This is a genomic window from Butyrivibrio sp. (assembly GCF_017940685.1).
GTDB lineage: Bacteria > Bacillota > Clostridia > Lachnospirales > Lachnospiraceae > Butyrivibrio.
This window is the reverse complement of record NZ_JAGAYD010000192.1, coordinates 1-46,006: the sequence shown is the minus strand read 5'-3', so window position 1 is coordinate 46,006 and position 46,006 is coordinate 1. Positions and strand designations below refer to the sequence as shown.

General features: G+C 46.2%; 33 protein-coding genes and 2 pseudogenes. 7 read left to right on the top strand and 28 right to left on the bottom strand.

Features of this window, described 5'->3' with window-relative positions:
* Positions 1 to 1,287: methyl-accepting chemotaxis protein (locus J6I68_RS12165; RefSeq protein WP_292220673.1), on the top strand; the 1,287-nt coding region annotated here is incomplete at its 5' end.
* A gap of 172 nt (positions 1,288 to 1,459) precedes the next feature.
* On the opposite strand, the gene J6I68_RS12160 is transcribed toward J6I68_RS12165, so the two are convergent.
* From J6I68_RS12160 to J6I68_RS12110, 11 genes are all read right to left on the bottom strand, one after another.
* On the bottom strand, positions 1,460 to 2,098 hold the full coding sequence (locus J6I68_RS12160) for an AAA family ATPase (protein WP_292220671.1): 639 nt from the start codon (positions 2,096 to 2,098) through the stop codon (positions 1,460 to 1,462).
* A gap of 51 nt (positions 2,099 to 2,149) precedes the next feature.
* The gene (locus tag J6I68_RS12155) at positions 2,150 to 2,863 is read right to left on the bottom strand and encodes an ABC transporter ATP-binding protein (RefSeq protein WP_292220669.1); all 714 of its coding nucleotides are present in this window, start codon (positions 2,861 to 2,863) and stop codon (positions 2,150 to 2,152) included.
* Between the two features lie 2 nt (positions 2,864 to 2,865).
* Positions 2,866 to 3,624: an ABC transporter ATP-binding protein gene (locus J6I68_RS12150; protein WP_292220668.1), complete on the bottom strand. Its 759-nt coding sequence runs from the start codon at positions 3,622 to 3,624 to the stop codon at positions 2,866 to 2,868.
* Positions 3,625 to 3,626: 2 nt separating this feature from the next.
* Entirely contained in the window at positions 3,627 to 4,679 is a 1,053-nt protein-coding gene (locus J6I68_RS12145) for a branched-chain amino acid ABC transporter permease (protein WP_292220667.1), read from the bottom strand.
* A gap of 14 nt (positions 4,680 to 4,693) precedes the next feature.
* The gene (locus tag J6I68_RS12140) at positions 4,694 to 5,578 is read right to left on the bottom strand and encodes a branched-chain amino acid ABC transporter permease (RefSeq protein WP_292220664.1); all 885 of its coding nucleotides are present in this window, start codon (positions 5,576 to 5,578) and stop codon (positions 4,694 to 4,696) included.
* 223 nt (positions 5,579 to 5,801) lie between these two features.
* On the bottom strand, positions 5,802 to 6,962 hold the full coding sequence (locus J6I68_RS12135) for an ABC transporter substrate-binding protein (RefSeq protein WP_292220662.1): 1,161 nt from the start codon (positions 6,960 to 6,962) through the stop codon (positions 5,802 to 5,804).
* Between the two features lie 272 nt (positions 6,963 to 7,234).
* The gene (locus J6I68_RS12130; RefSeq protein ID WP_292220660.1) at positions 7,235 to 7,759 is read right to left on the bottom strand and encodes a hypothetical protein; all 525 of its coding nucleotides are present in this window, start codon (positions 7,757 to 7,759) and stop codon (positions 7,235 to 7,237) included.
* Positions 7,760 to 8,019: 260 nt separating this feature from the next.
* Positions 8,020 to 8,622, bottom strand: a complete 603-nt coding sequence (locus tag J6I68_RS12125; RefSeq protein ID WP_292220658.1) for a DUF4234 domain-containing protein — start codon at positions 8,620 to 8,622, stop codon at positions 8,020 to 8,022.
* A complete protein-coding gene (locus J6I68_RS12120; protein WP_292220657.1) occupies positions 8,623 to 9,027 on the bottom strand; it encodes a DUF2752 domain-containing protein in 405 nt (134 codons plus the stop codon). It lies immediately after the preceding gene.
* Positions 9,028 to 9,086: 59 nt separating this feature from the next.
* Entirely contained in the window at positions 9,087 to 10,370 is a 1,284-nt protein-coding gene (locus tag J6I68_RS12115; protein WP_292220655.1) for a chloride channel protein, read from the bottom strand.
* 311 nt (positions 10,371 to 10,681) lie between these two features.
* Positions 10,682 to 11,473 carry a hypothetical protein gene (locus tag J6I68_RS12110; protein ID WP_292220653.1) on the bottom strand — a complete coding sequence of 264 codons (792 nt, stop codon included), beginning with the start codon at positions 11,471 to 11,473 and terminating at the stop codon, positions 10,682 to 10,684.
* Between the two features lie 321 nt (positions 11,474 to 11,794).
* Between J6I68_RS12110 and J6I68_RS12105 the strand changes: the two genes are divergently transcribed.
* Together J6I68_RS12105 and J6I68_RS12100 are read left to right on the top strand one after the other, a co-directional pair.
* The gene (locus J6I68_RS12105) at positions 11,795 to 12,070 is read left to right on the top strand and encodes a hypothetical protein (protein ID WP_292220651.1); all 276 of its coding nucleotides are present in this window, start codon (positions 11,795 to 11,797) and stop codon (positions 12,068 to 12,070) included.
* 156 nt (positions 12,071 to 12,226) lie between these two features.
* The gene (locus J6I68_RS12100; protein WP_292220650.1) at positions 12,227 to 12,640 is read left to right on the top strand and encodes a hypothetical protein; all 414 of its coding nucleotides are present in this window, start codon (positions 12,227 to 12,229) and stop codon (positions 12,638 to 12,640) included.
* Between the two features lie 666 nt (positions 12,641 to 13,306).
* Here the strand turns inward: J6I68_RS12100 and J6I68_RS12095 are convergent.
* From J6I68_RS12095 to J6I68_RS12040, 12 genes are all read right to left on the bottom strand, one after another.
* Positions 13,307 to 15,028: a two-component system response regulator gene (locus J6I68_RS12095; RefSeq protein WP_292220649.1), complete on the bottom strand. Its 1,722-nt coding sequence runs from the start codon at positions 15,026 to 15,028 to the stop codon at positions 13,307 to 13,309.
* Positions 15,029 to 15,148: 120 nt separating this feature from the next.
* Positions 15,149 to 15,457: a DUF1858 domain-containing protein gene (locus tag J6I68_RS12090; protein ID WP_292220648.1), complete on the bottom strand. Its 309-nt coding sequence runs from the start codon at positions 15,455 to 15,457 to the stop codon at positions 15,149 to 15,151.
* An 81-nt stretch (positions 15,458 to 15,538) separates the two neighbouring features.
* The gene (locus J6I68_RS12085; protein ID WP_292220646.1) at positions 15,539 to 16,573 is read right to left on the bottom strand and encodes an aldo/keto reductase; all 1,035 of its coding nucleotides are present in this window, start codon (positions 16,571 to 16,573) and stop codon (positions 15,539 to 15,541) included.
* 89 nt (positions 16,574 to 16,662) lie between these two features.
* Positions 16,663 to 17,931, bottom strand: a complete 1,269-nt coding sequence (locus J6I68_RS12080) for an SLC13 family permease (protein WP_292220644.1) — start codon at positions 17,929 to 17,931, stop codon at positions 16,663 to 16,665.
* A gap of 258 nt (positions 17,932 to 18,189) precedes the next feature.
* Entirely contained in the window at positions 18,190 to 18,468 is a 279-nt protein-coding gene (locus J6I68_RS12075; RefSeq protein ID WP_292220642.1) for a barstar family protein, read from the bottom strand.
* Between the two features lie 2 nt (positions 18,469 to 18,470).
* Positions 18,471 to 19,115, bottom strand: coding sequence for a ribonuclease domain-containing protein (locus tag J6I68_RS12070; RefSeq protein WP_292220640.1), 645 nt, complete (start codon positions 19,113 to 19,115; stop codon positions 18,471 to 18,473).
* A gap of 44 nt (positions 19,116 to 19,159) precedes the next feature.
* Entirely contained in the window at positions 19,160 to 20,281 is a 1,122-nt protein-coding gene (locus J6I68_RS12065) for a pectinesterase family protein (protein ID WP_292220638.1), read from the bottom strand.
* Positions 20,268 to 21,851: a glycoside hydrolase family 28 protein gene (locus J6I68_RS12060; protein ID WP_292220636.1), complete on the bottom strand. Its 1,584-nt coding sequence runs from the start codon at positions 21,849 to 21,851 to the stop codon at positions 20,268 to 20,270. Before J6I68_RS12060 ends, J6I68_RS12065 begins: the two co-directional genes overlap by 14 nt.
* 43 nt (positions 21,852 to 21,894) lie before the next feature.
* Positions 21,895 to 22,713, bottom strand: coding sequence for an alpha/beta hydrolase (locus J6I68_RS12055; RefSeq protein WP_292220634.1), 819 nt, complete (start codon positions 22,711 to 22,713; stop codon positions 21,895 to 21,897).
* A gap of 18 nt (positions 22,714 to 22,731) precedes the next feature.
* Positions 22,732 to 23,202, bottom strand: a complete 471-nt coding sequence (locus J6I68_RS12050) for a hypothetical protein (protein ID WP_292220632.1) — start codon at positions 23,200 to 23,202, stop codon at positions 22,732 to 22,734.
* Positions 23,203 to 23,408: 206 nt separating this feature from the next.
* Complete coding sequence (locus tag J6I68_RS12045; protein ID WP_292220630.1) at positions 23,409 to 30,125, bottom strand: InlB B-repeat-containing protein; 6,717 nt, start codon at positions 30,123 to 30,125, stop codon at positions 23,409 to 23,411.
* Between the two features lie 55 nt (positions 30,126 to 30,180).
* Complete coding sequence (locus tag J6I68_RS12040; protein WP_292220628.1) at positions 30,181 to 30,381, bottom strand: hypothetical protein; 201 nt, start codon at positions 30,379 to 30,381, stop codon at positions 30,181 to 30,183.
* 331 nt (positions 30,382 to 30,712) lie between these two features.
* Between J6I68_RS12040 and J6I68_RS17370 the strand changes: the two are divergent.
* The 4 genes and pseudogenes from J6I68_RS17370 to trxA all read left to right on the top strand — a co-directional run.
* A pseudogene (locus J6I68_RS17370) lies at positions 30,713 to 31,039 on the top strand (adenylyltransferase/cytidyltransferase family protein); the annotation flags it as partial.
* A 264-nt stretch (positions 31,040 to 31,303) separates the two neighbouring features.
* The gene (pncB, locus tag J6I68_RS12030; protein ID WP_292220677.1) at positions 31,304 to 32,509 is read left to right on the top strand and encodes a nicotinate phosphoribosyltransferase; all 1,206 of its coding nucleotides are present in this window, start codon (positions 31,304 to 31,306) and stop codon (positions 32,507 to 32,509) included.
* 185 nt (positions 32,510 to 32,694) lie between these two features.
* Positions 32,695 to 33,444 (top strand): NAD(+) synthase, encoded by a 750-nt coding sequence (gene nadE, locus J6I68_RS12025; protein WP_292220626.1) that lies wholly within the window; start codon positions 32,695 to 32,697, stop codon positions 33,442 to 33,444.
* A gap of 235 nt (positions 33,445 to 33,679) precedes the next feature.
* A complete protein-coding gene (gene trxA / locus J6I68_RS12020; RefSeq protein ID WP_292220624.1) occupies positions 33,680 to 33,997 on the top strand; it encodes a thioredoxin in 318 nt (105 codons plus the stop codon).
* Positions 33,998 to 34,290: 293 nt separating this feature from the next.
* Here the strand turns inward: trxA and purF are convergent, their stop codons facing one another.
* The 5 genes and pseudogenes from purF to asnB form a co-directional block, all read right to left on the bottom strand.
* Positions 34,291 to 35,679 (bottom strand): amidophosphoribosyltransferase, encoded by a 1,389-nt coding sequence (purF, locus tag J6I68_RS12015; protein ID WP_292220622.1) that lies wholly within the window; start codon positions 35,677 to 35,679, stop codon positions 34,291 to 34,293.
* 255 nt (positions 35,680 to 35,934) lie between these two features.
* Complete coding sequence (locus J6I68_RS12010; protein WP_292220621.1) at positions 35,935 to 37,512, bottom strand: glutamate synthase subunit beta; 1,578 nt, start codon at positions 37,510 to 37,512, stop codon at positions 35,935 to 35,937.
* The gene (gltB, locus tag J6I68_RS12005; protein ID WP_292220619.1) at positions 37,505 to 42,061 is read right to left on the bottom strand and encodes a glutamate synthase large subunit; all 4,557 of its coding nucleotides are present in this window, start codon (positions 42,059 to 42,061) and stop codon (positions 37,505 to 37,507) included. Before gltB ends, J6I68_RS12010 begins: the two co-directional genes overlap by 8 nt.
* Positions 42,062 to 42,126: 65 nt before the next feature.
* Positions 42,127 to 44,235, bottom strand: a pseudogene (locus J6I68_RS12000) (glutamine synthetase III family protein).
* A gap of 120 nt (positions 44,236 to 44,355) precedes the next feature.
* Positions 44,356 to 45,939 (bottom strand): asparagine synthase B, encoded by a 1,584-nt coding sequence (gene asnB / locus J6I68_RS11995; RefSeq protein WP_292220675.1) that lies wholly within the window; start codon positions 45,937 to 45,939, stop codon positions 44,356 to 44,358.
* Positions 45,940 to 46,006: the final 67 nt, after the last annotated feature.

The following is a 46,006-nucleotide window of genomic DNA, read 5'->3' as shown; positions in this document are numbered from 1 at the left end:
TTCTCATCCACCAATACCCAGGTTGCCGGAAAAGCCTATTTTGTCGCATATGTTCCTGTTAAAGACGAATCAGGAAAGACTGTTGCCATGGCATTTACCGGCGTTTCAAGAGAAGCCGTAAACGCCCAGGTGGGAAGATCGATCGCTTTCATGGTAGTGATCGCACTGATCGTACTGGTACTTTCCATTCTTGTGGCTGTATATCTTTCAACAGGCATGACCAAGGCCATCGAAGAGATCAACAAGAGCGTTGAACATCTGGCTAACGGCGAATTCATCAAGGCAAAGAAATTCCTGGACAGAAATGATGAGCTTGGCTTGACCCTACGAAATACCAATGGACTTATCGATACTCTTGAAGAGATCGTTTCAAATATCAGGCAATCTGCCCAATCAGTTAATTCCTCATCAGCAGAGCTCTCTGACATGGCAGACCAGATTTCCCACACAGCTGAGGACGTTTCAAACGCAGTTCAGGAAATCGCATCCGGAGCAACCCAGCAGGCTGACGAGATCCAGAACGCAGCAGATAATGTTGGCAGGATCGGAGATGCTGTTGGAAACGTACAGACATCTACAGGAGAACTTGACCAACTGGCAAGCAAGATGAAAGAAGCATCTGAAGTATCCAGCACATCCCTTGCTTCCCTGAAAGACTCCTCATCAGAGATGACAGCCAAGATCGACGAGATTTCAACCACCATCCAGAGAACCCAGGACGCTGTTAACAGCATATCTTCCAAGGTTGAAGGAATCACATCAATCGCAACCCAGACAAACCTTCTGTCCCTCAACGCTTCCATCGAGGCTGCAAGAGCTGGCGAAGCTGGAAAAGGCTTTGCAGTTGTTGCAGGTGAGATTGGAAACCTTGCAGAAAGCTCAAGAGTTATGGCAGATGAGATTAAGAAAGAAATGGAAGTTCTCCTTGAAGAGGCTCGCGCCGCAGTTAGCGCTGCAGACGACGTACGTCAGGGCAATCTTGATCAGCAGCAGGCCCTTGAAGGAACCATCTCTTCCATCAACGGAATGCTGGGCGACATCAACTCCACAGTTGGCGGCGTAAAGACCATCAGCGACGGCGCTGACCAGTGCGAGACCAGTAAGAACGCTGTTGTCGACACCATGAGCGCACTTTCAGCAATCTCCGAAGAGAACGCTGCTTCCTCACAGGAAACTGGTGCTTCCATGCAGGAACTTTCCGCAACAGTTACAACTCTGGCTGGCAATGCAAACGACCTAAAGGGCGTAGCAGAGCAGCTTGAAAGAGATTTGGCGTTCTTCAAATAAAGCGAGACACTGGGACAACACACGGGGATGGTTCTGCTGACACGGGGACGGTTCTACTGTCAGGTTTTATCTAAGTAAAACCTGACAGTAGAACCGTCCCCGTGTCAGCAGAACCATCCCCGTGTCTAGTCAAAAAAAGAGCGGAGGTTTCTCGCCTCCGCTCTTACTTTCTTCAGTCGAAAATATCTTCCCCAAATCTAACCTTGGCGTGGGCCTTGATGGCCTCTACGCACTTCTCAAATCCGAGCTTGCTACTATCAAGGCACAGGTCATAGTTCATGGCATCTGTCCACTTCTGCCCTGTGTGGTGCTCATAGTAAGAAGCCCTGTACTTGTCTTCCCTTGCCATAAACTTCTCCAGCTCATCCTTAGGAAGGCTCTTTACCTTGGCTGCCTGTTCCACAAGGAAATCATGCGGCGCATGAACGAATACGCTAAGGACATTGTCGTAGTCCCTAAGCACAAAGTCCGCAGCCCTTCCCACGATAACACAGCTTGTGGTCTCAGCAAGCTTCTTAATGGACTTGGCCTGGAACGCAAACAGGTTGTCCTCAGAAGTAAATTCCTTGCTGCTTGGTCCAATTATCTCGCCGGTATATACTCTCACAGGCACCTTAAAGAACCCGTTATTTCTCATCTTTTCATCGGTCTCAAGAAAGAGGCTCTCGTTGATGCCGCTCTCCTCAGAGGCAAGCTTGATCAGCTCGTGGTCGTAGTAGTGAATGCCAAGGTCCTTTGCCAGCATCTCTCCTACAGTCCTTCCGCCGCTTCCGTACTGTCTTGCAATTGTGATGACTATATTACGCTTCATATGCGCCTCCATTTTGTCTATGACATGTGAAAAAACATATTTCTGCAGGGATCACTCACCCAGATAAGCTTTTCTGATTGCTTCATCATTAAGTAGCTCTTTTGCATCACCCTCTTTGGCAATAGAACCGGTCTCCAGTACGTATGCTCTGTTGGCGATAGAAAGGGCCTTCTTGGCGTTCTGCTCAACCAGAAGCACCGTTACTCCGTCCTTGTTGACATCCTCGATGATGCTGAAGATCTCGTTAACAAAAATCGGTGAAAGTCCCATGGACGGCTCATCCATCAGGATCAGGTCTGGATGTGACATAAGGGCTCTTCCCATGGCAAGCATCTGCTGCTCACCGCCGGAAAGAGTTCCAGCCAGCTGGTTCTTACGCTCTTCAAGCCTTGGGAAACGCTTGTAGATGGTAGCCAGCGTAGCTTCCATCTCCGCCTTGTCGTTTCTGGTGTAAGCTCCCATCTTAAGGTTCTGGAGCACGGTCATCTCGGCGAACACGCGCCTTCCCTCCGGCACCTGGGCCATTCCGAAGGTCACGATCTGATGGCTTGGAATCTTGGTAAGCTCATGCCCCTTGTAATTGATGCTTCCGCCGTCAGCATTGATAAGGCCAGACAGAGTGTGAAGCGTCGTGGTCTTTCCCGCGCCGTTAGCACCTATGAGGGCCACGATCTCCCCTTTGTCTACGTGAAAAGAGATCCCTTTAAGGGCCTGGATCACGCCATAATATACACTTAAGTCTTTAACTTCTAATATTGAACTCATAGTTACTCTCCAAGATATGCTGTTATAACTTCAGGATTTGCGAGCACTTCTTTTGTTTCGCCCTGACACAGTACTCGCCCAAAGTTTAAAACCGTGAGCTTTTCGCAGATTCCGGAAACCAGCTTCATATCGTGCTCGATAAGAAGGATCGTCATGTCAAACTCCCTGCGGACAAGGGCTATGGTGTCCATCAGCTCTTTTGTCTCATTCGGGTTCATGCCAGCTGCTGGCTCGTCAAGGAGCAACAGCTTAGGACCTGTTGCCATGGCTCTTGCGATCTCAAGCTTACGCTGCTTACCATAAGGGAGGTTGGCTGCAAGAGTATCCCTCTCGGCGTCAAGATCAAAGACCTTTAGAAGGCGCATTGCCTCGGCATCCATCTCTTTTTCCACCTTGGAAAACCTTCCCAGATGAAGGATTCCCTCAAGGGCACTGTACTTAAAGTGCTCGGAAAGCCCAACCTTAACGTTGTCGATAACGCTCATGTTCTTGAAAAGCCTGATGTTCTGGAAGGTTCTGGCTATTCCGGCGTGGTTGATCTCGATGGTGCTCTTTCTTGTGATGTCCTCGCCGTCAAGCCTTATGATTCCTTCATTTGGCTTGTACACTCCGGTCAAAAGGTTGAAAACAGTGGTCTTTCCGGCGCCGTTAGGTCCGATAAGGCCGTAGAGCTCACCCTTTTCGATGGATATATTGAAATTGTCCACGGCACGAAGACCGCCGAATGAAATGCTTAAGTTATTTACGTCAAGAAGTGCCATGTTCAAGCCACCTCCTTTGCGCGTCTGAAGCTCACGCGGCCGAAAGTTCTTTTCCGCCACTCGATAATCTTAGGTGACCAGTTCACGATCATCATGACGATGAGCACGATTGAGTAGATCAGCATACGGTAGGTGTTGAGGCCTCTAAGCAGCTCAGGAAGCAGGTACAGCACGCAGGCTGCAATGACGCTGCCTCTGATGTTTCCGATGCCGCCAAGCACCACGTAAACCAGAATCATGATCGACGCGTTGTAGCCAAAGTACTGGGATGACGCCGTAAGCGTTGTGATGTTGTGGGAGAAAAGAACTCCCGCAGCCCCTGCAATTGCAGCAGAAATGGTAAATGCCATCATCTTGTAGCCTGTGATATTGATGCCTGTTGCCTCTGCGGCGATATAGTTGTCACGGATGGCCATGATCGCGCGGCCGTCCCTGGAATTAACAAGGTTCTGTACAACGAAAAGAGATATGAGGAGCACCACAACACCGATGGTGAAGTTTGCGTTGTGGGGAGTTCCTGTAATGCCCATAGCGCCGTTAACGATTATGTCACCATCTGCCTCCATGCCAAGGCTCATGCTGTCCTTCATGGAGAAGTGAAGGCCCTTTCCGTCAATTCCTATGTAAAAAGAGTTGATGACGTTCTTGATGATCTCGCCAAATGCCAGTGTTACAATCGCCAGATAGTCACCTTTAAGACGAAGAACCGGAATACCAATAAGGAAACCAAACAGCGCTGCGAATGCAATTCCGATGATGAACGCAATAATGAATCTTGGCACTGTGGGAATGCTGTTTTCAGTTGCCCTTGAAAAGAATGCGCTGGTGAAAGCGCCAATGCACATGAATCCGCAGTGTCCGATGGACAATTCGCCCAGAATACCTACGCAGAGGTTAAGGGCAACAGCGATTATTGCATAATATGTCATTGGGACCAAAAGACCCTTCATATGGCTTGATAAAGCCCCTGTCATCATCAGGATCTCAACGATTATGTAGAAGGCAAGGACGATGCCATAGGTGATTAAGTTATTTTTAGTGATCTTGTTTTTCATGGCTCCTCCCTCCTTTACACTTTTTCCTGAATCTGCTTGCCAAGGATTCCTGTAGGCTTAACAAGGAGCACCACTACCAGGATTCCAAACACGATGGCGTCGGACAGCTGCGATGAAATGTAGGTCTTGGACAGGATCTCAACGATTCCAAGGACCAGTCCGCCGATCATGGCGCCAGGGATTGAGCCGATTCCGCCAAGAACCGCAGCTACGAAAGCCTTGATACCAGGCATAGCGCCTGTGTACGGTGAAAGTGAAGGATAAGCTGAGCAAAGAAGCGCCCCAGCCACAGCTGCAAGGGCTGAACCGATGGCAAATGTAAGAGCGATGGTACGGTTAACATTGATGCCCATAAGCGCTGCAGCTCCCTTATCTTCTGAAGCCGCCAGCATAGCCTGTCCCTGCTTGGTCTTATTGATGAAAAGCTGAAGGGCAATGAGGATCACAACGCTGACCAGGATAGTGATGATGGTTACGCCCTGGATCTTGAGCTCTCCGCCTGCGAAGCTTACGCCCTCCCATGTTACAACTGATGTAAATGACTTGATATCTGCGCCATAGATAAGAAGCGCAATATTTTCCAAAAGATAGCTGACACCGATAGCTGTGATCAGAACCGCCAGGGGAGATGCTGCTCCGCGAAGAGGCCTGTATGCCACGAACTCTGTGGTGACGCCAAGAACGGTGCACAGGATGATAGCCACGATAATGCCCACCACTGAATTGCCAGAAAGCGCTGCGCTCACTGAAAAGATAATATAGCAGCCCACCATGATGAAGTCACCATGAGCAAAATTCAGCATCTTGGCAATACCATAAACCATGGTGTAACCAAGGGCTATGATGGCATAAATACTGCCAAGACTAAGTCCATTAATGAGATAGGTTAAAAAACTCATCCCGCACCTCCGAGTTGATCATTATTAATTACTTATTCTATGATATACGAATTACATTCGAAATCCAATGTGATTTTAGCTAAAAAAACTAAGAACGCGAGGGATACCTGTGACAGCATCCCTCGCTGTATGAAAATGTTTAGTCGTTGTTAAATTGTGTCTGGGGCGTTAGCTCTTTTCGCTGTGAAAAAACATTACTCTGGAAAGAACCTCACCAAGTGCTTTACTCGGCTGAAACGTAAGTGCCGTTCTTGATAACAACAGCCTTAGGCTCCTTGTTAGGCTCACCTGAAGCATCCCATGTCATCTTCTGTGATGTAAGACCTGTAGCCTCGATCTGAGTCATAGCGCCCTTAAGTGCCTCGCAGATCTCCTCTGTTGTCTTGTCTGGTGTAACGCCTGACTTCTCGATAGCTGCCTTGATGATGTAAACTGCATCGTAAGCATCAGCTGCGAACTGGTTAGGAGTCTCGCCATACTTCTCGTTGTACTTCTTAACGAAGTTAACTGTGAGGTCATCTGTAGCATCAGCTGCGAAAGGTGTAAGAAGCATTACGCCCTCAGCAAGTGATGGATCAAAGTTCTCAACTGTAAGGATTCCGTCCATACCATCAACACCGAAGAATGTAGGAGCATATCCCATTGTGTTGGCCTGTGTAAGGATCAGAGCTGCATCTGAGTAGTAGATAGGAAGGAATACGAGGTCTGCGCCTGCATCCTTAGCCTTCTGAAGCTGTACAGAGAAGTCTGTGTTGTTGTCCTGTGTATAAGCCTCTGCTGAAACGATCTCAAAGTTCTTGCCAGCAGACTCTTCTACGAACTTCTGGTAGATACCTGAAGAATAAACGTCTGAGTTGTCGTAGATGATACCAACCTTAGTTGCAAGGTTGTGATCACTGATGTACTGAGCTGAAGCAATACCCTGGTTAGGATCTGAGAAGCATACACGGAATACGTTATCATACTTTACGCAATCCTCAGCTGATCCTGAAGGTGTAAGCTGGAACATGTTGTCGTTCTTAGTGTTCTCTGAAACTGCGATTGAGCAGGCAGATGTTGTAGAACCAACAAGGATCTGCATACCCCAGTCCTTAAGAGTGTTGTAAGCGTTAACTGACTTCTCAGCGTTAAGCTCATCATCCTCTGACTTGTACTCGATCTGAACGCCATTGATACCGCCAGCCTCGTTGATCTCATCGACAGCGATCTGTGCTCCGTTAACTACTGCGTTACCGTAAGCTGCTGCAGCACCTGTAAGAGGTCCGATGGCACCAATCTTGAATGTATTGCTTCCACCTGCTGCTGCGCCGCCGCATCCTGCAAGAAGTGAAGCAGCCATTGCTGAAGCAAGAACAGCACTGAATACTTTGTTAAACTTCTTCATAATTCATTTCCTCCTCAATTTGTATATTTGTATACAATCTAAATATATATATTTCAAGTTTAATTATTATTAGTAAAAAGTCAATACTTTAAAGCAAAAAAGTGAAAAAAGCCACGGGGACGGTTCTACCGTCTCATTGCGCGCAACAAGACATGGGGGCGGTTTGCTGACACGGGGACGGTTCTACTGTCAGGTTTTATCTTAGTAAAACCTGACAGTAGAACCGTCCCCGTGTCAGCAAACCGCCCCCATGTCTTATTCAAAGATCTATTCTATCTATAGAAGTCGCTCTCTGCCTTCTGCATCAGCTTGGCTTCCTGGATCTGGCTGTTGACGTCAGATAAAAACTGATGATTGTGAGGGTCTGAAATGAACTCAAGGAAATCCGAAGCCTCTCTATGTGAAAGTTTCTGGCTCACCGTCAGGTAATCAAATATCTCATCTCTTGTCTTGCCTTCATTAATGAATCTGTCCACAATATCAAACAGAACCATAAATCTGCGCATACGGACTCTTAAATTGATCTGATGAAGTTCAATAAATATGGAAAAAACGACGACGACCGCGACTAAAGAGAAAAGAAGAAAACCAACGCCATAAATCATAAGCCCTATTTTTATATTAAGGACTCCGGCGGTGATACCCGATATTGAAAAAATGATCATGGAAGTAAGAAGAATTCCAAGCCTTGCCTTGTTCCTGGACTTATCAGATAGCTCCATGAAACGAACCGCTAAACCAAATACTACGTAGAAGACCAGCGAAAAGGCAATCCCCACATAAGCTAATTTGAGCATGAAGTTTATCCCCCCTATGAATTAATTCTACGCTCCATGAAACATTAATGCAATCATGTAATAAACGTTAATTCATGTTCGTTTTCGCGTATATTGCGGGATTGTGGAGATTGCAGTCCGTGAAACGTGCAAAGTGGGTGGACACTGCACTCAATCGCTTTCTGAAAGGTGTAAATTTACAGAAAAAAGCTCTGGGATGAATGATCACCCCAGAGCAGTGTTAGCTCTTTTGACATATTAAAATGTAAAGCGCTGTATTCTCAACCAACGCCATGTTCTCTGTTGTAGCCCATGCACACCATGTTGGTGTTATTGATAAGAATGTTCCATCCGATGAATGGTCCAATTCCGCAAAGCCACATACCAAAGATGAACCAAAGAAGCACTGTTGTACCGTTCTCAGTAACTGAATAGCCGTATCTCTGGCAGTTTCTTGCAAGTCTTTCGCCAACCTTGTAGAGCCAGATGTATGAATAAATACCGCATGTTACCAATGAAAGCAGGATGTACACCAAAAGTCCAGGTGTCTCGTCTCCATCACCAGCGCAGGCTGTGTTGATGTCCTTGATCATGTAATACATAAATATGTACAGATAGATTCCGCAGGTAACCAGTGTAAGCAGTATGAATATCAGAAGACTTCTGTCCGTTCTAAGTGGCATGAATGCCTGAGGGCCTGCGTTGTAGCTGGTATTCTGGTAGTTGTTATAATTATTGTTGTATGTCTGGCCAGCCCCTGGAGCTTGTGCGCTCTCGTTATATACAAAGCCCTTTACTTCACTGCTGCTGGCAACTGGTGTTCCACAATTAGGGCAGAACTTAGCGCCATCTTCTATCTGAGTTCCACAATTCTCACAAAACATTTATTTAATCTCCTCCACAATCATATGAATCCCCCTGACAACCGCCCCATTAGCGGGTTCAAATACTACAACTGTGTCAGAAGGGTCCAAAATCCTCAACAGGTATATTATAGAGAAGAGGACTATGGTTGTAAATAACAAAACTTTAACAATCTTTTGCGAAATCCGGGATCTGAAAAGAAATATGACTGCAGCGATAACTGGTATTGGGAATAACGGGTGATATCGAAAAGCTCCACCAAAATCCAAATGTAGCAGTGACAGATATGCCCTTGTCATGCCACATCCCATACAGGAAATACCTGTCAGGAACTTGATAGGACAGCCTATTTTCGTTATATAAAAGATTGTATAAACAAACGCCACTGCCAGAATTGCCAGGATTGCGTCTTTTATCTTTTTCATATTATATGATCTCTCTGTCGATATTTCTTTTCAGGGAACTGCATGTAATTCTTGCAGGATCACTTGGTTTCCCTGTTGACGTACTTGTTGTGGAACTTGGAGTACATGATCTTCTGGCTGCTGTAAAGGCTGTAGTAGCCTGAGAAAGTGTAGCTGAGTGCGATTGCCAGAAGGTAGTATGGCATTCCTTTAAATCCAAAGAGCTCAAAGCAGATAAACAGCGATGATATCGGGCAGTTCGTCACGCCGCAGAACAGCGCACCCATTCCGATGGCTGCGCAAAGAGCCGGATGCAAGCCAAAAATCTGTGAGTAAAGGCTTCCAAATGTAGCTCCTATGTAAAGAGCTGGCACGATCTCGCCGCCTTTATAGCCAGCCCCAAGGGTCAGCGCCGTAAAGATTATCTTAAGAAGAAACGCTAGTGCAGGAGCCTCTCCCTTTATGGCCATCTCAATAACATTCATTCCTGCGCCGTTGTAGAATCTTGTGCCAGATAAATATGTAAGCGCAACGACGATTACGCCGCCTACAAATACGCGAAGGTAGGGGTTCGGAAGGAGCTTTTTGTATGTCTTTCCAGAAAATTTCAACACCTGGCAAAAGAGTACGCTGACAATTGCGCAAAGAAGCGCCAGAAGCCCTGTGTAGATTCCCTGGGTAGCTGTAAATTCCGGAACAATATTTACCGCAAACTGCTCTCCTGTTGCCCCCAAAAACTCAGCAACGCCCTGGGCTGTCAGAGCTGATATTACGCAGGGAACAAGTGCTGAATAGTACATTACACCTACGTTTTCTATCTCCATGGCCATGAATGATGCTGTCATTGGTGTTCCAAAAAGCGCCGAAAACGCTGCACTCATGCCGCACATAGTCATGATCTTGACGTTACCCTCTTTTAACCTGCATAACTTCCCCAGGTTATAGCCAATGCTGCCTCCCATCTGCAGTGCAGCGCTCTCACGTCCTGTAGATCCACCAAACAGGTGAGTAAGTGTGGTTGAAATAAAGATAAGCGGCGCCTTCATCACCGGAAGGTGCTCTCCCTCCTGAATTGACTTGATCACAAGATTTGTGCCCTTATCTTCATAGTCCTTGCACAGCCTGTACATGAACACTATTAAAAGTCCTGCCAGTGGCAATCCCAGGATTATAAGGTCATGACTTGTCCTAAAAGCCGTCGCCATGCTGATTGCCTTGGAGAACATTGCTCCAATAGCGCCAACTATGGCTCCTGTCATACATCCAAGTATCACCCAGCGAAGGAGAACTCTTACTCTGCCTACAAGATCCAGGTCCGGGATGTGTTCGATTATGTTTTCTTTCGACTTATCAAAAAAAGACATGTTATCCTAAGCTCTTTTCCATTATATTTGTGTCTGTGAAATTCTTTTCTCATATTATCACTTATGGGTTGGAATTCAAATTACATATTTTGTACCGTTGGGTGAGAATTCAACGTTTTGAAAAAGAGGTATATCAATTTATATAATTATTAACGTTATATCGTTATTTGATGGGTAGATAGTGTTAGTCTCGTAAAAGAGGTATACTTTTTGTACTATTATTCCCTCTGCATAGGCATAAAATCAAAGATATCACGGATACCTCTTTTCAAAAATCTTCACCTCTCACCCAAATGGAAAACGCCAATTATCTAAATGAAGTATTTTTCAATCACTTCCACTGCATTAACTGAAGTAAACGGGCATGACAAGGTCTCATATGTGCAAATAAGATTCATTGTCTCAATATAGCCATTTCTAGTATAGGTCTGCATTTTGCTCAAATATTTTTCTATGTAATCCGGATCATCCATTTTTCCATAGTGTTCCCAAATGTATATTTTCAAAGTTTTCGGGTCCATGATTGTAAAGTCTGGGCTTAAAATTCTTCCACCGAATTCTCTAACCCATTCATATCTATAAGGGATTCCTCTTCTATATAGTTCATCTGCTATCGCAGCTTCAGACTTTGAACGCACGAGAGGTCCTTTCAAAGTAGGACAATCAAGCTGTTCCGGGTGATTAGTACTGCGCTCATATTCTTCAAGTTCCCAATCCTTGCAATCAAACTCAGGTATGATTTCTGATTCCAAAAGTGTTTTAAATCCTGGCGCCTCTCGGATCAACGCATCAGCAGTTTGCCTGGGATATAGTCCCAGATAGGCGTCTATTGCTCTAATCTCCCGCTCAAGTCCATATATAGTCCGTTTTTTATATGCCTTCATCGCTAATGCTCTTGCCAGTTTTTGATTGTCTTTCTTAATATATATCCATTTCACGCCAGAAGATGTGTTCACTGCTTGATAGTACTTATAATAATTTCCATTTTTCATTGTCTTGAGTCTTCCTTCTGGATACTTTGACTGTTCAAACTCAAGTAGTTCTTTCTGTAACTCACCTTCAATTCTTTCACGTTCTGCTAGCATAAGTGCAGTAATGTCCATGTTGTTACCTCTTTTCTTAATTATTTTGATTGTTCTTTTGGAAAAAATAAGGCGACACGCCAAAAAGAATTCCATAAGAATGTGCAAGAATTGCACAAATACTAGGCTAACAGATAATTCTTAAGATTTACCATCGAAATTTATTAATTTTCCTTAAGAAATGGGATATTGACTGTAGTAAAGCATAACTACTGTCACTATAGCTTACTGAAATTTAATATCGTTTTCGCTACAAACTTAGTGAAATTTAGTTTGCTTTTGTGCTATTATATTGATGAAGGGGAAATGTATTAGTCTTGCACAGAGAAAGGAGCACTGATTATGCCAACTAACCAGCTGCAATATTCTCCGTTCAAACCAAATTTAAAGACAGCTCAAGTATTTGCGTGGGGTGATCCGGAGTACAATCTATTTGACCAGCTTAATGAGAAGTATGAAAAGACACATCCTGAGTATCAGACTCTTTCTAACTACGAGAAGATGGTCATTAAGCAGCAGATCCATCATGAGGCCATTGGGCTGACGCCACTGAATCTCATTATGGACTTTGTTGAAGATCCGCAGTTTGATGAGTTTAGAGCACTCGAAAACATTTAACAATGGACAGTTCGCCGCGAAGGGCATGGTTAAGCCTTTTGCGGCGATTTTATGTTTATTTAATATTTATTTCCCATTCTCATAATTGAATCAAAGAGCCCCTGGATGTACCATCTTTGTACAAGCTAAGTAAAAGGATAGTTTGCGGTTTTTTAGATGACAGCGCAGAGGGTCCAAATTGTTGCCCTTAAGCGCGTCATCAAGGGGAAAAGAATGGGACTTTCAATTGGAAGTATTGGAAATACATATGGAATGAATTATATTCAGCCAATGAATTACAGCGTTAGGAACGAGGCTGATGTGTCAGATGCATTTGTTGAAACTGGAATGTCAAATGCCATCATGAACGTGCCTCCTGTGGTTTATCCTAACGCACAGGAAATTCCTAAGGCAGATGACGAGAGCGATCCACTGGCACTTTCAATCAATTCAGTAAAAAAGAGCCAGGAAGCAAATCGTATGTATAATGATGTGGCTTCCAAATTCCAGGGCATGACCACAGGATACGCCCAGAATACGCAGGCTCTGAGCTATGGAATGAGCGGCAGTGCTATCGACCTGTTCGCGTAAGGTAGGTAGGTGAATTATATAGTTTGCAAAAGAACGGGTGCCAGACGGCAGTCGTTTTTTTGTGCGCTTTTCAATATCATTTTATAAGTGTTTAATGTTCACAAGTATTGTAGGTTAAATGTATTGTGAGCAAAATACAGCCTGGTAGATACACATTTTGGGTGTAATGTGACTATGAAACAAAATAGGTATACGACGTCTAGGATGGTCAATTGGTATCTCTTTTAGAATTTCTTAATTATCACCCAGAAGCATATCAAATAGATAATCGTGTCATTAAACTGAAACCAAAACATGAAGTATTATCTCTTGCTCTTGGGTGAAAAGATTTAAATTTGCAAAATAGGTATATTGCCCATCATCACATCAATGGTACCGCTTTACAATAACCCCCTCTATTTCACCCACGTATAATCTTTTTTACATATTCAGCTTCTAGATTTCCAATAGTTTACCTGTAGCTTTTGGGTTGATTGGGTGATAAGTAGCAAAATCAAAAAGAGGTACAATTCTAAAACAACTTAGCAATTGTACCTCTTTTCGCACAACACTTATTTTCAACCAACGGCAGCTACAATCCGGCCATTTACGAAAGCAACCGGCTTCATAAGGGATAATTCGTGTTAACCAATCCACTCTTCACCACGCCAGTATCTCCCGCCTCTGCTATCTCTCTGCGTTTTTCTCAATCAAATGCCCGAATTCACTGGTGTTGACAGGCTTAGAGAAGTAGTAACCCTGTATAACATCGCAGCCGGCCTTCTTAAGAAGCAAATACTGCTCAGAGTTTTCAACGCCCTCCGCTATCAGGGGCACTTCCAGGAATCTTGCCACGTTCACGATGAATTCCACCATGCTCAGCTCTTTGTTGTTCTCAGCAACTCCCTTGATAAAGCCCATATCTAGCTTTAATGCATCAATTGGCAGGGACGTCAGCATATTAAGGGAGGAATAGCCCTTTCCAAAGTCGTCCATCTCCACCTTGAACCCCGCTTCCCGCAAACTGTTCACCACTTCAACTATGGTGGTCACAGAGTCAGTGTACGCAGTCTCTGTTATCTCAAGGTGCATGTCCTTTGGCTCAAGAGAATTTTCTTCCAATATTTCCTTCAAAAAATCTAAAAGATCAGGGTCAAAAATATCAACCCTTGAAACATTCACAGAAAGCGGCATTGTCACGCCGTACATGTCCTTCCAACGCTTTATCTGCTTGGCGGCCTCCTGCCACACAAAGCGGTCAAGCTCCTTGATCCGGCCATTTTCCTCAAACAGCGGGATAAAGACATCGGGTCTTACAAACCCTAGCTCCGGATGCTTCCACCTGACCAGAACCTCTGCACTGCACAGCTTGGGCTCGTCTCCTGTGATGTCATACTTTGGCTGAAACACCACATTAAACTGCTTTTCCAAAAGAGCTTTCTCAATGCCGTTAAGAAGCTTGGCCTCATACAGCTCTTTTTCATGCATATTGTTATCGTAAATTGCCACAACATCGTGATTTGAGTTCTTGGAAACACTGTTGCTGGCTTGAAGTGCCCTGTCAAAGCGCTGCTCCAGGTTTACAGAATGATAGATATCGGGATAGATACCAATCCTGAAGTGGAAATCGTGCTTGTCCGTGATGTCGATCAGCCTGTCCGCCAGGATCTTGGTCAGATAGTCATAGTTTTCCTGATGCTCAATGTAAATATAGAAACAATCCGCATTATCCCTGCAGGCAACGCCTCCACAGCCTCTGGCAAAAGACCTGACGCCATCCGCTATGGTACACAGCACCTTATCTCCATAGTTCCTTCCGTAGAGCTCATTTATCAGGTGGAACTTGTTGATGTTAACAACCACTGCGTCAACTTCCTGCTCTGGATGGAACTTGTCGTACTCATGGGCATACTGGAAGAAATAATCCTTGGTAAGAAGGCCTGTGAGCTTATCTTTTCCTGTGGCATCGATGATGTTTCTGTCGATGGACAGCTCAATTGCGCGCCTTACCCTTGCTCTTATAACCTCTGGCCTGTTATAGGGCTTGTTTAAAAAATCTATTGCCCCACGACGCAAACTCTCAACCTCAGCTGAATTATCTGCCGTCAGTACAATAACCGGAATGTTCATAAGTTCTTCATTGTTCTTGATTTCATCAAGGACCATATAGCCGTTTCCACATGGCATATGAAGATCCAAAAGCACCAGTGACAAAAAGTCTTTCTGATTCTTAATTTCTAAAAGAGCTTCATCCCCCGTCTCTGCGTAGGCTATATCATATTCATCCTTAAGGATATTACCTAGAAGCCTGAGATTAACAGGCTCATCATCAACCACTAGGATCGTTCGCCTGAAATCCTGTTCATGTTTTGCTTCAATGTCCAGTTCGTTAATATTGTTAAATGCCATTCCCATACCCTCATAAAGAAACACTTTAGCAACTTGATAATACTATTATACACGAAAAACAAAACAAGGGGACGATTCTGTTGCAACAGAACCGTCCCCTTGTTTTGATTTTTATTTAATTTAAGCGTTGTGCTCGAGCAGGTAATCGTTCAGCGCATCTACGATCTCGTTGCCGTCGATTCCGTGAACTGCACAGGCCTCAGCCAGTGACTCCATCTGTGAAGCCGGGCATGAGATGCATCCCATTCCGCATTCCATAAGGAACTGCGCTGCAAGTGGATGCTTAGAAATAATATCGCCAACCAGCATGCTGGAATCTACAAGATCGCCATTTGCTGATGCGTTCTCTTTCTGAAGTTCTTCGTTTTCCATGTTGCTTGCCTCTCTTTCTGTATCACTACCAAAGAATAAATCCTTTAATGATCCCATTGTTATATCTCCTGTATCCCGCATAACAAGCGGGCTTGCGCTTATTTACCGGCGCATGATAATAAATTGTGCAAAATCATTTTACATCACTGATACTTCTCCTGCAAGTACCTTTTTGTAGTCCTCATAGTTTTTCTTAAGAAGCTCCGGAGTGCTAAGCTCGTAAGGACACTTGGTGGTGCAGGCTCTGCAGTTTATGCAGGTGTCAATCTTGGCCATCTCATCCTGCCACTCTTTTGAAAGCCAGCTCTGTGATGGAGCGCGCCTTATCATAAGAGACATTCTCGCGCAGTTGTTGATCTTGATGCCCATTGGACATGGCATGCAGTATCCACAGCCCCTGCAGAAGTCTCCTGCCAACTCTTCCTTTTCTTTTTCGATAAAAGAGCTGATCTCTTCGGTCATTTCTGGAGTGTTGTCAAAATATGAAAGCCACTCATCAAGTTCTTTTTCCCTCTGAACGCCCCAGATAGGCATTACGTTGTCAAACTGTGTCATGAATGCCATCGCTGCGTCGGAGCGGTTAATAAGCCCTCCAGCCAGGCCCTTCATGGCGATATATCCCATGTTGTGGTCCTTGCACATCTTAACAAGCTCAATCTCTTTTTCAGAAGAAAGATAGCTAAGTGGGAACTGCATTGTCTCGTAAAGGTCAGATTCTATGCACTCTTTAGCCACCATAAGCTTATGGGCTGTTACGCCGATGTGGCGGATCTTGCCTTCCTCCTTGGCCTTAAGCATGCACTCGTACATGCCAGTTCCATCACCAGGCCTGTAGCACTGGCTCACCATGTGGAACTGATAAAGGTCTATATAGTCGGTCTGAAGGTTCTTAAGGGAAGTCTCAAGGTCAGACCAGAATCCTTCTGGCGTTGTGGATGCAGTCTTGGTTGCGATAAAGAGCTTGTCCCGAAGTCCAGCCTCTGAGAAAGCCTTTCCAAGCTTGACCTCACTGTCTGTGTAGGCCCTTGCGGTATCAAAATAGGTCATTCCGCCCTCATAGGCCTTTCTTAAGATCTTAACGGCCTCATTCTCAGATACTCTCTGAATCGGAAGAGCGCCAAAGCCGTTCTGCGGCGCAGTTATGCCAGTTTTGCCAAGTGTGATCTGCCTCATATGAAACCTCCTGATCATCTACTAATGCGAGATAATGCTTCTTGCCAAACAATATCTCTTGATATTTTAAAGTCCTGATTCTATCTCTTTTACGCGTATACGATCCAGATAAAAAGATATCCAATGCAAACCGCTGTCAGTGTGAATGGAACACCGATCTTCATGAAGTCTCCAAAGGATACCTCGTAGCCCTCTTTTCGTAGCATACCTACACCTGCGATATTAGCAGAAGCGCCGATCGGTGTAAGGTTTCCGCCAAGGGTTGCACCGATCAGAAGTCCAAAGTATAAAAGCAGTGGGCTTACTGACATTACGCTTGAAAGAGATGCAAGCACAGGAAGCATTGTTGCTACATATGGAATGTTGTCGATAAATGCTGAAATAACAACTGATCCGAAAACGATCAATGTATAGAGAAGGAATACATTTCCTTTTCCGCTTGTGGCAATGAGCTGAGCCAGCTCGTCAATGATGCCAACATTGGTGATACCTGCGATAACACAGAACAGTCCAGCGAGGAGAAGCATTGTGTCGTAATCGATGGCCTTAAGTGCCTTCCACATACTGTCTGTTCCCTTGGAGATAAAGATCTCCCAGACGATATTGATAATTCCGCAAACCATACAGATCACACCATTGGTAACATCTGGTTTGTTTGGAATGAATGAAGCAATTACAAGAAGTACAACGTGTCCCAGCATCATGATGGTTGGAACATAGTCTGTTACTGTTGTGTGCTCTTCGTTGCTTACAGGCTCCTTGTCTTTCCTGAACATCCACATCATTATGGGAACTGTGGCAAGAGCACCAAGCTCTACAGCGAAGAACATTCCAGGATGACCTTCCATCCAGAAGAAATCATTGAAGTCCATCTTGGCTGCTGCAGCCAGCATGATGGAAGTTGTGTCACCAACAAGTGTTGCAGCACCCTGAAGGTTTGATGATACTGCAATACAGATGATCATGGGAACAGGTGATATTTTAAGTTTCTTGCAGATAGCCAGACCAACAGGTGCAACCATCAGAACTGTAGCAACGTTGTCGATGAATGCTGAGATGATTCCAGAAAACAGGGACATGAAGATTGTAACCCACATTACATTTGGTGCCACATCCAGGAGCTTTTCCGCGATAAGATTAGGCATCTTGGAATCGATGAAGTAATCAACGATGACCATGGTACCAAAGATCATCATCAGCACGTTCCAGTCAATGGCGAAAAATACATCCTTAAGCGGCAAAATTCCTGTAGCCACAAAAATAACAGCCGTTGTTAGTGCCACGATCGCACGCCTCTTTGGCAGCGTGATCATAAGGATGTACATCAGTACAAACAAAATGATAGCAAGTGTTTTCAATTTCTTTTTTTCCTCCGATTTTCTATGTTAACAAAAAAGACTTCTATCATAGCCCCTTTTGCTATGACAAAAGTCTTGCTGTCAGTAAAGTAATAAACCTTATGTCGAGCTCGGATGCACTTGCATCGTCCTGACGGGCTCGACAGCTGGCACAGGTGCCAACCAGCTACTCCCTCTCATCAATACAACTATGTTAATGGAAAAATCAGGGGCTGTCAAACAAATATTGGACAGAATGCATTACCTCATGCAGACACTTCAGGGAAAGAAGCGGATCTTCAAATTGTCGCATTCTGAAACTGCACGGTTGCAGAGTTTTTCAAGATTAGTCATGTATTTTTCGATATCGCCAGTTATTGTTTCTGTGCAATTGTAAAAGATAATGTTCCAACCTTCACCTTTCTCAGTCAGTACATCGTAGAAAGCATCAAGGTTGTCGCCATAATATTCCGGAAGAGGCAGCTCTTTTCGCAGGAGAGCATGAAGTTCCTCTTTGGTAGTTATTCCCTTTAAGTCGATGTAAAAAACCTGTTCCATCGTTATTCTCCGTATAGCTGTTCAAAGCTCTCGTAGTGATCCTCTGTGTAGTAGATATATCCATCATCCGAATAGATGATGCGCTTTGCTCCACGGCTCTTTTTACCCAGAGTATCTATGTCGCACTCGTGATACTCCTTGTCTTCTGGCAGCAAGCCTTCATAATTCCCAAAATAATCTCCGCCGATACACATTCCCGGCGCGAAATCTTCTAGTGATCCGCCGCTCCAGCCAAGCTTTTTGGCCTGCTTCTTGGTCATGAAATTTGAAGGGAGCTTCCCATAAGTGTGAATGTACAGCGCCACATCTGCCTTGGTGGTGTAGGTGCCGTCTTCATCAAGGAGAGGCTCAATATGGGCTGTATATTCGGTTGTTACAGCTGAGGCTTCATCAGACTCCGCAGATGAATCCTCTGATGCTGCTTCGCCAGCCTCTGCCGATGTGCCCACTAACGCCATTTCATCAGCTCCTGCCGATGAATCCTCGGACGACGCTTCGTCACTTGACTCCATGAAGGATGACAAGTCGACTGTAGCCGCGCTTCCAGCACTTTCTGGCTGCTCCGCTGGCTTTCTACCGCATCCAGTAAACACCATGACCACCAGCACCATAGCCATCAATGCCATGAGCCGTATTCTATTTTTCAATTTCACTTTTCTCATAATTCTGCTACTTTTTGCTTTTCTTCAATTTAGGCAGTGCAGGCCTTCACAACTTCATCAGCCCTTTTTGAAAGCTCCGCTGCCATCGCCTCATCGACATCCTTAACCCATGTATTCTTGGAAGAAAGGTCCACCAGTTGTCCATCCACAAGCCTTGTTCCGAACTCCCCATAGAAAGTCTGCGGCTCGTCCTTAGTGATTCCGCCCCAGCCAGAGAAGCGCTCTGGCGCAATAGACTTATCGCAAACACAGTTAATGAACACGGTCCTGGCTTCCTCGCGCCATGGACGACCAAGGAACACGCTGCCTTCTTCGCAACCCTCAGCGCCAGTAACCGTGCAATTCCTGAACACGAAACCAAGATCACTGGAAAGGCCACAAGCCGCCGTAACATATCCATTTACAAGGCGCTCTGTGACGTCAATCTGGTCCTTATCGAGCTTACCAGCACCTGCAACGCCTTGCCCCGCTCCAGAAGCACCACCATTACCAGCTCCAACCTTGGCCACCCTGCTGCCCGCAGCGCCCATCACATCAAGCATCCTGTTGCTGCCATGCATCCTGTCGTTGCAGACGATCCTGCAGTCATCAAACACCGCATCTGCGCCGCCAAATATGAAGTCCACATCACCAGTAATGATGCAGTTCTTGTAATACTGCTTAGTAAGGCGCCTCTCAGTCATGACCCTTGGCCCCATGAAGCCATTCTTTTGCCTCTCAGCCCTTGGAAGCGGCGCGCAGAAAAGAGTATCCTGGCAGCCGTTCATCTCCACATTTTCAAACAGGCACACATCCGCATCAGCGTAAACAGCTACAGCCTGGCCCACAACACGGCCGTCTCCTGCGCTGTTTCTGATAGTCATGTCCCGGACCGTAACGCGCTTTCCACCCAAAAATGCGGTGTAGCTCCTGAAAGTTCCGCGCTTTGAGCCGTCCTCCATGATCTCATTGGCGTAGTCGTCAAAGTCGATCACCGTCTTATCGATTCCTGCGCCAACAAAGGTAATATCCTTTTTTTCGCAAAAGAGCTTCTCGTTAAATATACCTTCGCCAATCCTGATGACCGCGCTCTCCTCGTAAGGGACTGCGTCTATAGCTTCCTGTATAAAAGAAAAGTCACCGCCGTTTTTTTCAACCTTAATTTCCAGCATATTCAACTCCCTCAAGAACCTTGTTCTCAACCCCGATAAGCTCAGGCTCGTTATCTGCACTGCCACTTATCTTAACATCCTTAAGCACCAGCTCTTTTACATTCTTAGCATAAATGCTGCGGCCGTTCATCTCATCAAAATTGTCCATCATGACAGGGCGCTCCGGAACCCGCTCGCCTTCAGGCAGGAATGACACCCTGATATTCTCAAAATCAAGCTTACCAATTGGGCTCTCAGGAAGTCCCACAGCACACAGCACGCAGGCACTTGCGCCGGTGCAGTTAATGCCGCGGCCGGAGATTGTGCCAATTGCCGGAGTCATCTCATTAACAGGAGCCGCCTCCTGATTCTGCACATAATCTGTATGTCCGTCAGGATCGCAGAAATAGAACATATTTACAGTAAAGGGCATGTGAACCCCGCTCATATCAATGTTTTCGAAAAGAATATCATCAAGCACTGACCTCTCGCCGCGGCCGCGCCTTGTCTTGATCCTAAGTCCCCTGTCTGTGCCGTCAAAGATGCACTGGGAAACCCTCACATTCTTTACGCCACCTGCAATCTCGGATCCAACAGTCACGCTGCCGTGGCCACGCTCAAACTTGCAGTTGCGGATCACCACATCTTCAGTAACCTTGTGGTGCTTCATGCTCATATAGTACTTGCCGCTCTTTATCGCGATGCAGTCATCTCCAACAGAAATAACAGTTCCAAGGATCCTTACGCCCTTGCAGCTCTCAGGATCAAGGCCGTCTGTATTAGGTGAATCCGAAGGATTGTGAATATACAGATTAAGGAAAGATAAGTCTTCGCTATAATATGGATGCACTGTCCAGCAAGGTGAATTCTGCACTGTGATTCCCTGAACTCTCACCTTCCTGCATCTTGCAAGGAAAAGATCATTCGGTCTCCAGGCAGTCCTCTTGATCTTGGGGTTCTTCCACCAGTCGCTATTTGGGGCATTTCCGTCAATAGTGCCCGGACCCACAATATCAAGGTTCTCCGCATCCACAGCAGTTACAAGAGAAGCGAATGAATCAAGTGGGTTGCCCTCCCAGGTACCGAGATTGTACTCACTCTTTTCATCAGTGCTCCTTGTCATTCCAGGGAGGACCGGATAGTGATTTCTGTCAGTATCTCCCAGGATCCTGGCGCCGTCGCCGATCCACAGTGTCATATCGCTCTTAAGGAAAAGCGGTGTGCAGTAGTAGTCTCCTTCTGGCAGGTAAACAGTTCCGTCCTTGGGACAGCAGCTGATGGCCGCCTGTATTGCAGCTGTATCGGGAGTCTTGCCATCGCCCTTTGCGCCAAAGGCTGTGACGTCAAGGAGCACTGACTCATGCTCTGTTACGAATTCTTTTTCCGCAAAAGAGCCATCAGAAGCCTCAACTTTCATCACATACTTAGTATCAGGTATTAGCCCCATGACAGAGAACACATTTCTATCGGTCCTAAGGCTCTTTTCCCCGTTAATATATACGTCAAATTCTGCGTCCTGTTTAAAGATCTTGTCAGATACAAGTTCTGCGGTTATGCTTCTCTTAAACACTTCTACTATCTGAAATTCCATGAAACAAAATCCTCCATCCTGCAATCTTTGCAAATTCCTGTGGTCAGTTACCGATCCACTCATCTATCATCTCAGCTGTGGTCTCAAGCTGCTCCATGTTGGTTATCCCGGGCTCTCCGTCGCCCTTCTGAATCCCATAGCAGCCAAAAAAGCTGTGGATTCCGCCATCTATCACCTTCTCGGTGGAGTCAGCTGGCCAGAATTTCCTGCTCTCTTCATATCTCTTAAGGTTCAAAACTCCGTCATTGGAGCCTCTTATGGACAAAAATCTTAGGGGAAGACCTGAAAGGTCATCAGCCGGATATGACGCGCACAGGATCAGTCCCTTGAAAGTATCGGCCTTGGTGCCAGTTCCTCCGCTCTGTTCTCCCGCGTCAGGAGTAACCTCCTCCGTCAGATACTTGGCTGCTGCCACACCTCCCAGAGAGTGCCCCGCAAGGTACCAGTCCAGGTTCTTTACCGCTGTCATCTCCTGTGCGTAGTTGACCTGAATAGCATCCATGGCATCCACCCTGAGAAAAGCCAGATTTTCAGGCATTCTGGGAAGCACACAGATATAGCCCTTATCCGCAAGCTCATACATAAGAGCACTGTAAGCCGTGTATTCGACCTTGCCTCCCGGGTAAAAGAAGATCACAGCCTTCACCTGCTGCTCTTTTGGCAAAAACACGGTTCCAGTATTGTCTGTGTAACAGGATACGTTCTTTCCAACGCTTTCCTGCACAAGTTCAAGGGAAGGCTCATCCGCAGCATAATAATTGCTGGTATATATCTTAAAGCCCACAATAGCGGCCAAAAGAATAACTACCAGCAATATACCTAGAACGAATAATTTCTTTTTTCTGCTTCTCTTTTTTCCCAACCCAAACACCAATCACATTTATTTAGTAACAGCCCTGTCAATGATCTTGATGAGCTCAAGTGCACTGTTAAAGTCAAGCTTCTCGTTGTCTTCCTGATAAATAACATGTCCCTGCCAGGACGCATCCTGCCTGTACACAACCTGGATCACGAAGGTGCCAAGCTTACCCTTTTTATTCTGAACGTTGCGAACTCCGTGTGTATCGGAGATGATCTCGATCTTGAGCCTGTCATCCCCGGTTTCGGAAACAGGTCTTTTGTGGTTTTCCTTTTTCTTGTCGAACTTGCGCTCTGCAAGTCCTCTTTGGGGGAAGTCCCACTCATCGAAAAGATTCTCCATCTCCAGGATCATGCTGGCAATGCCGTTAAAGCTTATTGGCTCATCAGCATACTGATGGTAGATAAGTCCCTGGTAGTCTGCATCCTTGTTGTCATCGATGCATACACATATTAGGTTTCTGGCAAAAAGCATCTGCTTGGAATCACTCATTTTTCGCGCTTCTATCCTTTTCAAAAAGAAATCGATAATCATACTTTAGTATAACACAGCAGGATAATCAATTGCGAGAATAATGCAAAGATTGAACCCCGAAAGATTTAATCTTCCGGGGTCCAACCCATTTACCGAATCGAGGAGACAACAGAACCGTCCCCGTGTCTTGTTGTGCACAATGAGACAGTAGAACCGTCCCCGTGTCATGTTTCAGGATCTTTTTTCCTGGTTGCCAAAAGAGCTGCTGCAATGCCGGCTGCGATCAGGGCTATGAAGATCCTTGCTGCCCTGTTGGATACGTCGTCGGTTCTTGCGCGTCTTGCTCCGAGAACTGCAGGACCGTCGTCTCTTACTGCTCCGAGGACTGCTGCTGGAGGAGGAGCTATTGGAGTAGGAGCTGTAGGTGTAGGAGTGTCAGTAATTGTTGTAGGTGTAGGATCACCACCGCCGCCAGGTGTAGGATCGTCTCCGCCGCCACCAGGAACGCTTGTTACTGTCAGTGTTCCTTCCTTCTTGTCGATCACGTAGTTCCTATCAAAGTCAACGCCATCGCCGGTTATCTCAAAGTAGTTAGGGCTTGATCCAACTGCTGTCTGACTTCCGGTTACTACATATTTGACTTCATCTCCGATGCCCCAAGGCTTGTCAGTAAATACTTTGTTATTTGTAAGAGGTGTTCCGTCGTACTGCTTCGAATCGCTTGGAGATTCAACGTGTATTGGCATTGGCTCGATGGTGAGTTTGCCAATTTCCTTCTTAAGGTCATTGAACTGATCTGTTACTACGTTTCCTTCAGGATCCTTGATCACTATGGTTCCTTCGATATCAAGATCGTATGAACCTGCATCTCTCTTCTCTGTAGGAACGTAGAGACCAGTTACTGTGAAGGTTACGCCGTTTATCTCAACGGTATGCTCTTCGCTGCCGTCAGAAGCTCCAGCTGTCAATGTGAATGCGTCTGCAATCCTTGAAATGCCATCTCTGATTGCTCTTGTCACACCTTCAATCACGCTGTCAGTAGGTCCTTCGCCAACAAGTCTGTAGTCAAAGTCCTTAAATACTTCGCCGGTGTAGGTCTTAGTTACAGGATCTGTAATTGCCGTGATGCTGTACTTCTCGCCTTCGCCTCGGTCTCTGATGGTGATGAAGCCGTCTATGATGTCGAAGGTTACTTTAAAGTTTGTATTGTTGTTGGTAAACTGATCATCCTTAAGTCCCATGTAAGTTGTACCAACTGCCATTCTTCTTGCCTTAGCTTCGCCGCTAAACTTGTAGTACTCAGTCTTGTAAAGAGGATCTGATATACCAGTTTCCTTGTAGTCTGTAACTTCATGCCATGTACCGTTGTACATTGCAGTCTTGTTGTTACCATCAATGTAGACTGTTACAGGTCTTGCGGTGATCTCAATCTTGTCATCTTCAAATCTCTTTTTGATGACCTCTGTGATATCCTCGCCCTTGTTATTGAAGATCTTAAGCTGATCAGCTGTTACGTCTTTTATTCCATCTGCAACTTCTGTAACTGTAGTTGTTGAAGAAGCTTCATATGTGTAGCCCTCAGGAAGTCCGATGACCTCTACCTTTGTTGCGCCGTGAGGCTCACCATCGTATGGGAACTGTCCACCAGTTGTCTTTATTGTAACTTCCTTATCAAACTCAGTAACTTCAAGTTCTCCAACAGTTTCTTTTATCTCGTAGTTACCCTTCTTAGCTGTTGCTGATGTGTCGTTCCAGTCAATCTCATAGGTGTTATCTGACTTACCAACATCTGTCTGGGTACCGGTTACTGTAAATGGAGCACTCTCGCCGTTTACGAAACCATCTATTGTTCCTTCTGCTGTAAGAGGACTTCCGTCATAAGGCTTTGCTGCGCTCTTTGTAATTACTGTAAGAGGAGCAGGGTTGATGATAAGGTCATCTTCTACGTATGTGATCTTGAGTTTACCTGTTACATCCTCGCCTGCAGGGTTCAGGATCTTGAAATGATCTGCCTTTGCGTGGATTGCAGCAGTTACGTCAGTTGCCTGTGTATCTGAACTTGCCTCAGTTACCGTGTATCCATCAGGAACTCCTGTGTAGCTGACTTCTGCTTTCTTTAAGGTTCCATCGTAGGTGAATATTCCAGCCTTGGTAGTAACTACTATCTCAGCTTCAGTATCTTTTACAGTGAGCTTGCCAATGATCTCGCCAGCCAGCTTGTAGTTGGAAGCCTTTGCAGTTCCCCATGTAAGTCTGTAGGTGTTGTCACTTGTTCCAGGAACTGTCTGCTTTCCGGTTGTAGCAAAGCTTACTGTCTCGCCTTCTACGATGCCTGTGATCTCACCGCCTGCTGTAAGAGGTGTTCCGTCGTAAACCTTCTCATCTGAGAATGTCTCAATGCTGTAAGGAGCAGGATTAACGGTAATGGTGCCGTACTCATACTGGATATTGAGCTTTCCAGTTACATCCACGCCATTGTAGGTAATAACCAGATTGTCTGCTGTAGCTTCAACTGCTGCATCAGTTACATCCTTAGCCTTTGCACTTGATGAATACTCTTCAAGGACATATCCAGCTGGAATGCCGGTTACTTCTACGGTTGCGCCATGCTCTTTTCCATCGTAGGTCCATACACCGCCAATTGTTTTAACTGTGATCTTGGACTGGTTGTGTGTTACTTTAAGTTTTCCGATGGTCTCCTTCTTAGTGTAGTCAGACTCTTTTGCATGATCCCATACAATATTGTATGTATTGTCAGATTCTCCAACTTCTGTCTGGCTTCCAGTAAGTGTGAAGGTTGCACTGTCACTTCCCACAAATCCCTCGATGGATCCGCCTGCTGTAAGAGGTGTTCCGTCGTACTCTTTCTCTGCGCCAAGGGTCTTAATTGTAAGCTCTGCTGGTGTGATCTCTACCTTGTTGCTCTGAACACTTCCGATAATGAACTTAACACTTGCGTCGTCAAAAGAGCTATTGTTAACGAATTTATTTGGATCAAGAATTATCTCTTCTGAGTCTTCAACGTGAGTTGCGCTGATATCAAGATTTCCATTATATCTGATGTATGACTCCTGATAGCCTGTGCCTTCGGTGATGCTTACAACCTTATATCCTTTTACGGAATAGGTATTTCCGTCGTAAACCTTGCTGATCTGTGTTCCTTCTACTACTACCTCAACCACTACCGGCTTGTAGAGAACGTAGATCACGTTGTCATCGCCTTCATGTATCACGTAAGGTCTGTCAAGCTGCTCTCCAGCCTGGTAGCCTTCAGAAGGCCTATTAGCATTGATCTGAGCGTCTGTAAGATAAATTTCCTTGCCAACAACTTCTTCTACCGGAGTTGTTGCACCGAGGAAGTGATCGTCATCCGAAGGCTCTGTAACAACACCCTTGTAGTACTCGATATGGTACTTGCCTGTGTTCTGCTTCCATACTGCATAAAGTGTATTTGGAAGGTCAGGCAGGTTATCAACTGCTATCTTTGTTCCTTCTGTGATCCAAGGATCTGTAGCATCTGCGCTCTTTGCCCATCCGAGGAACCTGTAACCACTTCTGCTAAATTCAAGTGCAGCTGCTGTCTTTGCGGTAAAGGCTTCATTCCTTCTGTAGGTAAAGCTCTTTTGTCCGCCGATTCCGCCGTTGGCGTCGTAGGTAATAATCGCTTCCTCTGTTGAAGTTCCAGGGTCGCCGGTCTTCTGATATACCGCCTTAAGGGTTACTGTACTTCCGTCTATGTATTCAGAAGATATTTCAAATACGCCGTTTGGATAGTGGATCTCATTAGTCTCATCTCCAATGATCCTCCATCCAATGAAGGTGTAGCCTTCTTCGATCGTGGCAGGTTTTCCAGCAACAACCACTGCAGAATCTCCTGCATAGCTATAGATATCTTTTGGTGCGTCGCTTCCATTTGGACTTGCGTCGTATACTACGTTTACTGAGCCGATCTTGCGCCATTTTGCTTTGAGGGTTGTGTCCTTTTCAAGCTCTGGATAGCCGTAGGCTGTGTTTCCTTCATACCAGCCAACCAGCTGATAGCCATCTCTTGTGGTCTGCATTATGATGTCCTTTGGCACCACGCTGTGGAAAGGAAGATCAAACTCTGCATCCTGGCCATCTGGAAGTGTTCCCTCATTAGGATCCAGGGTGATGTGTACGGTAATTGGTGTGTATTTTGCGTAAACAACCTTGTTGGCTGCAGGCATTGGCTGATTCCAGTTAAATGGTGTTGAGCCCGCAATATCTTCGTACCATCCAGCAAATTCGTAGCCAAGACGCTTTGGCATGTCTTCCTTCTGAGGAGCCTGTCCTTCATAGCCTGTAAGACTCTTTTCGTAGTAAATGCCTTCAATCTTTGCTTTCTGAGACTGAGTGCCGTCAAAGTTGTCCATGAAGGTCAGGTCGAATTTCTTTCTCTCGTATCTTATGAAGAGATTGCTGCTGTATGAAGTGCTTCCTCCGTTAGTTGCTGTTTTCCAGCTGCTTTCACTGCTAGGATAATTGCTGCCCTTGTAGTACTGTTTCACCTCAAAACCATTGTACTTATTGGAGAAGTAGAAGGTTCCGCCGTTTTCCAATGTCTCATTATCAGGGGCATTTGGCTTGTATTGTCCATCAGTACCCTGTTTATAGTGCCTTATATGGTAACTTCCGCTACTTCCTATCTTTCCGTAGTATGTATGTGTCTTAAGGAAGGTTCCCAGGAATGTCATGTGTGTTCCTGCGGGGCTGTCATTTTTCTTTTCTTCATACCAGTCAATACTGTAATTTCCAACCGTATCAGGCCATACGTATCCTTCGTCTTCGTATTTCGAGAAGAGCTGACCATACAGACCAGTATAGGATGGAAGATCATACCAATTGCCATCAATTTTATAGCTAAATCCAATAGTAATAAGATCTCTGTCAAAATAGATGTTTACAATGGAGTCGCCCTTAGCCCTTATAGCGCTGACAGGTATCTTGTTTTCTCCATCCATCCTGACAAATTCGCATCTTGCGTAGTGGAAGCCCGTGCTGTGGCTTGACTTATATGGTTCTACGTGAGTTGCTTCACTAAATGGTGTGTTGGTAATGCCTTCTTTGGTGTAAGAAGCCTTGAAATCATAGGTCTTTGCTGAATCTGCCGCATCTTTGTGATCGTCGATCTTCTGTTCCCAAAGGATCACTGTGTACTGGGTTGTAGCATTTGCTGTCCACTTAGCGAAAAGAGTGATGTTCCTATCAAGTGTGCTACTAAAGTCAAACGGGTCACCAACAACCTGTCCATCGCCGCTTCCCTGCTCCAAATACCAGCCGTCAAATGTATATCCGACTCTCTCTGGGGCATCAGGCTCAGCTTCTGTTGCAGGCTCACCAGCTTCTACATATACAGGAGGTGTGTAGCTTGCTCCGCCATTTCCGCCGTCGTTCTTATCAAAGGTGATCCAGTAAGCATCAATGATAACGGGATACGCATCGGTATTCAGACTTGCATCTATCTTCTCCTCTGCTTTTGTTGCGCCTTCAGTAGATGCCCATCCCTTGAAAGCCTGGGTTGGTTCTTTTGGTTCAACTGTAGGACCGGCTGTTGAGATGTAAGGATAACCTTCTTCTTTCGCGCCGATCTTCTTAACCTGAACTACTTCGCCGTCAAGACCTCTGAATGTCAGGTAAAGAGTCTTTTCAATCTTGGCTGTGGCCTTGATAGTTGCATTTGCGGTTACATCTGTTATCTCTTTTCCAAATTCGATCTTATCATTGCCTACGTACCATCCTGTGAACTCTTCGCCAGCTTCAAGAGCTGGAATGCCAGGATCTGCAAGTACATCGCCCTTCTTGATCGACTGAGTGTTAAAAAGAGTATCTCCGTTATAGAATTCGTAGGTGCAAACCGCAAGGATCTCTGGAGGAACTACTGACTCGTCATCATCTGCGATGATGTAGATAGAAAAGCTTCCTGTCTCAAAGTCTGCGCCGTCTGCGCTTGCGCTTGCCACAACGTCTGAATTTCCGTTGTCGTCTTTATGGATAACCTTGAAGGAATCGCCTTCAAGAGAGCTTGAAAGTGAAAGTGATACGTGAACCATCTTGGAGTTTGCTGGCTCAATGCTCTCACCGTCTGCGTTGTAGAAAGAAATATCTACGCCCACAGCGTTTTTAACCTCTGATCCAAGAGCATCTGCTGCTGCATCCATGGCTTCGGACCTTGAAATTGCTGTGACTACCATGTATGTTCCGTCAGGGAAAATACCTTCGTCAGCAGAAACTGCTACGTCCATTCCGCCTGCACTTCCTGAAAAGCCCTGTGCTGGCATGTCTGAAAGCTTCATGAATCTTGCTGTAAATGATGTATCTTCATCTATGTCGGAAGGAACAAGAGTTTCACCAGTTGTAACTGTGTTTCCGTCTTCGTCAACCCACTCAGTAAACTGATAGTACTTATTTACCGGGCTTGCTGTTGATCCCTCAAACTCAGCATCCTTGTCGTTGATGTCGATGGTTTCTTTTGACTTTGAAACCTTACCGCCAAGCTCAGCCCTGTAGGTTACTGTTACTTCTTTAACCTCTGGAAGCTCTTCCTCTTCTTCAGGGATGATCTCTTCCTCAGGGATTATCTCCTCTTCGGGGATTATCTCTTCGCCCTCTTCCGGGATCTCCTCTGAAGGCTCCTGCGGGTTCTCACCATCTTCGCTTCCGCCATTACCGGCATCCTCATTTCCGCCACTTCCTGCATCTTCAGAGGCTTCGCCCTCTGAAGGAGGTGCATATTCTGGCTCTGACTCCTCTGAGGCTGGTTCCTGCTCTGCCTCAGGCTCGTAGTCTTCATTGGAAGACTCTTCAATTTCGACGTCTTCCTCCGCAAAAACTCTTATTGTGGTCAGATCACTTTGGAATGTGGTAGCTATAAGAGCTATTGCAAGAAGGAATGATAAAAATCTGTTCCATTTTCTCAACATAGCTTGTACCTCCTCAACCTAACTTTTGCCGTAACAACGTGCTACTTAGGTGTGTTTAACCAGCTGAGCATGCATCTCCTGGAAGCTGCATGCTTACAGCCTGTGCATTTACCGCTTCATCAATGAGCTTCATAAGTTCCAGAGTGCTTCTGAAGTGCTCTGTCACGTTCTCATCTGCCCAAATGACTCTGCCTTGCCAGGTGCCACTTTGATAGTTATCAACTTTTACGATGAATGTTCCTTTTGAGTTTTTCATGGCATTATCCTCTCCATCCTTTGTTATATATATGGTACATGTCTGCCTATCATACAAAAAATCATACAAGTACCTGATTTTTGTAGATTCAGCTTAAAAGAAAATGAATATGATGAAGCTTAAATGAAGATTATAAAGGGATTGTAAAGAAAACGTTTGATATGAAATCATTGATTAAGAGGGTAAAAACAAGAAATTGCAGAAATATGATTTAAGCGGCGCAAAGCCAGTGTTTATGCGCCTTTGCGGATGCAGTTCTTTTTCCATCCAAAATCATGTCAAAATAAAGCCTGCACTAGATATTGCATCTACCTATTAATAGGGAAGATGAATGTTTTTTCATAACCTTAATTGTGGTATACTCGAAAAAGCACAATGGGGTGCAGATGAGGACTTTATTATGGAAAAGATAGGAATTGTTTTTGGATGTTTCATTCCCCTTCACAAGGGACATGAGTCTTTAATAGAAAGAGCTCTTGCAGAAAACGACCGCATGATCATCGCAGTATGCGGCTATCAGCAGGATCGTGGCAAGGACTTTCTGCCTTTTACCATGCGCTACAAGCTGGTTAAGGAGATATTCAGAGACAACCCGAGGGTGATCGTTGGACTTATCGACGACAAGAAGATAGGCCTTGATGGAACCTTCACCCATGAGAACTGGGTGGCATGGGGAAAAGAGCTATTTTACTCCGCAGGTATCGAACCTGATTCCGCAGAGTTTACCTGGTACACAGGAGAGCCACCTTATGTTGAGAAATTGCAGCCTATCTACCCGGATCATAAATTTGTCCTCGTGGACCGCACTGTGATCAAAGCCAGCGGAACCCAGATCAGGAATAATCCACAGGTCCACCTTGGCGACATCAATTTTGTTTTTGAACAATACCTGCGTAAGACAGGAAAACTTGAGGAGGATCCCATGAATCCAATTATTGACAGCTTACTTGAAACTGACCTTTACAAATTCTCAATGGGTCAGGCAATCTACCACAACTTCCCAGATTACACCACCACCTGGTCTTTTAAGTGCCGCAACAAGGACGTGCACTTCACAAAAGAGATGGTTGATGAGATAAAGAGGCAGATTTACCTGTACTGCGACTTAAACTTCACAGAGGATGAGCTTAACTACCTGGCAGGCATCAAGTGGATCAAGAAGTCCTACGTTGATTTCCTTCGTCTCTGGCACCCAAGATATGAAGACTTCACTATTAATACAGATGCTGAGTGTGGTCTTGCAATTGAGACCAACGGAACATGGCTCAACACCTCCATGTACGAGATTCCAACTCTTGCCATTGTCAACGAAGTATATTTCAGAATGGCTTACGATTATGATGAGCTCATGGAGAGCTTCGAGGAAAAACTCGATGCGAAGATAGCTCTTTTGACAGATGGAACCTACAACATCGGCGCATTCTCAGAGTTTGGCCTTCGTAGGCGCTTATCTGCTGAGGCCCAGGAGCTTGCAGTACTTAAGCTCAAGGAAGCAAACCTTGGCAAGTCAAAGTTTGTAGGAACATCAAACGTTCTTTTAGCCAAAAAGCTCGGCGTTAACCCTGTTGGAACCATGGCTCACGAGTGGATCATGTGCGTAGGCCAGGGTAACCACAAGCACAACCCTGCATACTCCAACTGGTACGCCCTTGATTACTGGGTAAAGGAATATGGAATCCTGAACGGAACAGCCCTTACAGACGCAATCACAACAGACTGCTTCCTTCGCGACTTCCAGCTGACCTATTCAACACTGTTCTCCGGCGTTCGTCACGACAGCGGAGACCCGATCGAATGGGGCGAGAAGATGATCGAGCACTACAAGAGCCTTGGCATCGATCCAACCACCAAGACCCTTCTGTTCTCCGATAGCCTTGACTTCGAGCGCGCAAACAAGATCCACGCCCACTTCGACGGCAGAGCCAAAGTCGCTTTCGGAATCGGAACCTACATCGCCAACGACACCAAGGTTCCTGCCCTCAACATCGTCATGAAGACCACCGCCTGCAACGGCCAGGACGTAGCCAAGATCTCCGACGTGGAAGGCAAGGGCATGTGCAAGAACCCCGCCTACGTTGACTACCTCCAGCGCTGCATCAACTGGAGAATGGAGCACGAGGTAACCTGACAAGACACGGGGACGGTTCTTCTGTCTCATTGTGTACAACATGACACAGGGACGGTTCTTCTGTCTCATTGCATACAATCTGACACGGGGACGGTTCTATTGTCATGATCTTCGTATAGAAGATAAAGAAACTGTACTTACGCCCTGGGATTATTGGGGGGGGGGGAAAGGTGAGGAAAAGAAATATGAGTTTAGAGAATTTCAACGCGGAAGCTGAAATAGAACACATTGTAGCCTGGATCAGAGACTGGTTCGAGAACAATGGTCCCAAGGCCAACGCTGTTATTGGAATATCCGGCGGTAAGGATTCATCAATTGTGGCGGCACTTCTTGTTAAGGCTCTTGGAAAAGAGCGTGTTGTTGGTGTTTTAATGCCTAACGGCGAGCAAAAAGATATTGCGGATTCCAAGAAGGTTGTTGAAGTGCTGGGAATCAGGCACTTTATCGTTAATATCAATCCTGCAGTTGAAGGCGAGTATGCGGCTCTCAAGGCTGCAGGCGTAGAGATTGGCAAGGATGCCATCATCAACACTCCTCCTCGCATCAGGATGACAACTCTTTATGCAATTGCCCAGTCACTTCCTGAGGGCGGGCGAGTTACCAATACCTGCAACAGGTCTGAGGACTGGGTTGGCTACTCCACCAAGTACGGCGATGCAGCCGGCGATTTCAGCCCCTGCTCAGACTACCTTGTTTGCGAGATGCTGCAAATTGGCGATGCTCTTGGCTTTCCTAAGGAGCTCATCCACAAGACTCCATCTGACGGTCTTTCTGGAATGTCAGATGAGGACAAGCTTGGATTTACCTACGCTACCCTCGACCACTACGTTCTTACCGGCGAGATCGATGATCAGGCTACAAAAGAAAAGATTGACCGCCTGCACAGGCTCAATCTCCACAAGCTTCAGACTATTCCAATGTATAAGAGAAGTTGAACATGAAGAGGTACCGCTTGGTACCTCTTTTTTGCGGTTTTTAAATTTTTACAATTTAATTGTTGACAATATAATTTAATTGTGTTAAATATAATTGTATCAAGAAACAAGAAACACAAACCACTACACCACAACACAGAATAACTAATAACAGATACTTTACAATTTACGATCAGCACATGAGAACAGGAAATATAATCTTCAATGTGCGATCTCCATGAAAGGAGAACATATTATGGAATACCAATTCACAGAAGCTAATTTCGAAACAGAAGTTTTAAAGAGCGATATCCCAGTACTTGTAGATTTCTACGCAGACTGGTGCGGACCTTGCAAGATGATGATGCCAATAGTTGAGAAGATGGCTGAGAAGTATGATGGCAAGATGAAGGTTGGTAAGGTTAACTCAGATGAGAACAGCGATCTTGCAGGTAGATACAACATCATGTCAATTCCAAGCTTCCTTATCTTCAAGAACGGCGAAGTTATTGACTCCGTGACAGGCGCTATGTCCGCAGATGCTCTTGCAGCAAGACTTGATGCAGCACTGTAAAAAATAAAAGGCGTGCGCACTAGATTGCGCACACCCTGGCGCCAAGCATTTGGCGCCATCTCCCCCTCATATTATGAATAAGGGTATCTCGGATACCCAGCCTGGGTATCAGCTTTCACCGGTTGATACCTGATTCCGCGGGGAATGCCAGATGTACATGATCACATGCCAGTCCGACTTCACCTGCGAAGATACTTTTTTTCCTCTCAAAGAACACTCATAACACAAGAAAACGCCTCGGCTATAATCCGGGGCGTTTTCCTTTTGCAAAGCAGTCCTTGTCTCTTGTTTATTCATTCAACTGGATATTTACTGTCAAAGCATGCCTTACAAAGCTCCAAGTCTCCAAGCATTTCCTTGAAATCCTCTATCTGAAGGTATGCAAGGGAATCTGCTCCGATCTTCTGCCTGATGTCTTCGTAGGAGTGCTCAGAAGCTATGAGCTGACCTGAGCTTGGAACATCTGTGCCATAGTAGCATGGATACAGGAAAGGTGGTGCACTGATCCTTACATGTACTTCCTTGGCGCCAGACAGGCGAAGCATCTCGATGATGTATTTCATGGTAGTTCCACGGACAATGGAATCATCTATGAGAACTATCCTCTTATCTTTTACCACATCCCTAAGGACGTTTAATTTCATATGAACTGCGGAATTTCTTTCCTCATCAGTGGGCTTGATAAAGCTCCTTCCGATGTAGCTGTTCTTGTGAAAAGCAATGGCAAATGGAATTCCTGAGGCCTTGGCATAGCCTTCAGCTGCTGCAAGACCTGAGTCTGGAACGCCTGCAACAATGTCTGCCTCCACAGGAAGCCTCTTGGCAAGGGCCTCTCCAGCCCTGATCCTTGCTTCATGAACAAGAATCCCATCAATAACTGAATCTGTTCTGGCAAAATAGATATACTCAAACACACAGTGAGCGTGATGTTTCTGGCATAAAGATTCGTTGCTAAGTAGCTGCCCATCCTCTGTGACAGTTACAATCTCTCCAGGCTTAATGTCTCTTATAAACTGTCCGCCAACTGCATCAATTGCAGCGGTTTCAGAAGCCAGAATAAAGGCTCCATCTCTTTTCCCTAAAACAAGAGGCTTAATACCAAATGGATCCCTTACTGCAACCAGCTTACGTGGACTCATGATGATGCAGGCATAGCCACCCTTTAAGGTTCCTGCAACTCTGATGACAGCCTCTTCGATGCTGGCTGAGCGGATCCTTTCGCTGATGATCTCATAAGCAAGGACCTCTGAGTCAGAAGTTGTAAAGTGAGCCTGGCCCCTGTACATCTGCCTTTCCTTGATCTCGTCGGCATTCATGATGTTGCCGTTGTGGACCAGGGCAAGACTTCCCTTGATGTAGTTCATAGCAATGGGCTGGGCATTCTCGATACAGCTGCCACCAGTCGTAGAGTAGCGCACATGACCAACGCCGATGTTTCCCTTAAGGGTCTCGAAATCTTTTTTATTAAAGACCTCATTCACAAGGCCCATGCCCTTCTTGGTGGTGATGTTGCCCTTAGGGCCCTGGGTATCAGAAATCGAAATGCCGGCAGATTCCTGGCCACGGTGCTGCAGCGCCATAAGGCCGTAGTAGATGTCCCTGCCAACCTCAGTTCCAGCTGGAGCATAAATTCCAAACACGCCGCACTCCTCGTGAATCCTGTCCATATCGACAAAATCCATACGCTTCCTCCACTCTTTTCTAAAATACAAATCCACCCCAAAAGCTTACAAATTCCCTTTTCCTCGAGGCTGTCGCTTGACCTCGTCAAAGGGAATTTGTAAGCTTTTGAGGTTCATTATTTCCCTATTAAGTATTCCAAATGGAATTATAGCCTTTTGACATAGGTTTGAATAGCATAAATATGCACGAATTCTATTATTTTACCACTGACTTGTGCAACGTTTTGAATAATAAGAAAACGTCATAAAATCTTCTTACAAATTCGAATAGCCCATAAGGAATTCATCCACTTCCTTAGCACAGGCTCTGCCTTCGGCGATGGCCCAGACTACAAGGGACTGGCCACGGCGCATGTCTCCTGCGGAAAAGAGCTTTTGGCCAGCCCTGTAGATGCTTACTGGCTTGCCATGCTGCGATGAGACAACAGAACCGTCCCCGTGTCTTGTTGTGCGCAATGAGACACTAGAACCGTCCCCGTGTCTTGTTTCCATGGGCTCGACAGTTCCGCGCCCTGTGAGCTTAAGGTTAAAGGCCCCCGCGGTGTAGTCTTCGCAGCCGATAAAGCCGGCGGCGATGAGAAGGAGCTCGCATTTAAGCTTCTTTTCGGAGCCAGGAACTTCAGTGAGCTTGCCGTCCTTGAAGGCAACTTTAACTGTTTCTATCTCCTTAAGATTGCCCTTTTTATCTATAGTGACGCTCTTTACTGTGGTCTCAAATACTCGTGGATCTGAGCCAAATACTGCGATAGCTTCTTCGTGGCCATAGTCGGTCTTGAGGGTCTTTGGCCATTCTGGCCATGGATTTGAGGGAGCGCGGTCTACTGGGGGCTTTGGCATCATCTCAAGGGCAGTGACGCTCTTTGCTCCCTGCCTTATGACTGTTCCAATACAGTCGTTACCTGTATCTCCGCCACCGACGATGACAACGTTCTTACCTGCAGCGTCGATGTAACCACCAACTTTCTTAAGAGCGGAGGCGCTTCTATCTGAAGCCTTCATAAGCGCCTTGGTATTCTGAGTCAGAAAATCAACAGCGTAATATACACCGCCGACTTTACCTGGCTCAGCTGCCGCAAGTGGTCTTGGTTTCTTGGAGCCGCAACACAAAACCACAGCATCAAAACCATCTAAGATTTCACGAGAATCCTTATCCCTGCCAACATCTACTCCTGTGACAAACTTAACGCCTTCCTCCTCCATGAGCTTTCTTCTGCGCTTTATAACGCTCTTATCAAGCTTCATGTTGGGGATTCCGTACATCAGAAGGCCACCAATCTCATCCTCACGCTCAAACACTGTAACAGAGTGACCTCTGTGATTGAGCTCATCAGCCACAGCAAGTCCTGATGGGCCACTTCCAACAACAGCGACAGTCTTTCCGCTTCTAACCTTTGGAATTACCGGCTTAATATAGCCCTTTTCATAAGCTCTTTCCACCAGGAACAGCTCATTGTCATGGACCGTTACTGAATCTCCGTACTGTCCACACATGCAGGCCTTCTCGCAAAGAGCAGGGCACACGCGGCCTGTAAACTCAGGGAAATTGCTGGTCTTGTGGAGCCTGTTAAATGCATGCTCATCATGTCCCTTGTAAAGTTCATCATTCCACTCAGGAATGAGATTGTGAAGAGGACATCCAACCACCATTCCGCTCAGGTTCATGGCAGACTGACAAAACGGAACACCACAGTTCATGCACCTTGCAGCCTGTTTTCTTCTGTCTTCAGGAACCAGCGGAGTGTGGAATTCCTCGAAATTCTGTATCCTTTCAAGGGGCGCAACATCCCCGTTATTCATTCTGCTAAATTCAAGAAATCCTGTTTCCTTACCCATGACTAATCTCCTTAAACGCCTCAAGCACTGCGTGCTCGTGATCGATTCCCTGCTCCTCGTACCTGCCTATGGCTGTTATCATCTTCTGATAATCGTTTGGCACGATCTTCTTAAAGTCAGGCAGATTCTCTTCAAAGCTTTCCAAAATTTCTTTTGCAAACTCAGAATCTGTCTCAGCCACATAATCCTCAAGTATCGAGCGAAGCTCCGCAATATCGTACTTTTCCGTAACTTCATAGAGGGACGCCATGTCCTTGTTCATCCTCAGATAAAGAGTGTGCTCCCTGTCCAGAACATAGGCGATTCCGCCGCTCATGCCAGCCGCAAAGTTTTTGCCTGTCATGCCAAGGATCACAGCGCGGCCACCGGTCATGTACTCAAGGCCGTGATCGCCGCAGCCTTCAGCAACAGCCACCGCTCCGGAATTTCGCACGCAGAATCTCTCACCTGCAGCGCCGCAGATATAGGCTTTTCCTGCAGTTGCACCGTAGAGAGCAACGTTTCCGATGATTATATTTTCATGGGCCTTGTAGGTCGCTTTCTCAGAAGGCCTTACCACAACCTTTCCTCCTGACAAGCCCTTGCCAAAGCCGTCGTTGGCATCACCGTAAAGCCTTAAGGTAACTCCTTTTGGAAGGAATGCACCAAAGGACTGGCCTCCGCCGCCATGGGCTTCAACCACAAAGCTGTCTTCAGGAAGACTGTCTCCAAAGTCCGCAGTTACCCTGCTGCCAAGGAGCGTTCCAAAGCTTCTGTCGGTACTTGAAATGTCAACCAAAACGTCCGCACTTTCGCCGGCCGCTCTAGCTGCCGCGCCCCTGCTGCCGGCTCCGCTCTTCAAATTCTTTTTATTCTTCTCATACGCAGGTATCAGCACCCTGCTATCCAAGGTCTTTTCAAGGCCAAAGTCAAAGGCATCTGCCTGGTCAAAAGAGCTCTTTTCGCACCCTGCATATTTCTGATCAAGGATCCTTGAAAGGTCCGCAGCATTTTTCCTTGCCTGCCTTGAAGTACCCGTATAGCTTCTCATCTTAAGGCAGTCGGTCCTTCCAACCATCTCTGCAACTGTCCTAAATCCAAGTCCCGCCATGATCTCCCTTAGCTGCCTTGCAATAAAGAGCATGAAGTTCATGACATGCTCAGGCTTTCCTTTAAAGCGCTTTCTGAGCTCCTCATTCTGAGTTGCAATTCCAACAGGACATGTATCCTTGTTGCAGACTCTCATCATCATGCAGCCCATGCATACAAGTGGCGCTGTGGCAAAGCCAAATTCCTCAGCTCCAAGAAGTGCCGCAATGGCAACGTCTCTACCTGTCATGAGCTTACCGTCAGTTTCAAGGACTACGTGGCTTCTAAGGCCGCTGTCCAAAAGGGACTGGTGGGCTTCACTTACCCCAAGCTCCCAAGGAAGTCCTGCGTGGTGAACGGAAGATGAAGGTGCTGCACCTGTTCCACCGTCGTAGCCAGATATCAGGATAACCTGGGCTCCTGCCTTGGCAACGCCGGAAGCAATAGTTCCAACACCCGCTTCAGAAACCAGCTTGACTGATATCCTGGCCTTGTCGTTGGCATTTTTAAGATCGTAAATAAGCTGTGCCAGATCCTCGATAGAATAGATGTCGTGGTGAGGTGGTGGTGATATCAGGGCAACACCTGGTGTTGAAAATCTTGTCTTTGCAACCCACGGGTATACTTTTTTGCCCGGCAGATGTCCGCCCTCTCCAGGCTTGGCGCCCTGTGCCATCTTTATCTGGATCTCTTTTGCACTTAAGAGGTAGCTGCTGGATACGCCAAAACGTCCCGATGCAACCTGCTTAACCGCGCTGTTTGCTATAGTTCCAAACCTCTCAGGAAGTTCTCCTCCTTCGCCGGTGTTGCTCTTTCCGCCCAGTCTGTTCATGGCGATGGCCAGTGTCTCGTGGGCTTCCTTGGAAAGAGATCCATAGCTCATGGCTCCGGTCTGGAACCTCTTTACGATTTCCTCTTCGCTTTCAACTTCTTCAATAGGAACCGGCTTTCCGCCTGGTACCAGGGACAAAAGAGCTCTAAGCGTATGTGGCCTGTCCTCGTCGTCCACCATATCTGTGTACTGCCTGAAGAGATCGTAATTTCCTTCCCTTACGGCCCTTTGCAAAGTCACAATGGTCTTTGGGCTGTACATGTGATCTTCCATGTTGTCGCCGCTTCGAAGGGAATGGAATCCAAAGGAGTCAAGGCTTTCGTCGGTGTGAAGTCCAAGAGGATCAAAAGCACTGTTGTGGCGCTTTTCAACGTCCTCTCCAATCTCTTCAATGCCGATTCCGCCGACTCTGCTGGTGGTTCCAGTAAAATACTTATCTATAAGCTCTTTTGAAAGGCCGATGGCCTCAAATATCCTTGCTGACTGATAGGACTGAAGAGTTGAGATGCCCATTTTTGCTGCAATCTTAACAACGCCCCCAAGAAGAGCCTTGTTGTAATCTGCTATTGCAGTATGGTAGTCCTTATCAAGGATTCCGATGTCAATGAGCTCTGCGATGCACTCGTGGGCAAGGTATGGATTTATAGCTCTTGCACCAAAGCCAAGAAGTGTTGCCACCTGGTGAACATCCCTTGGTTCGCCGCTTTCAAGGATGATGGAAACCGCTGTGCGCCTCTTGGTCCGCACCAGATGCTGCTCCACTGAGGAAACCGCAAGAAGTGACGGGATCGGCATGTGGTTTTCATCAACGCCCCTGTCGGACAATACGATTATGTTGGCACCCTCCTGGGCTGCCCTGTCAACAGAGATGCCCAGCTGCTCAAGAGCTTTTTCAACTGATGTGTTCTTGTAGTACAAAAGAGATATGGTCTCAACCTTAAATCCCGGCTGATCCAGTGCCTTTATCTTAATAAGGTCAACTCCCGTAAGGATAGGGTTATTCACCTCCAATACTCTGCAGTTGTCGTTCTTTTCTTTTAACAAATTACCGTCAGATCCGATGTACACTGTAGTGTCAGTGACAACCTTCTCGCGAAGTGAGTCGATTGGCGGGTTTGTAACCTGAGCAAAGAGCTGCTTAAAGTAGCAAAACAGCATCTGGTGGTGATCAGAGAGCATAGCCAGCGGAATGTCGCTTCCCATGGAAACTGTGGGCTCTATGCCTGCTGTGGCCATGGGCATGATCTGATCCTTGACGTCCTCGTAGGAATAGCCAAAGACCTTGTAGAGCTTGTCCCTCATCTCCTGACTGTGGACCTCGATCTTCTTATTAGGGATCTTAAGCTCTGAAAGGTGCAGAAGGTACCTGTCAAGCCACTCTCCGTAGGGGCTCTTTTTCGCATAGCCGTCCTTGCACTCTTTGTCTGAGATTATGCGGCCCTGCCTGGTATCCACAAGGAGCATGTGACCTGGAGAGAGCCTGGATTTCTTTTCAATAATCTCCTCTGGAATATCCAAAACACCAACTTCGGAAGACAGAATGAGCCTTCCATCCTTGGTGACGTAATATCTTGATGGTCTTAGGCCATTGCGGTCAAGAGTTGCTCCAAACACCTCTCCATCGGTGAAAAGAACTGCAGCCGGCCCGTCCCATGGCTCCATCATGGTAGCGTAGTAGTGGTAGAAATCTTTTTTGTCCTGAGCCATAAAGTCGTTGTGCTTCCAGGGCTCAGGGATAGTGAGCATCATGGCAAGAGGAAGGTCCATGCCATTCATGTAGAGAAACTCCAGGGTGTTATCCAGCATTGCAGAGTCAGAACCAGAAGATGCGATGACCGGGTACACCTTTGAAAGGTCATCCCCAAACACATCTGAAGACATGGTCTCCTCACGAGCCAGCATCCTGTCGCTGTTACCCCTTATGGTGTTGATCTCGCCGTTGTGGGCGATCATCCTGTATGGATGAGCTCTCTGCCATGAGGGAGTAGTATTGGTAGAAAACCTTGAATGAACCATGGCAATTGCAGTCCTGTACTCAGGGTCAAGAAGGTCCTGGTAAAAGAGACGCAGCTGTCCTACAAGGAACATTCCCTTATAAACAATGGTCCTTGATGAAAATGAGCAGATATAAGTATCGTCAGAAGACTTCTCATACTCACGCCTTAGAGAGTAGAGCTTTCTGTCAAAGTCGATCCCCTTTGGGGTGCCTTCAGGTCTTTTCACAAAACACTGTGAAATATAGGGCATGCAGGCTACTGCCACCTCTCCAAGGATCTCGGGGTGTGTAGGGACATCGCGCCATCCAAGGACAGTAAGTCCTTCCTTTTCAGCAATGACTTCCAGCATGCGCTTTGCAAACATGCGCTTCATTGGATCCTGGGGCAAAAAGAACATACCAACGCCGTAGTCTCCTTTGCCTCCAATAGCGATATCTGCTGCCTTTGCGGCCTTCTTAAAAAAGTCATGTGAAATCTGCACAAGGATACCAACGCCGTCGCCAACCTTTCCTGTTGCGTCTTTACCAGCTCTGTGCTCAAGCTTTTCAACTATGGAAAGGGCATCGTCCAGGACCTTGTTGTCAGGCTTTCCGTCTATATTTATAACTGCGCCTATTCCGCAGGCGTCTCTTTCGTTCATCCAAGTTTCCATTTTAATCCTACCTTACGTCAAATCCCCCGCCGCATAAATTCCCTGCGGCGGGGCGAAAATTTTCTTTATCTTAATGAGAAAAGCATCTGTCCGTATGTGGGGTAACTTAAGTACTTGTCAGGGATAAGGGCTTCAGCTGTATCAGCATATTTTCTGAGCTCATCCATATCTGCAAGGACTGTCTTTTCATACTAAGCTGCCATCTCAAGGCTCTCTGACTTTTCTTCAGCAGTCTTTGTGTCTTTTGCAAGCTTATCAAGGGCTGCGCACATCTTTTCAGAAGCTTCCTCAAGTCCTTTAAGTACGCCTGTTTCAAGGACGCATCCTGCGCCTTCAAGCACACTCTTTTTCTGGATGATCTCTTTTGTCAGATCCTTCTCATAAGCTACAAGGCCTTCTGCAAGGTCTTTTCTCACCATCTCCTGCATTGTGAGAGCTTCGATGTGTACTGACTTTGAGTAGTTTTCAAGCAGGATCTCATATCTTGAGAAGATCTCTTCCTTAGTGAAGATGCCGTGCTTTGTAAAGAGCTCAACGGAGCTGTCGCCGATCCAGTATGGCATTGCATCTGGAAGGGATTTAAGGTTTGGAAGGCCTCTCTTTGCGGCTTCTTCTACCCACTCGCTTGTGTATCCGTTTCCGTTGAAAAGAACTCTCTTATGCTCTATAAGTGTTTCCCTTAGGACCTCCATTACCTTGTCCTTAAGGTCTGCCTCGCTTACACCTGAAAGCTTTTCGTAGATCTTGGCAACTTCCTCAGCAACTGCTGTGTTGAGGACGATGTTGGCATTTGCTACAGAAACTGATGAACCAGGCATTCTGAACTCGAACTTGTTTCCGGTAAATGCAAATGGTGAAGTTCTGTTTCTGTCGGTGTTGTCCTTGGTAAAGTGTGGAAGGACTGTGGCTCCCATGAACATCTGGGACTTGCCCTGGCCCTGATAATCAGCGCCCTCTTCAATTGCCTTAAGGACTTCTGCAAGCTCATCACCTAAAAAGATTGAGATGATAGCCGGAGGTGCCTCGTTTCCGCCAAGTCTGTGGTCGTTTCCTGCTGATGCAACGGAAAGCCTTAGGATTGGTGCATACTCATCAACTGCTGCAATTACAGCTGTAAGGAATACCAGGAAAGGAATGTTCTCTGCAGGCTTTTTACCCGGGTCAAGAAGGTTGATTCCTGTATCTGTGCACACTGACCAGTTGTTGTGCTTACCTGATCCGTTGATGCCCTCGAAAGGCTTTTCATGAAGGAGGCAAGCAAAGTTATGTCTGTCTGCGACTTTTTTCATAACTTCCATTGTGAGCTGGTTGTGGTCTACAGCGATGTTTGCTGTCTCGAATACTGGTGCCAGCTCGTGCTGTGATGGAGCAACCTCGTTGTGCTTGGTCTTTGCCGGGATTCCAAGTTTCCACAGCTCTTCGTCAAGGTCATGCATGTATTCTGAAACCTTGGGCTTGATAACGCCGAAGTAGTGATCTTCCATCTCCTGACCCTTTGTTGCTGGAGCACCGATAAGTGTGCGGCCTGTGAACAAAAGATCTTTTCTTCTCTTGTAATCGTCCTTGTCGATAAGGAAGTACTCCTGCTCTGAACCGATTGTTGTGTTCACTCTTCCTACATCTTCATAGCCAAGAAGGTGAAGGAGCTTAACGCCTTCATTTGAAAGAGCCTCCATTGAGCGAAGGAGAGGTGTCTTTTTATCAAGGGCTTCTCCGCCGTAGGAGCAGAAAGCTGTCGGGATGTAAAGTGAACCATCCTTGATGAATGCTGGTGATGAAGGATCCCAGGCTGTGTAGCCCCTTGCTTCAAAAGTTGCACGAAGGCCTCCAGATGGGAAACTTGATGCGTCGGGCTCGCCCTTTACAAGCTCTTTTCCGGAAAACTCCATGATAACTGTGCCGTCATCCATAGGTGAAATGAAGCTGTCGTGCTTTTCTGCGGTGAGACCAGTCATTGGCTGGAACCAGTGTGTGAAGTGAGTTGCGCCGTTTTCAACTGCCCATTCCTTCATAACTGCTGCCACGCAGTTGGCTACATCAAGCTCAAGGTGTGTGCCCTTTTCTATAGTTTTGTGAACTGCCTTGTAGATGTCCTTTGGAAGGCGGTCCCTCATTACTTTGTCGTTAAAAACAAGACTTCCAAATTCTTCTGTGAGTTTGCTTGCTTTGATCATGATGTTCTCCTCCTTAATTTACATTTATCATTGCTACTGGATATTCACTAGATTCGAAAATACCTCATCAAGTGAATCCCAGAGGTTCGCACTAGCCTCGAAAATACCTCGGCAAGAGCTCTACTCTCCACTTGCTCCGTAGTTTGATAGAACTCTCGCTGACGGATCTGTTACATTGCAGCCCTTCCAGTTTTTGTTTGGCATCCAGAAATCAACTACCATCTCTGACTGGCCCTCGTAGTACTTTTCAAAGATCTCACGATAGAGAAGTGATTCCTTGGTAAAGGGAGTTGCGTGGTCATATTTCTTTCTCGCTATCTCGTACTCAGCGTAGGTATAGACGCTGTCTGCGTATTCCATAAGGTCGTCCCGGAGGGAATGTCCCACTGCATCTGAGAATGCTGCCTTTTCACGCATCAGGATGCTGTGGGGTATGACCTTATCTTCTTCAAATGCTTTGCGCAAAAGAAATTTTCCTATGCCGTAGGTGTTTAGCTTCTTTTCAGGGTCGATGCTCATTACGTAACTTGCGAAATCAAGGTCCCCAAATGGAACTCGGGCTTCTAAGGAATTTACGCTGATGCATCTGTCTGCCCTTAAAACGTCGTACATGTGGATCTCTCTGATCCTCTTTTTTGCCTCTTCCTGAAAGGCCTCGGCATTTGGAGCAAAGTCTGTATATTTGTAACCAAAGAGCTCGTCAGAGATCTCTCCTGTAAGGATTACCTTGATGTCTGTGTTTTCGTGGATCCACTTGCACAGAAGATACATTCCTATGGAAGCTCTTATGGTAGTGATGTCATAAGTTCCAAGAGCGTGGATAACAGGCTCCAAGGCTCCGATAACGTCGTCTTTTGTGATGATGACTTCGTGGTGGTTACTTCCTATATATTCAGCAACCTCCCTTGCGTACTTAAGATCGATGGCGTCTATGTCCATGCCTATTGCAAAGGTCTCAAGGGGCTTATCCGAAATCCTTGCTGCTACGCCGCATACAAGTGATGAATCAAGGCCGCCTGATAAAAGAAATCCTACCGGCGCGTCAGCGTCAAGTCGCTTTTCTATGCCTCTTACCAGCTTGTCGTGGATGTTCTTGGTGATGACTTCAAGGGAATCAGTCTTTATCTCTTTTACCCTGGTCAAATCCCTGTAGCAGACAAACTCGCCGTCTTCGTAGTAGTGTCCCGGCGGGAAAGGTTTGACCATCTTGCATGCACCTATAAGGTTCTTGGGCTCCGAAGCAAAGAGGATGTATCCATCCTCGTCGTAGCCGTAGTAAAGAGGCCTAATTCCTATCGGATCCCTGGCGGCTATGAACTTATCTTTTTCCCCATCGTAGAGAACAAGGGCAAACTCTGCGTCAAGCAGTGAAAACATCCTGCTGCCCAGCTTCTCATAAAGAGGAAGAAGTATCTCGCAGTCGCTGTCTGACTTAAAAGAATAACCAAGGCTTTTAAGGTAAGTCCTTAATGCCTTAAAGCCGTAGAGCTCGCCGTTACAGACTACCGCGCTCTCTCCCAGTGTAAAAGGCTGCATCCCCGCTTCATTAAGCCCCATGATGGAGAGGCGATTAAAGCCCATAAGACCTCCCTTTACCTTCATAATCCTTGTCATGTCAGGGCCTCTTGATGCGGTCCTTTCAAGAAGCTCTTTGAAATACGCTTCATCAGCCTCTTTCCTGGTGTATGTAAGAATTGCGCACATACTTCTTTCCTCCATATATTTTTCGTGACACGGGGACGGTTCTTTTGTCTCATTGTGTGCAATGAGA

Bases quoted from the DNA above. Each gene is read 5' to 3' on its own strand.
- J6I68_RS12140 (WP_292220664.1), bottom strand. From the start codon at position 5,578: ATGAGTTTTTTAACCTATCTCATTAATGGACTTAGTCTTGGCAGTATT.
- trxA (WP_292220624.1), top strand. From the start codon at position 33,680: ATGGAATACCAATTCACAGAAGCTAATTTCGAAACAGAAGTTTTAAAG.
- J6I68_RS12115 (WP_292220655.1), bottom strand. From the start codon at position 10,370: ATGTCTTTTTTTGATAAGTCGAAAGAAAACATAATCGAACACATCCCG.
- J6I68_RS12130 (WP_292220660.1), bottom strand. From the start codon at position 7,759: ATGCTCAAATTAGCTTATGTGGGGATTGCCTTTTCGCTGGTCTTCTAC.
- purF (WP_292220622.1), bottom strand. From the start codon at position 35,679: ATGGATTTTGTCGATATGGACAGGATTCACGAGGAGTGCGGCGTGTTT.
- J6I68_RS12060 (WP_292220636.1), bottom strand. From the start codon at position 21,851: ATGGAATTTCAGATAGTAGAAGTGTTTAAGAGAAGCATAACCGCAGAA.
- J6I68_RS12090 (WP_292220648.1), bottom strand. From the start codon at position 15,457: ATGGGATCATTAAAGGATTTATTCTTTGGTAGTGATACAGAAAGAGAG.
- J6I68_RS12050 (WP_292220632.1), bottom strand. From the start codon at position 23,202: ATGAGTGATTCCAAGCAGATGCTTTTTGCCAGAAACCTAATATGTGTA.
- J6I68_RS12105 (WP_292220651.1), top strand. From the start codon at position 11,795: ATGCCAACTAACCAGCTGCAATATTCTCCGTTCAAACCAAATTTAAAG.
- J6I68_RS12085 (WP_292220646.1), bottom strand. From the start codon at position 16,573: ATGAGGCAGATCACACTTGGCAAAACTGGCATAACTGCGCCGCAGAAC.
- nadE (WP_292220626.1), top strand. From the start codon at position 32,695: ATGAGTTTAGAGAATTTCAACGCGGAAGCTGAAATAGAACACATTGTA.
- J6I68_RS12065 (WP_292220638.1), bottom strand. From the start codon at position 20,281: ATGCTGGAAATTAAGGTTGAAAAAAACGGCGGTGACTTTTCTTTTATA.
- J6I68_RS12150 (WP_292220668.1), bottom strand. From the start codon at position 3,624: ATGGCACTTCTTGACGTAAATAACTTAAGCATTTCATTCGGCGGTCTT.
- J6I68_RS12125 (WP_292220658.1), bottom strand. From the start codon at position 8,622: ATGTTTTGTGAGAATTGTGGAACTCAGATAGAAGATGGCGCTAAGTTC.
- gltB (WP_292220619.1), bottom strand. From the start codon at position 42,061: ATGGAAACTTGGATGAACGAAAGAGACGCCTGCGGAATAGGCGCAGTT.
- J6I68_RS12135 (WP_292220662.1), bottom strand. From the start codon at position 6,962: ATGAAGAAGTTTAACAAAGTATTCAGTGCTGTTCTTGCTTCAGCAATG.
- J6I68_RS12145 (WP_292220667.1), bottom strand. From the start codon at position 4,679: ATGAAAAACAAGATCACTAAAAATAACTTAATCACCTATGGCATCGTC.
- J6I68_RS12095 (WP_292220649.1), bottom strand. From the start codon at position 15,028: ATGGCATTTAACAATATTAACGAACTGGACATTGAAGCAAAACATGAA.
- pncB (WP_292220677.1), top strand. From the start codon at position 31,304: ATGAATCCAATTATTGACAGCTTACTTGAAACTGACCTTTACAAATTC.
- J6I68_RS12110 (WP_292220653.1), bottom strand. From the start codon at position 11,473: ATGGACATTACTGCACTTATGCTAGCAGAACGTGAAAGAATTGAAGGT.
- J6I68_RS12155 (WP_292220669.1), bottom strand. From the start codon at position 2,863: ATGAGTTCAATATTAGAAGTTAAAGACTTAAGTGTATATTATGGCGTG.
- J6I68_RS12045 (WP_292220630.1), bottom strand. From the start codon at position 30,125: ATGTTGAGAAAATGGAACAGATTTTTATCATTCCTTCTTGCAATAGCT.
- J6I68_RS12040 (WP_292220628.1), bottom strand. From the start codon at position 30,381: ATGAAAAACTCAAAAGGAACATTCATCGTAAAAGTTGATAACTATCAA.
- J6I68_RS12120 (WP_292220657.1), bottom strand. From the start codon at position 9,027: ATGAAAAAGATAAAAGACGCAATCCTGGCAATTCTGGCAGTGGCGTTT.
- J6I68_RS12010 (WP_292220621.1), bottom strand. From the start codon at position 37,512: ATGGGTAAGGAAACAGGATTTCTTGAATTTAGCAGAATGAATAACGGG.
- J6I68_RS12075 (WP_292220642.1), bottom strand. From the start codon at position 18,468: ATGGAACAGGTTTTTTACATCGACTTAAAGGGAATAACTACCAAAGAG.
- J6I68_RS12100 (WP_292220650.1), top strand. From the start codon at position 12,227: ATGACAGCGCAGAGGGTCCAAATTGTTGCCCTTAAGCGCGTCATCAAG.
- J6I68_RS12160 (WP_292220671.1), bottom strand. From the start codon at position 2,098: ATGAAGCGTAATATAGTCATCACAATTGCAAGACAGTACGGAAGCGGC.
- asnB (WP_292220675.1), bottom strand. From the start codon at position 45,939: ATGTGCGCAATTCTTACATACACCAGGAAAGAGGCTGATGAAGCGTAT.